Below are 57671 nucleotides of genomic sequence, written 5' to 3' on the forward strand. Positions count from 1 at the left end.
CCCTTCCGTTCGCCGCCCTTGCCGTATGCCTGTTGGGATGGACGCTGTGATGTCTGCTGGGACGCCTGGGGAGACGGCCGTGGAGACGGCTGCGAAGACGGCTGGTGGGAGGACTGAGGGGACGACAGAGGGGATGCCTGAGGGGATGACCGGGGAGACGGCTGCCGGAGTGACCGAGGAGACGGCTGTGCGGATGTCCGAGATGTCTGTGGAGATGTCTGAGGGGACGAACGTCGTGCCGGCTTCGCTGGAGGTCTCCGGCCTCGCCTTCGCCTACCCCGACGGCCACCAGGCCCTGTTCGGCGTCGACTTCGCCATCGGGCGCGGTGAGCGCGTCGCGCTGCTCGGCCCGAACGGCGCCGGCAAGACCACCCTCGTCCTGCACCTCAACGGCATCCTGACCGGCGGCGCCGGGACGGTGACGGTCGCCGGACTCCCGGTCGGCAAGCGGCACATGGCCGAGATCCGGCGCAAGGTCGGCATCGTCTTCCAGGACCCGGACGACCAGCTGTTCATGCCGACCGTGCGCGAGGACGTCGCCTTCGGGCCCGCCGCCGCGGGCATGAAGGGCGCCGAACTGGAGGAACGCGTCCGTACGGCGCTGGAGCGGGTCGGCATGGAAGCCTTCGCCGACCGCCCGCCGCACCATCTGTCCTTCGGGCAGCGGCGCCGGGTCGCCGTCGCCACGGTGCTGGCGATGGAGCCGGAGATCCTCGTCCTCGACGAACCCTCCTCCAACCTCGACCCCGCCTCCCGGCGCGAACTCGCCGACATCCTGCGCTCGTTGGACGTCACCGTCCTCATGGTCACCCACGACCTGCCGTACGCCCTCGAACTGTGCCCGCGCTCCCTGGTCCTCAGCGACGGCGTGATCGTCGCCGACGGCCGGACCGGCGACCTGCTCTCCGACGACGAGCTCATGCGCACCCACCGTCTGGAGTTGCCCTTCGGGTTCGACCCGCGCTCCGTGACAATGGGGGCGTGACGAAACAAGAGGACGTCGGGCCGCCGGCCGGGTCGCTGCTGCTCGACGACCAGCTGTGCTTCGCGCTGTACGCCGCCCAGCGCGCCGTGACCGCGGCGTACCGCCCGCTGCTGGAGGAGCTCGGCCTCACCTACCCGCAGTACCTCGTCCTGCTGGTCCTCTGGGAGCGCGGCGAGACCACGGTCAAGGAACTGGCCACCGCCCTGCACCTCGACTACGGCACGATGTCGCCGCTGCTCAAGCGGCTGGAGTCGGCGGGGCTCGTGCGCCGTGAGCGCTCGGCGCACGACGAACGCTCCGTGCGCGTCGCCCTCACCGGGCGCGGCGAACTGCTCCGGGAGCGCGCGGCGGAGGTGCCGCAGGCGCTGCTGACGGCGACCGGCATGAGCGGGGCGGACGTCACGCGCCTCCGCGAGGAACTGCTCCGGCTGACGGAGCGGGCGGAAGGCGCGGCGGAGCGGGGCCGCTGACCCCCGCCGGCGTGTGTGTCGAGGGCCCTTCCTCCTGGCTGCCCGCGATTTCCACCCCCTGGGCATTCCGGGCTCCGTACCGACCAGTACCTTGTGCACGATGTACTTGTGCACTTCTGTGTTGTCCGCCCTGGGGGAGGTCCTGCCGTGATCGACGGCGCCACTGTCGACACCCGTCCGACGAAGATCATGTATGTCGCCGAGGCCACCGCGCACGGTGGCCGGAACGGCCATGTGACCAGCCAGGACGGGCAGCTCGAACTGAAGGTCGCGATGCCGCCGGCGCTCGGCGGCGACGGGAACGGGACGAACCCGGAGCAGTTGTTCGCGGCCGGGTACAGCGCCTGCTTCCACAACGCGCTCGTGCTGGTGGGCCGCCGCGCCGGGTTCGACCTCTCCGGTTCCACCGTCGCGGCGAAGGTCGGGATCGGCCCCAACAAGCAGCGCGGCTACGGACTGGCGGTCGCCCTGAGCGTCTCGCTCCCCGTCGTCGACCAGGACGTGGCGACGAAGCTCGTGGACGCGGCGCACGAGGTCTGCCCGTACTCGAACGCCACCCGCGGCAACATCGAGGTCACGATCCTGCTGGGCTAGGAGTCCTAGGAATCGAAGGCCGCGGATGCGTGTTGCACTCATTGTTGGCAGTGAGTGAGGCGACAGGGAGCGCGGGCGTGGACGTGAACGGCACAGTGGCCGAGGGCTTCGAGCCGGTCAGGGAGGCGTTCGCGGGCAACTTCGCGGCGCTGGGGGACCGGGGCGCCGCCGTCACCGTGTACCGCGACGGGCACAAGGTCGTCGACCTGTGGGGCGGAACCCGCGATGTCGACGGCACCGAACCCTGGCAGCGCGACACCGCGCAGATCGTGCGCTCCGCGACGAAGGGCGTCGCCGCCGCCGTACTCCTGCTGCTCGGGCAGCGCGGCCACCTCGACCTGGACGCGCCGGTCGGGGCCTACTGGCCCGAGTACAAGGCGCACGGCAAGGAGCACACGCGCGTGCGGCATCTGCTCGCGCACCGGGCCGGAGTGCCCGTGCTCGACCGTCCGCTCACCCCCGCCGAGGCCGCCGACCCCGACCTCGCGGCCGCCGCGGTGGCCGCGCAGACACCGGTGTGGCAGCCCGGGGCGGAGCACGGGTACCACGCGCAGACGTACAGCTGGCTGACGGGCGAGCTGGTCCGGCGGGTGACCGGGCGCACGATCGGACAGTGGATCGCGGACGAGGTCGCCCGGCCGCTGGACCTGGACCTGTGGGTCGGGCTTCCGGAATCGGAGGCCGGACGCGTGGGGCGGGTCGCGCAGGTCGAGGCGCCGTCGACGCCCGGCGGGTTGAAGACCCGTCCGAAGCGGGCGGTGTCCGAGGCGTACGCCGACCCGGACAGCCTCACCCGCCGCGCCTTCGCCGCGATCACCCCGATGCCCGACGAGAACGATCCCGCCTACCGGGCGGCCGTCCTCCCCGCCTCCAACGGCATCGCCACGGCCGACAGCCTCGCCCGCTTCTACGCCGCGCTGATCGGGGAGGTGGACGGCGTACGGCTCTTCACGCCGGAGACGGTGTCGGCCGCGCGGGCGGAACAGTCCGCGGGCCCCGACCGGGTCCTGGTCGTCAACACCCGGTTCGGCCTCGGCTACATGCTCCACGGCGGGGCGTCGCCGCTGCTCTCCCCGGGCTCCTTCGGCCACCCCGGCCGCGGCGGCGCCCTCGGCTTCGCCGACCCCGAGTCGGGCATCGCCTTCGGGTACGTCACCAACAGCTTCCGCAAGAGCGTGACGGCGGACGCGCGGGCACAGGCGTTGGTACGGGCGGTGCGGACGGCGGTCGGCGCGTAGCCGACGGGGCCGACGGGGGCCGGCTCGGCGCTGGGCACTCCGCGCGAAGGGCCGGCTCGTCTCGACGCTCGACGCTCGACGCTCGTCGCTCGACGCGAAGGGCCGGCTCGTGCGCGGCGCTTCGCGCGATGGCACTCAGCCGGCGTGCAGCATCAGCCCGATCCCCACGACCAGGAGTCCCGCCGCCGCGATCCGGGGCGCTCCGAAACGCTCCTTGAAGAACACCGCGCCGATGGCCGCTCCCACGATGATCGAGGATTCCCGCAGGGCCGCGATCGGCGCCAGTTCGGCCCGGGTCTGGGCCCACAGCACCAGCCCGTAGGCCAAGACGGAGAGCGCCGCGCCGAGGAGGCCGACGGCGGCGAACGGCCTGAGCAGCGAGAGGGTCTCACCGCGCCAGCGGTACACCGCGAACGCCGGGATCACCACGCCCTCGATCGCCATCAGCCAGGCGATGTACCCGAGGGAGGTGCCGGACGCGCGGACGCCCAGGCCGTCGACGACGGTGTACGCGGCGATGGAAACGCCCGTCGCGAGCGCGGCGCCGATCGCCGCCCAGTTGGGTCGACTGCCGCGCAGCCCCCACAGGGCGACACCCGTCAGTCCCGCGCACGACAGCGCGACGCCCGAAGCCGCCCACCCGTCGGGCACCTCGTGCGCGAAGACGGCCGCCAGCACCGTGACGATCAGTGGAGCGGTGCCGCGAGCGATCGGATACGCCTGCCCGAAGTCCCCGAGCCGGAACGAGCGCATCAGCAGCACGTAGTACGCGATGTGGATGAGGGCCGAGGCGATGAGGTACGGCCATGCCCCCGACGCCGGGAACGCCACGAACGGCACCATGACCAGGCCGATCAGCATCCCGCCGCCGGCGATCAGCGTGAAGCCGACGAGCTTGTCGCTGATGCGGTGGGCGAGCGCGTTCCAGCCGGCGTGGGTGACCGCGGCGAGCAGCACGGCCGCGGTGACGAGCGGGGTCACGCGTCGCGCTCGCGCACGTCCACCAGCGTGCCGCCCGCGCGGGCGATCAGGCTCTTCGGGTCCATCGGGAAGATGGTGTACGGGGTGCCCGCCGAGGTCCACACCGTGTCGTGGTCGAGCAGCGAACGGTCCACCAGGACACGGATCTTCGTACGGTGTCCGAAGGGCGGTACGGCGCCGGTCGCGTACCCCGTCGACTCCCGCACGAGGTGTGCCCCGGCCCGGGTGAGCTTTTCGGCGCCCAGCTCCCGCCGTACGAGCTCCATGGCGACGTGTGCCGAGCCGTCCAGGAGCACCAGCACCGGGACCCCGTCCGCCGCGAAGAACAGCGACTTGCAGATCTGGCTCGGCTCGCAGCCGATCGCCGCGGCGGCCTCGGCGGTGGTGCGGGCCGTGTCGGGGAAGCGCCGGACCCGTCCGATCACCTCGTCGAGCCCCAGCTCCCGCAGGGCTTCGGCGAAACGGGGGTGGGCGTCGTTCGCGGCGGGGGACCGCTCTTCGCCGGCGTTCTCATCGGTGGCGTTCATGAACGGCACGCTAGCGGTCGGTGTACGCGCCATGCGACCGGGTTCCGGTCAGCTCGCCGGGGCCGCTCGGTCCGGGGCCGGTCGCGTTCCCGGGAGTCAGCTGCCGGCCTTCAGCAGGGCCGCCACGATCGGTCCCGCCGTGCTGCCGCCGTGTCCGCCCTGCTGGACGACGCCCGCCCCCGCGAGGTCGCCCTTCCATGCCGTGAACCAGCCGTTGGGCTGCTTCTGGTTGTCGACCTCGGCGGAGCCGGTCTTGGCGCCGTAGTCGGGGCCGAGGCCGGACATGGCCTCGGCGGCGGTGCCGGCGGCGGCCGTGTACTGCATGACCTCGCGCAGCTGGGAGAGCGTGGACGCGGACAGGGTGCGCGAGGCCGTGGCCAGGGTGCGGTGGTCGACCGACGGGGCGACCAGGTAGGGCTGGTGGAAGCTGCCGGACTTGACCGTGGAGGCGACGGACGCCATGTTCAGCGGGTTCATGCGGACCCCGCCCTGGCCCATCAGCGACGCGGCCATCTGCGCGGCGCTCTGCACCGGCACCGCGCCGTCGAACGACGGCACGCCGACGGACCAGTTGTTCCTGCTCAGGCCGAAGACCTGCTGGGCCTGCTTGGTCAGGTCGTCGTTCTCCAGCTCCTTCGCCTGGCTGATGAAGGCCGTGTTGCAGGACCGCGCGAAGCTCGCTTTGAACGTGCCGTTCTTGATCTCGAAGTCGTCGTCGTTGTGGAACTTCCAGCCGCCGTACGTGACCGTCTTGGGGCAGGGGTGCTCCTTGTCGGCCCCGGCCAGCCCCTTGTCGAAGAGCAGCGACGCCGTGATGACCTTCATCGTGGAGCCGGGCGCGAGGGAGCCCTGGAAGGCGGTGTTGAAGCCGTGGTTCGAGTTCGCGACGGCGAGGATCTCACCCGTCGAGGGGCGCATCAGGACCACCGACGCCTTGGGCTTGGCGGCCACCCGGCGTTCGGCCTCCGCCTGGAGGGTCGCGCTGAGCGTCGTCTTCACGGTGCCCGGGGTGCCCTCGCTGAGCGTCACCAGGGTCTTGTCGGGGGTCTTCTGGGCGCCCTTCTTCGCGGCCTTGCGGACCACGCGCAGCTCGATGCCCGCCTTGCCGCCGGCCGTCTTGCCGTACTTCTCGCGCAGTCCGTCGAGGACCGTGCCCAGGGAGGCGTACTTGGCGGTGGTCAGCTCGCCGCCCGCGCTGTCGAGGGCGGTGATCGGTGGCGTCCCCGACTCTCCGGTCACCAGTTTGTCGCCGTCCTGGAGGTCCGGGTGGACGACGGACGGTTTCCATCCGACCAGTGCCACGCCGTCCTTCGCCCGGCGTACGACCGTCATCTTCGACGTGTACGTGAGCGGCTCGGTCCGGCCCTTGTAGGTGACGGTGGCCTTGACGGTGAACGGGACGTCGGCGCCCGACGGCTTGCCGCGCGTCAGGGTCACGCCGGTGATGTGGGCGTCCTTGCCGTAGCCGGTCAGCGAGGTCGTGGCGGCGGCCGAGTCGTCGGTGGCGGCGGCGGCCGCGGTGACGTCGCCGCTCTGCCAGGCGGTGAGGAAGGTGGTGGACGCCAGACGGACCTCGGCCGCCGACAGCGGGCCCGTCTTGACGGTCTTGCGGGTGGTGGACGTGGTCCCGTCCTCGGCGGCCGCGCCACTTCCGTACAGGCTGTAGGCGCCGAACGCCCCGCCGACGACGGCCACGGCGATCACCCCGCCGAGTACGGCGGGCTGCTTCGTCTTCCGTCGCTCGGCGACACGCCTTCTCTTGCCCACAGCTTCCCGTCCTCCGCCGTCCCCTGGTGCCTCGTGATGCCCCCGTGCCTCTCGCTCCTCAACGAGAAGCCCCACCCTAGGGTCCCGTTCTGTGAGCGGCGACTTCAGCCGCCGGTTCGTAGCACAGCTGCGACGATCGGGCCGGCCGCGTCCCCGCCGTGACCGCCCTCCTGGGTCATGGCGGCGGCCGCGATGTCGTCGCGGTACCCGGTGAACCAGCTGTTGGACACGGCCTGGCCGTCGACCTCGGCGGAGCCGGTCTTGGCGCCGATGCTGCCGCCGAGCTTGTTCATCACCAGGGCCGCGGTGCCGCTGACGGCCGTGCGGTTCATCATCGAGCGCAGTTGCGCGACCGTACCGCTGGACAGGCCCTTCGCGGTGGCCAGTTCACGGCCGTCGAGGGTGCGCGGCACGATGACCGGCTGCCGGAAGACGCCCGTCATCGCGGTCGCCGTCACCGACGCCATGTTCAGCGGGCTCATCTGGACCTGGCCCTGGCCGATCATGTTGGCCGCCGTGTCCGGGCCGCCGGAGGCGGGCACCGAGCCGTCGAAGGACTCGATGCCGGTCTTCCAGTTGTTCTGCCCGAGCCCGAAGCGCTGCTGGGCCTCGTTGGTCAGCGAGTCGACCTTCACCTCGTCGGCGTACTTCACGAACGCGGTGTTGCACGAGCGCGCGAAGCTGTCGGAGAGCGTGGCGTTCTCCTGCGGCTTCATGCCGGTGAGGTTGTGGAAGGTCTGGCTCTGCCAGACCGCGGTGTCCGTGCAGGGCGCGGGGCCGCTCGCCGTCGTGATGCCGTTGTCGATGAGGGTCGCCGCGCTGATGATCTTCATCGTGGAGCCGGGCGCGAGTTTGCCGAGGAAGGCCGCGTTGAAGCCGTCCTGACGGTGGTTGGCGACGGCCAGCACCTCGCCGGTGCTCGGTTTCACCGCCACCACGGAGGACTCGGAGTACTGCGTGACCGCCTTCTCGGCGGCGGCCTGCGCGCTCGCGCTGAGGGTCGTACGGACCTTGCCCGCCCGCCCCTTGGCGAGGGTGACCAGCGTCGTGTCGCCGCTCTCCTCGCCGCCGTGCCGGATCGCCAGCTCGATGCCGGGTGAGCCGCCGGCCGTGTCGCCGTACTTCTCGCGGAGCGCGTCCAGGATCGGCCCCAGGGACGGGTACTTCTCCTTCGTCAGGACAACGTTGTTCCGGTCCACGGCCTCGATCGTCGGGCTCGCCGACTCGCCCGTGACCAGGGTGTCCCCGTCCTTCAGCTCCGGGTGGACGACGGACGGCTTCCAGGCGACCAGCGCCTTCCCGGTGGTCTCCCCCCGTACGACGGTCAGTTCGGAGTCGTACGAGAAGGGCTTGCTCTTCCCGTCGTAGGACACCTTGGCCTTGACGGAGAACGGCACGGTCGCCCCGGACGGCGTGCCCGGCGTGATCCTCACGTCGGTGAGGTGCGCGTCGTCGCGGTAGCCGGCGAGCAGCCCCTCGGCGTTCGACGCGTAGTTCGTGTACGCGGCGGCCTCGGCCGCGTCGCCCTTCTCCCAGGCCGCGAAGAACGCGCGGCTGGTCTCCTTGACCTCGTCGCCGCTCGGCGGCCCGGTCTTCACCGGAGCGGGCCCGGTGCCGCCTCCGCCGCCGTCCCCGCTGATCGAGGTCACCACGTTGTAGGCGCCGTACCCCGCGCCGCCCACCATCACCGCGAACACACTGCCTATGACGGCAGCCCTGGCCCCCTTGCGCATAGCGCGAATCCCTCCCCGTGAACCCTTCTCCGAACTTCTGAACGCGTTCAGAAAAGCCGGTCCACCCCGCACTGTAGGCGCGCGTGGGGCTCATGGTGCAGACCTTCGCCGAATTGTTAGCCCCATACATCGAACCGCATCCGTGAACATCGTTCACGGATGTCAACGCCGCAGGTCTACCAGCGGGTCAGGTCCACGAGGAGATCGCAGTGGGTGTGCGGCGCAACGACAAAGGGGGCGCGGCAGATTGCCGCGCCCCCTTGCTACGTCTGCCCGGCTAGACCCACGTATCCAGCCACATCCGGGATCTCCACTGGTCGATCGGGATCGCCGTGCCGGTGTAGATGGGCCAGAAGTAGATGAAGTTCCAGGCGATCAGCAGGACCAGGACGCCCGCTCCCACCGCGCCGACGACCCGGCGGCGTTCTCCGGAGCCGGGTGGGCCGAGGATCGCGCCGATCATCATCGCGACGGCGAGACAGAGGAACGGCACGAAGACGACGGCGTAGAAGAAGAAGATCGTGCGCTCCTGGTACATGAACCAGGGCAGGTAGCCGGCCACGACGCCGCAGGCGATCGCGCCCGCCCGCCAGTCGCGGCGGAAGGCCCAGCGCCACAGCACGTAGGCAATCGCGAAGCAGGCGGCCCACCACAGCAGGGGCGTGCCGAGCGCCAGCACCTCACGGGCGCACTTGTCGCCCGTGTCGGCGGGGCAGCCGTCCTTGCCGGGCAGCGGGGACTCGTAGAAGTACGAGACCGGGCGGCCGAGGACGAGCCAGCTCCACGGGTTGGACTGGTAGGTGTGCGGCGACGAAAGGCCGACGTGGAACTTGTAGACCTCGTGCTCGTAGTGCCACAGGCTGCGGAACCATTCCGGGAGGAAGGTGAAGCTGCCGCCCTTGCCGTCCGTCACGGCCCAGTTGCGGAAGTAGCCGCCCTTGCCGTTGTCCGGCGACAGGATCCAGCCGGTCCAGGAGATCAGGTACACGGACAGCGCGACCGGGACCGTCGCCAGGAACGTGATGCCCGTGTCGCGCTTGAGGGCCGCCAGGTAGGGGTGTCGGGCGCCCGCGACCCGGCGCGAGGCCGCGTCCCACAGGACCGCCATCACACAGAACGCGGCGAGGACGTAGAGCCCGTTCCACTTGGTGCCGATGGCCAGGCCCAGCATGAGGCCCGCCGTCCAGCGCCACGGCCGCCATCCCAGGCGGGTGGTCTCGGCGGCGTCCGGATCGGGGTGGACGACACCCTCCGCGTCGACGGGCAGTGCGGCCGCCAGCCTGGCCCGTGCCTTGTCGCGGTCGACGATCAGGCAGCCGAAGGCCGCCAGCACGAAGAACATCAGCACACCGTCGAGCAGCGAGGTGCGGCTCATCACGAAGTGCAGACCGTCGACCGCCATCAGCGTGCCCGCGAGGCAGCCGAGGAACGTCGAGCGGAACAGCCGCCGCCCGATCCGGCACAGCAGCAGCACCGACAGCGTGCCGAGCAGCGCCGTCATGAAGCGCCAGCCGAACGGGTTGAACCCGAACATCCATTCGCCGAGCCCGATGACGTACTTGCCGACGGGCGGGTGCACGACATAGGCGGCGTCGCTCGGGATCCGCACATGCCCGTTGCCCTGGAGGATCAGGTCGTTGGCGTTCTTCGCCCAGTTGACCTCGTACCCGCGGTGGATCAGCGCCCAGGCGTCCTTCGCGTAATACGTCTCGTCGAATATCACCGCCTTCGGGCTGCCCAGGTTCCAGAACCGCAGCAGCCCGGCGAGCAGGGTCACCAGAAGCGGTCCACCCCAGCCCGACCAGCGGTTGAAGCGGTCGGTGACCCCCTGCCGCAGCCCGAGAGCGGCCCAGATCCGGGGGCTCGGTTCGGCGTACGGAGGTACGAGCCGGTCGCGCACATCACTTCTGGGCGGCGCCGTGTAGCCGAATCGGCGCAGCCGCTGCTGCCACGACGGCCGCTGATCGGCGGCCTGGCCCTGCCGGGTGTCCGTGGAGGACGCGGTACTGGTCACCGCGCCATCGTAGGGAACGCGTCTGTGGGAGTCCCGTGCCCGGGCCCTTCCGGTCGGATGAGCTTGTCGGGCCGCGCCCCTGCGAGGATGGAACCGTGACAGGAATCCTTGTGTTGGCAGGCACCCCCATCGGCGACATCTCCGACGCTCCGCCACGGCTCGCCGCGGAGCTGACCGGCGCCGATGTCATCGCAGCCGAGGACACCCGCAGGCTCCGCAGGCTCACCCAGTCCCTCGGCGTCCAGCCGACGGGGCGCGTCGTGTCGTACTTCGAGGGCAACGAGGCCGCCCGGACCCCGGAACTCGTCGAGGCGCTGGCCGGCGGGGCGCGGGTGCTGCTCGTGACCGACGCCGGGATGCCGTCCGTGTCGGACCCCGGGTACCGGCTGGTCGCGGCCGCGGTCGAGAAGGACATCAAGGTCACCGCCGTACCGGGCCCGTCCGCCGTGCTCACCGCGCTCGCGCTGTCCGGTCTGCCCGTCGACCGCTTCTGCTTCGAGGGCTTCCTGCCCAGGAAGGCGGGCGAGCGGCTGTCCCGGCTGCGGGAGGTCGCCGAGGAGCGCCGGACACTCGTCTACTTCGAAGCGCCGCACCGGCTCGACGACACCCTCGCCGCCATGGCGGAGGTCTTCGGCACACACCGGCGCGCCGCCGTCTGCCGCGAACTGACCAAGACGTACGAGGAGGTCAAGCGCGGTCCGCTGGGCGAGCTGGCCGCCTGGGCCGCCGAGGGTGTCCGCGGCGAGATCACCGTCGTCGTCGAGGGCGCCCCCGACAAGGGTGCCGAGGAACTGGACGCCGGCGAGCTGGTGCGCAGGGTGCAGGTGCGCGAGGAGGCGGGGGAGCGGCGCAAGGAGGCGATCGCCGCCGTCGCCGCGGAGGCCGGAATTCCCAAGCGGGACGTCTTCGACGCGGTCGTCGCGGCAAAGAACGCCGCACGAAGCGCCCCATAGAAGGGCAAAGGACTATCGTGAAAAGCAAAGCTCAGGCCGGGTGACAGGACCCTTCCGACAAGGAAAGGCCAAAACGGCTCCAACAGTCGGCAGGCCTGATGCGTTCGCGCCGGGAGAAGCGTCCACTGGATGAAGGGACGCACCCGTCCCTCGCCTTCGCTGAGTCGATGGAATTCAGGGGGAATTCCGTCGACGGAGGCGCTTGTCCAGCGGACAAGAGGAGCTGGCATGAGTGAGATCACAGGACAGACCGGCGGCGTCGCCACCGGTCGGGTCACCGAACCGACCGGGCATCGCAGTGCGGCGACGGCCGTGGTTCACGAGTCGTATTCCTTCGCCTGCATGCGCTGCGGGCACGGCTGGGAACAGTCGTACGAGATTGAGCACCACCGCGACGCAGAGGGTGGTGAGTTCGTGAAGTACGTGGCGAGCGGCCAGGTCGTGCCGTCGCCGCTCAGCCGGCCCACCTGCCTGAACTGCGACAGCCACGTGGTGCGCATCATGCGCGCCGGCCAGGTGTCCTCCGTTCTCGATTCCATGCACTCCATGACGCACGGCCACCACCGTCCGGTAGCCCCTCGGCGGCCCGGGGGCGGCTCTGACACAGCCGCACCGGCCCAGTCCTCCGACACGTCCTCCGACACCTCCTCCGACACTCCCCAGGAGCCGCACCACTGGCATCTGTCGGACCTGCTGCACCCCTTCCAGCACCGCAAGGCGAGCTGATCCGCCGCGCGGTCCCGCCCGGACCGGCGGGACCGGCGGGGCAGGCGGGGCAGGCGGGGCAGGCGGGGCAGGCGACAAGGGTGGGACCGGTGGGACGCGATGGTCCGCCGGTCGACGGGACGGCCTCCTTGTTCCCCGCGAGGTGAGGCCGGGCATGCCCCCTTCGTAAGATCGGGGCATGCCCTCCTCCGCTTCCGCCGCCCCCGACAAGAACGCCGCACCCCCGCTCCCCGAGCCCCTGCGCGTTCCCGTCGCCGACTCGCACACCCACCTCGACATGCAGTCCGGCACGGTCGAGGAGGGCCTCGCCAAGGCCGCGTCGGTCGGTGTGACGACGGTCGTCCAGGTCGGCTGCGACGTGAACGGCTCCCGCTGGGCCGCCGAGACGGCGGCCGCCCACGACGCCGTCCACGCCACCGTCGCCCTGCACCCCAACGAGGCGCCCCGTATCGTGCACGGCGACCCCGACGGATGGTCCCGGCAAGGGGCCCGGCAGCCGGGTGGCGACGCGCTGGACGAGGCACTCGCGGAGATCGACCGTCTCGCCGCCCTCCCGCACGTCAAGGGCGTCGGCGAGACCGGCCTGGACCACTTCCGCACCGGCCCCGAGGGCAAGGAGGCGCAGGAGCGCTCCTTCCGCGCCCACATCGAGATCGCCAAGCGGCACGGCAAGGCCCTGGTCATCCACGACCGCGACGCCCACGCCGACGTCCTGCGCATCCTCAAGGAGGAGGGCGCCCCCGAGCGGACCGTCTTCCACTGCTACTCCGGGGACGCCGCCATGGCCGAGGTCTGCGCCCGCGCCGGCTACTTCATGTCCTTCGCCGGCAACATGACCTTCAAGAACGCCCAGCCCCTGCGCGACGCGCTGGCCGTGGCCCCGCTCGAACTCGTCCTCGTCGAGACCGACGCGCCCTTCCTGACTCCCGTGCCGTACCGCGGACGGCCCAACGCGCCGTATCTCATTCCGGTCACGGTGCGCGCCATGGCCGCGGTGCGCGGTATCGACGAGGACACGCTGGCGACCTCGATCTCTGCCAACACCGCGCGCGCGTTCGATTACTGACCGATAACGGTCCCCGGGGTTCTCCCTGGTCGAACGAGCGTCTTTCGCAGGGGAGTGTCGCGACACAGCGTAGCCGCGTTGCTTGGGAGAGTGACGACCGCTCCGCTAGGTTCTGGTCGCCCGATCCGGACCCCTGGAGCGTGTCGTCGTGAGCAGCTCGCGGTACGAGCAGTACGAGACGTATGGACCGACCGGTGGCGCCGACGCCACCACCGTGGTCGTCGGTGTCACCGGCGTTGCCACCGGCGTCGTCACCGCGACGGGAACGCCCGCCATAGCGGACGTGTTCGGTGCGCCTGACGTGTCCGACGTGCCCGACGCGTCCGATGGGGAGTACTCCGGGTACCCGGAGTGCTCCGGCTACGCGGAGTACGCGCGCTACGAGCCGTACGGCCAGGGTCCCCCGGACCCCTACCGCCCGGCGTACGAGGCGCGCGTCCCCGAACCCTCCGCACCGAACGTGCCCCGTGCCCCGGGAGCACCTGGTGCGCCTGGTGCACATGGATCACCCGGTACGCCCGGAGCAGCCGGTGCGCGCGCTGTGCGCGGTGCGCCGGGAACACCCGACGCGCCGACCGAGCCCCGCCTTCCGCGTCAGTCGGCGGACGGGCGGGACGGGCCGGACGGGGTCCGGGCGGCCGGAGGCCGGGCCGAGGCGCGCCACGCCGCGCGGCGCAAGCGCGCCACCGAGCGCCCCGACTCCCTGCGGCGGCTGCTCCCGCAGGCCCTGGTCGTCGCCTTCCTGGCCGGCGGCACCTCCGCGTTCGTCGCCAACGACAAGGCGATCGAGCTCAGCGTCGACGGCAGGCCGCGCGCGCTGCACACGTTCGCCGACGACGTGACGGAGCTCCTCGCCGACGAAGGCGTGAAGGTGGGAGCGCACGACGTGGTCGCGCCCGCCCCCGGCACGGCCCTCACCAACGGCGACGAGGTCGCGGTGCGCTACGGGCGCCCGATGCACCTCACCCTCGACGGAGAAGGGCGCAGGGTGTGGACGACGGCGCACACCGTGGAAGGGGCGCTCAGACAACTGGGGGTACGCGCCGAGGGCGCCTACGTGTCGACGTCACGTTCCCAGCGCATCGGGCGCGAGGGCCTGGCGCTCGACGTACGGACCGAACGCACGGTCACGATCATGGCCGACGGCCGGGCCCGGACGATCCGTACGAACGCCGCGAGCGTCGGGGAGGCCGTCGAGGAGGCCGGAATCACCCTGCACGGGCAGGACACGACCTCCGTGGCGGCCGGGAGTTTCCCGCGCGACGGGCAGACGGTCACCGTCCTGCGGGTCACCGGGACCAGGGAGGTCCGCGAGGAGCCGATTCCGTTCCAGGTGCGGCGGGCGGACGACTCCTCGCTGTTCAAGGGCATCGAGGTCGTCGAACGCGCCGGTCAGTACGGAGCGCTGCGCGTCACCTACACCCTGCGCACCGTCAACGGCGTCAAACAGAGGCCGCGCCTCGTCCGGTCCGAGGTGGTCCGAAAGCCGCAGGCCCAGCTGGTCAGGGTCGGTACGAAGCCGCATCCCCCGTCCGTCGGGGGCGCCGACCACCTGAACTGGTCCGGCCTCGCCGCGTGCGAGTCCGGCGGCCGGCCCGGCGCGGTGGACCCGTCCGGCACGTACGGCGGCCTCTACCAGTTCGACACCCGCACCTGGCACGCCCTCGGCGGCAGCGGGCGCCCCCAGGACGCCTCGGCCGCGGAACAGACCCTCCGGGCGAAGAAGCTGTACGTGCGCCGGGGGGCGAGTCCCTGGCCGCACTGCGGGCCACGGCTGCACGGCTGAGGCCCGCACCCCCGTACCCTTGGCTCGTGACCAGCCCCACCTCCGACGCCCTCCTGGGCCCCGCCGACGTCCGCGAACTCGCGGCAGCCCTCGGCGTACGGCCCACCAAGCAGCGCGGCCAGAACTTTGTGATCGACGCCAACACGGTGCGCCGCATCGTGCGGACCGCGGAGGTGCGGCCCGACGACGTGGTCGTGGAGGTGGGCCCCGGCCTCGGCTCGCTGACGCTGGGCCTGCTTGAGGCGGCCGACCGGGTCGTCGCCGTCGAGATCGACGACGTCCTCGCGAGCGCGCTCCCCGCGACGGTGGCCGCCCGCATGCCGGAGCGGGCCGACCGGTTCGCGCTGGTGCACTCGGACGCCATGCAGGTCCGGGAGCTGCCGGGCCCGCCCCCGACCGCGCTGGTCGCGAACCTCCCGTACAACGTCGCCGTGCCCGTCCTGCTGCACATGCTCGACACCTTCCCGACCATCGAGCGCACCCTCGTGATGGTCCAGGCGGAGGTGGCGGACCGGCTCGCCGCACCGCCCGGCTCGAAGGTGTACGGCGTGCCCTCCGTGAAGGCGAACTGGTACGCCGACGTGAAGCGGGCCGGCTCCATCGGACGCAATGTCTTCTGGCCGGCGCCCAACGTCGACAGCGGACTCGTGGCGCTCACCCGGCGCGCCGAGCCGATCAGGACGACCGCCGCGAAGAGCGACGTGTTCGCCGCGGTGGACGCCGCCTTCGCCCAGCGGCGCAAGACGCTGCGCGCCGCCCTCGCCGGGTGGGCCGGTTCGGCCCCCGCCGCGGAGGCCGCGCTCGTCGCCGCCGGGGTCTCCCCGCAGGCACGTGGCGAGTCCCTGACGGTCGAGGAGTTCGCCCGGATCGCGGAGAACCGCGGCGAGGTGAACGGCGGGGACACCAAGGGCGCCCGCCGGTACCGTGACGCGAACGCCGATGACAGCGGCGCCGAGACCACCGAGATCGCTGAGAACGCCGAGACCACCGAGAACGAGGAGTCGACCCAGCCGTGACGGAGACGGTGACGGTACGCGTCCCTGCCAAGGTCAACGTCCAGCTCGCGGTCGGCGGCGCACGCCCCGACGGCTTCCACGGCCTGGCCAACGTGTTCCTCGCGGTCGGCCTGTACGACGAGGTGACGGTCACCGCGGCGGACGAACTGCGCGTGACCTGCGCGGGCCCGGACGCCGGCCAGGTGCCCCTCGACCGTACGAACCTCGCGGCCCGCGCGGCACTCGAACTCGCCCGCCGGTACGGCATCGACCCCGCCGTCCACCTCCACATCGCCAAGGACATCCCCGTCGCCGGAGGCATGGCCGGCGGCAGCGCGGACGGGGCCGGCGCGCTGCTCGCCTGCGACGCGCTCTGGGGCACCAACGCCTCCCGCGACGAACTCCTCGACATCTGCGCCGAGTTGGGCAGCGATGTGCCGTTCTCCCTGGTGGGCGGGGCGGCGCTCGGCACCGGGCGGGGTGAACAACTGCGTCCCCTGGAGGTCGGCGGGACCTTCCACTGGGTCTTCGCCATGGCCGAACGCGGGCTGTCGACCCCGGCGGTCTTCCGGGAGTTCGACCGGATGAACGAGGGCGTACGCGTCCCGGAGCCGGTCGCCTCGCAGGACCTGCTGGACGCGCTGGCCAAGGGGGACGCCGGGGCCCTCGCCCGCACCGTCTCCAACGACCTCCAGCCCGCGGCCCTGTCCCTCTTCCCGGCCCTCGCCGACACCCTCGCGACGGGCCGCACGGCCGGCGCCCTCGCCGCGCTCGTCTCCGGCTCGGGCCCGACCACGGCGTTCCTCGCCCCGGACGCGGGCTCCGCGAACACGATCGCCGAGGCCCTGCTCGCATCCGGCACCTGCCGATCCGCGCGCGTCACCCAGAGCCCGGCACCCGGCGCGACGGTCCTCTGACGTCGGCCCGAGGGTGGTCCGAGGCCGGTCCGACGGTGCTCGGGTATCGGTCCGACGGCGCTCGGGCCTCGATCCGACGGCGTTCCGGAATCGGTCCGACGGCGTTCCGGCGGCGCATACGGCGGGGTGCGGGCCGTCCGCGTGCCCGGTCGGGCGGGGTACGGCGGACGGCCGGCCCCGCCCCCGGGAGGCGGGGCCGGGACGGTGCGACGTACGGGACGGCTCGGCGCCCGCGCCGCGCGGACTACCCTTGAGGGTCGATCGTCCCCCTTGTTCAGGAGAGAAATGGCCGTCAACCTGGTCAATGTCGAGTCCGTCAGCAAGGTGTACGGCACCCGTGCACTGCTCGACGGAGTCTCCCTCGGCGTCAGCGAGGGGGACCGCGTCGGCGTGGTCGGCCGGAACGGCGACGGCAAGACCACCCTGATCCGCATGCTCGCCAAGCTGGAGGAGCCGGACACCGGCCGCGTCACGCACTCCGGCGGCCTGCACGTGGGCGTGCTCACCCAGCACGACTCGCTCGACCCCACGGCCACGGTCCGCCACGAGGTCATCCGCGACATGGCCGACCACGAGTGGGCGGGCAACGCCAAGATCAGGGACGTGCTGACGGGTCTCTTCGGCGGTCTCGACCTGCCCGGGTTCCCGCAGGGACTCGACACCGTGATCGCCCCGCTCTCCGGTGGCGAGCGGCGCCGTATCGCGCTGGCGAAGCTGCTCATCGAGGAGCAGGACCTGATCATCCTCGACGAGCCCACCAACCACCTGGACGTCGAGGGCATCGCCTGGCTCGCCCAGCACCTGCGCGAGCGCCGTTCCGCCCTCGTCTGCGTGACGCACGACCGGTGGTTCCTCGACCAGGTCTGCACCCAGATGTGGGACGTGCAGAAGGGCGCGGTGTACGAGTACGAGGGCGGCTACTCCGACTACGTGTTCGCCCGGGCCGAGCGTGAGCGCATCGCCGCGACCGAAGAGGTCAAGCGGCAGAACCTGGTCCGCAAGGAGCTGGCGTGGCTGCGCCGCGGGGCGCCCGCGCGTACGTCCAAGCCGCGCTTCCGCGTCGAGGCCGCCAACGAGCTGATCGCCGATGTGCCGCCGCCCCGCGACAAGAGCGAACTGATGAAGTTCGCCAACTCGCGGCTCGGCAGGACCGTCTTCGATCTGGAGGACGTGACCGTGCAGGCCGGGCCCAAGGTGCTGCTCAAGCACCTGACCTGGCAGCTCGGCCCCGGCGACCGCGTCGGCCTCGTCGGCGTGAACGGCGCGGGCAAGACCTCCCTCCTGCGCGCCCTGGCCGAGGCCGCCCGCAGCGAGGGCGAACAGCAGCCCGCCGCCGGCCGGATCGTCACGGGCAAGACCGTCAAGCTCGCCTACCTCTCGCAGGAGGTCGCCGAACTCGACCCCACCTGGCGGGTCCTGCAGGCCGTCCAGTCGGTCCGCGACCGCGTCGACCTCGGCAAGGGGCGCGAGATGACCGCCGGGCAGCTGTGCGAGACGTTCGGCTTCAACAAGGAGAAGCAGTGGACGCCGGTCGGGGACCTCAGCGGTGGTGAGCGCCGGCGGCTCCAGATCCTGCGCCTGCTGATGGACGAGCCCAACGTCCTCTTCCTCGACGAGCCCACCAACGACCTCGACATCGAGACCCTCACCCAGCTGGAGGACCTCCTCGACGGCTGGCCCGGCTCCATGATCGTGATCTCCCACGACCGCTTCTTCATCGAGCGCACCACGGACAACGTGTTCGCGCTCCTCGGCGACGGCACCCTGCGGATGCTCCCGCGCGGCATCGACGAGTACCTGGAGCGGCGCAAGAAGATGGAGGAGGTGGCCGCGGCCGCCGTGCTGGCCGCCGCCCCCGCCCCGGTCAAGGCCGCTTCCGCCGCCGACGCCCGCGCCGCCAAGAAGGAACTCCAGAAGATCGAGCGCCAGTTGGACAAGATCTCCGAGAAGGAGACCAAGCTGCACGCCCAGATCGCCGACAACGCGACCGACTTCGGGAAGGTCGCCCAACTCGACTCCGAGCTGCGCGGGTTGGCCGAGTCGCGCGAGGAACTGGAAATGCGCTGGCTGGAGTTGGCCGAGGACGCGTGACGCCGAGGGGCCCCACGCCCCTCGCCGACGGGTGCCTTCGCGGGAGCGGGGGCACCCTGAGCGGGAGCCCGCCAGAGCGCTCACCCGGCGCGCTCGTGGGGAGCTCACGGCCCGTCAGGAGAGCGTGCGCTGCCCGGTCGGCGCCCCGCCGTGCCAAGGCATGCCCCCTGCCATGGCACCCCTCACACCGTTGAACTCCCCTTGCGCACCTGGCGTGAAGGGCACGTGAAGGCGCGTAACGAGGGCATCACGGCCCGGTCCTCCCTTGGGAACAGGGCGCGCACCGGCCCCCTGCCCGCGCCCCCCTAAGTGATAGAAAGAGCCGTCTGAGAACAGTCTGAGAACCACTGGGCGTGGCGCGAATCCGGCGCCGCCGGTGGGGCGCCACATCAGTGAAGAGGGGGAAGCGCTGATGAGTCAGCCGCCGAATCAGCCGCCGCAGGGCGGTTTCGGAGCACCGCAGGACCAGCCGCCGACGGGCGGTGCCGACGCGGGACGGGACCCGCGGTCACCGGGTGGCTTCGGCGCGCCCCAAGGCGTACCGCAGGGCGTACCGCAGGACCCGCGTTCGCAGGGCACGCCCCCCAACACGCCGCCGGCGCCCCAGGGAACACCTCCTCCTCCCGCGCAGCCGCCCCAGGCGCCCGCGCCCCAGCAGGCTCCGCCCGCCGGGCCCCCGCAGCCCGGCTACGGATACCCGCAGCAGCCGGGTCCCTACGCCGCCCAGCCGGGTCCGTACGGCCAGCCGCAGCAGCCGGGCCCCTACGGCCAGCCCGGGCCCTACGGATACGGGCAGCAGCCGGGGTACGGATATCCGCCCCAGGCGCCCTACCCGGGCGCGCCCGGCACCCCGCCGCCCGGCGGCCCGGGCGGGGGCTCGAAGAACCCGTTCAAGGGCAGGCCCGCGCTCGTCATCGCCGCGGCGGTGGCCGGACTGCTCGTCGTCGGCGGCACCGTATGGGCCGTCACCAGCGGTGGTGACGACGAGAAGAAGCCGGTCGCGAAGGAGAGTCCGAGCAAGAGCCCGAAGACGTCCGCGTCGGACGATCCGGTCAACCCCGGTGACGGCAGCGGTGACGGCGGCGAGGACAACGAGAACCTGAACGCGGACCGCAAGGCGGGCGAGGCGAAGGTGCTCTGGTACAAGTCGGCACCCGACGCGCCCGGTTCCGGCGCCGACGCCCCCGGCCTGTGGGTCACCGACAAGGCTGCGGTGAAGGCGGCGTACAAGCAGCTCTTCGCGTTCAATGTCGGGGACGGAAAGCCCGCTTGGGACGCGCTGACGTTCCCGCAGAAGATCTGCGCGGTCACCCCGCAGAAGACGGCCGACGACAAGGTCGTCGTCGCGTACATGAGCGGCGCCAGTAGCAGCGCCAAGTGCAACCAGCTCCAGCAGATCGACCTGAGCACCGGCGCCAAGGGCTGGAGCGGCAAGGTCGAGGACGGCGCCCTGTTCGACAGCGCGATCTCGATCGAAATGTCCATCACCGGCGACACGTTGACGGTCGGCCGCTCGATGTCGGGAACGGGGTACGACGTCTCCAGCGGCAAGAAGCTGTGGGACAAGGAGAAGTACGGCGCCGGCTGCTACCCGGCGGGATTCGCGGGCGGCTCCAAGCTGGTGGCCGTCTCGTCCTGCGGGGTCGGCAGCGACACCGAGCACGACGAGGTGCAGGAGCTGGACCCGGCCACCGGCAAGGCCAAGTGGACGACGAAGATCCCCACCGGCTGGCGGGTCGAGCGCGCCTACTCCGTGGACCCGGTCGTGATCTACATGACCAACGAGAAGAAGAAGACGGTCAACGTCACCACGCTGAAGGACAACGGCGACCTGCGCTCGCAGCTCAAGAGCAAGGACGGCTTCGCGCCCGAGTGCGGCTTCGCGATCCTCAGCCGTGACCTGAGCGGCTGCTTCGGCGCCGTCGCCGACACCGACACGCTCTACCTGCCGACCGACGAGAAGACCGGTGCCAACGAGATCGTCGCGTTCGACCTGGCGACCGGCAAGGAGAAGTGGCGCGTCAAGTCCCCCGTGGACGCCGCGATGATGCCGCTGAAGATGGACGGCACGAACCTCATCGCCTACGTCCAGGCGTCGTACGACGGCGGCGGCCGCATCGTGTCGGTTCCGGCGACCGGTGGCAGCCACACGCTCACCAAGTTGCTCCAGAACCCGCAGGGCACCGCGAACATCGAGAGCGGCTTCTACTCGAAGGCCGTCGACTACGTGGACGGACGCTTCTACATCTCCACCACCCGGCTGACGGGCAATGACGAGGCGAAGGAGAAGCTGATGCTGGCCTACGGCAAGTGACCGAAGCCCACTCCCAGTTCCTTCGCGCCTCGCACGCGCCCAGGCCCGCCGTCCCTTCGTCTTCCGAGGTACTCACGTCATGAGCCAGCCGCCCCCGCCACCGCCGAACGAGCCCCCGCAGGGCTTCGGCGCACCGCAGGATCCTTCCCCAAGCTCTCAACAGAGTTCGAGCAGGGGAGACCCCAACCCGGGCGGTTTCGGCGCGCCGCAGGACCCTTCTCCGAGCTCTCAGCAGAGTTCGAGCGGGGGAGACCCCAACCCGGGCGGCTTCGGCGCGCCGACGCCTCCGCCGCCCGCGCAGGGTCCCGGGTACGGCTACCCGCAGACGCCGCCCCCGGCCCAGCCGGGCTACGGCTACCCGGGCCAGCCGCAGCCCCCGTACGGCGCCCCGGGCCAGCCGAGCCCGTACGGCTACCCGCAGCCGCACACCATGCCGATGCAGCCCCAGGCTCCGCAAGGAGGCGGCGGCGGGCGGAAGTTCAACCCCCAGCTGCTGATCATCCTGGCGGCCGTGGTGGTCGTCGGACTGATCGTCGGCGGCGGTGTCATGTACGCGAACCTCACCGGCAAGGACGACAAGAACAACGCCGGGGGATCGAGCGGCGGCACCGGCGGCAAGGGCGGCGACAGCAAGGGCGGTGACGACACCGGTTCTGGCGGCAAGGAGAAGGCGCCGGCCAACACCAGTTCCTCGCTGCTGTTCCAGATCCCCGCGCCGGCCGTGCCCAAGGACGACACGAGCGTGACCACGGCCGGCTCCTGGCTGACCGACAAGGTGTACGCCAAGAGCGGCGTCGCCGAGATCAACGGCTACGACCCGGACTCGGGTGCCAAGACCTGGACGATCAAGCTCCCCGGCCCGGTGTGCCAGGCCAGCCGGCACACCACGGACGCCGACCGCACGGCGATCATCTACGAGCCGGCCATGCCCACCAAGGCGAATCCGTCGCACGGGTGCAGCCAGCTCGCCGCCATCGACCTCGACGCCGGCAAGAAGCTGTGGACCCGGACGATCAAGTCCGGTGACGAGCCGATCAACCTCGATAACGTCACGGTCAGCGGGAACACGGTCGCCTCGGGCAGCACCAGTGGTGGCGGCGCGTTCGACATCTCCACCGGCAATCCGCTGTGGGCCCCGAAGTCGGGCGACAGCTGCTACGACTCCGGCTACGGCGGCGGCGACAAGCTGGTCGCGGTCCGCAAGTGCGGCGAGTACGGCAGCACGCGCCAGCTGCACATCCAGACCATCGACCCGAAGACCGGGAAGGTGATCTCCGAGTACAAGATGTCGCCCGGCATCGAGTACGCCAGCGTCGTCTCCACCGACCCGCTGGTGGTGGCCGCCGACGTCGGCGACTCCGCCGGTGACGGCAGCGGCATCTCGGACTTCTTCTCGATCGACAACAAGACCGGCAAGCTGCGGTCGAAGATCTCGGCGCCCGGTGAGACGTACGCGGCCCGCTGCGACGGCATCACGAGGATCGAGTACTGCTCCTCGCTCGCCGTCGGCAACGACAAGCTGTACATCCCGACGGAGGAGCACGACGGCACCGGCGACTACAGCCGGACCAACGAGATCGTCGCCTTCGACCTGGCCACCGGAAAGCAGACCGGCCAGCGCGCGGACGCGGGCGACGGCTACACGATCACCCCGCTGCGGATGGACGGCACCAGCCTCCTCGCGTACAAGCGGCCGCCGTACGACAAGGGCGGTCAGATCGTCTCGATCGACGGGACCTCCTTCAAGGAGACCAAGCTCCTGGAGAACCCGGCGACCGAGGCGACGCGCGACGCCGAGGCCGGCATGCTCCCGGAGTACGCCGAGATCCTCTACCGCGACGGTCATCTGTACATGTCCCAGATCTACGCGGACAAGCCGTCCTCCGCGGGCGACAAGGAGTACCTGGCGATCGCCTTCGGAACGAAGTAACCGATCACCCTCGGACGATCACGTTCGGGGATGATCGCGTCCGGAGCGATGACGGCTTGAGGAGCGGTCCCCTTTGGAGTGAAGAAGGCGATCATCTTCGAAAGAACGCGGTGATCGTTCTCCGAATGAATTCGTTCGGTCCGGGACATCGCGTGCGGCCCCGCCCCTGCTCAGGGGCGGGGCCGCACGCGTACCCCTCATCACTCCCTATTGGGAGGGATTTCGATATTCCGGGGCACTTCTCTCCAGTAGGGGAAGCGCAACGTCGAACAAGCGTGTAGCTTCCGGGGGATGGAGAGCCGGGGGGCTCCTAATCCACGGGGAACCAGTGGGGATGCTTGGGGGGACTGGGGGGTTGCCTGATGGGAGTGCGGCTCATGGTGGTCGACGACCACCGACTGCTCGCCGAGGCGTTGGCCTCGGCACTGAAGCTGCGCGGGCACCGGGTGCTCGCCGCGGCGGCACCCGCCGCGGGGGCGGCGGAGCTGGTGATCACACGGGCACCCGAGGTGTGCCTGATCGGCACGGCGACACCCGCCGAGCCCGGAATATTCGACCCGGTCGTGCGGATCAAACGGGAGCGCCCCCAGGTGGCGGTCCTGGTGCTCGGCCCGGTGCCGAACCCGCGCGGCATCGCCGCCGCGTTCGCCGCCGGAGCCTCCGGCTATGTACGCCATGACGAACGCATCGAGGGCGTCGAGCGGGCGATCATGAAGGCGCGGGCGGGCGAGGCTGCCGTGGCCCCGCAACTGCTCCAGGGCGCTTTCAGCGAACTGCTCAACCCTGCCGCCCAGCCCGACGACGAGGGCCAGCGGCTGCTCCAGATGCTCACACCCCGCGAGGTGGAGGTCCTGGTACGGGTCGCCGACGGGGAGGACACCCGGCTCATCGCGGCCGGCATGGGCATCGCCCCGTCGACCGCCCGCACCCATGTCCAGCGGGTCCTGATGAAACTGGGCGTGGGCTCCCGTCTGGAGGCGGCGGCACTCGCGGCCCGCACGGGACTCCTGGACCGGGCGGCCCCGCTCCCGACACCGACACCCCAGGGGGGCGCGGTCGACTCCCCCTGAGGCGTACGGGGTTGCACGAGATCCACAGGGTCTACGAGGAGGGGGCTTCTACGAGGAGGGGGGCTTGCCCTCCTCGAAGCTCGCGAAGTACGCGGCGGCCATGTCCTCGTCCCCGTGGCCCAGGGCGGCGGCGCGGCCGAGGCGGTCGGCGGTGGCTTCGGCGACATCGAGACGGACCCCGTGCCGCTGCCCGGCCCGCACGATCAGACGGGCGTCCTTCTCGGCGGTGGTGACCGCGAAGCTGGCCGGGGACAGCCGGTCCTCCAGGACGAGGGCGGCCTTCGCGTGCAGATAGCCCATGTCGAGCGGGCCGCCGGCGATGAGGTCGAAGAAGTTCTGCGGGTCCACGCCCAGGCCCTTCGCCAGGGCGAGGACCTCGCCGACCGCGGCGGTGGCGGCGAGGACCCAGCTGTTGGCGACGAGCTTGAGCCGGGTGGCGCTGCCCGCCGAGCCGTCCTCGCCGGTCCACACGGTACGGGCGCCGATGGCGTCGAAGACGGGCGTCACGGTGTCCCGGGCCGCGCTCGGGCCGGCGGCGAGCACCGTCAACTGCCCCGCCTCGGCGGGCGCGCGCGTCCCGAGGACGGGCGCGTCGAAGAAGACGAGCCCGTGCGCGCGGGCGAACTCGCCGAGCTCGGCCAGTGCCTCGGTCCCGGCGGTCGTGCACTGCGCCCAGACGGCCCCGGCGCGCACCCCGGGTGCCGCCCGGCGCATGACGTCGAGGACGGCGGGGCCGTCGTACAGCATGGTCAGGACGACATCGGCGCCCCGCACGGCCTCCTCCGGGCTGTCCGCGATGTGCGCGCCGTCGGCGGCCAGCGGCTCGGCCTTGGCACGACTGCGGTTCCAGGCGCGGACGCCGAGTCCGGCGCGGGCGAGGTTACGGGCCATCGCGGCACCCATGATTCCGGTGCCGAGGACACTGACGGTGAGTTTGTCGGTCATACGGGCCAGCCTTCCCCCTCGCCAGCCGTTTCGCGACAGTGAGGCGAGCCCTTCGGTTCGGTGCCGGCACCGACCCGGTGGCCGTCAGCCCTCGAAGCCGTCCCGGATGATCCGCCGGGCGACCTTCGCTCGCGCGTCGGCGAGCTCCTCGGCGATCCTGCCCTCCCGGGCCTCGTCGGCCACGACCGCCGGGGGCGTGGGCGCTCCGATCAGCAGGCAGGCGTGGCGCAGATGGGTCGGCGGATGGGTCGCGTCGACGCTGTGGCCCCGCAGGGCGCCGGCCCGGCGCTGACGCTCGAGTTCGTGCTCGGGAACCGACGCCATGTCCGCGGCGAGCCGCTCCCACAGACCGTCCGTCCGGGTGTCGTTCCGGGCGCCGCGCGGTCCGGTGAGTGCGGCCGTGTTGACCTCGCGGTGCAGCACGACGGCGGCCGAGTCCGCGACCAGCAGCCGGTCCATGAGCTCCACCGCCGCCTGCGTGGACCCGACTCGGGCGGCCACGCGGTCGGCCAGGTACTCGGCACGCTGGGCGGCGCGCAGGGTCAGCCGGTCGAGGAGCATCAGTACGCCGACGACAAGCCAACGGGGCACGATGTAGAGCAGGTTGACGACCGCTTCGAGTGGTTCGGGATCGGCGATGGGCAGGAAGTAGTAGTGCCAGGTGGTCAGCGAACGCAGCGCGGCCGAGACGACCCGCCCGTGGCGGGTGTCCCCGTTGCTGTAGTGGCCCAGCTCATGGCCCAGCAGGGCGATCCGCTGCTGCGGCGTGAGCGTCTCCCACAGGGGCAGCCCCAGCGTGAGCAGTCGGCGCCCGCGTACGCCGTAACTCCTCACGCTCGCGTTGAGGTGTCCGTCGACCGCGATCGCGTCGACGCCGCGGGTGCCGGCCACGTGGGCGACCTCGTCGACGAGCGCGAAGAGTTCGGGTGCGTCGGCGCGCGTCAGGACGGGCACGTCCTCCGGCAGCCGGGGCAGCCGGGGCCGGAGCGACCACCCCAGGGCGAGGAGGAACACGCCCGGCACCATTGCCCAGCTGCCCCATCCCCCGACGGTGAACCAGATCCCGCCCGCGGCCAGTGCCACGGTCACGCCGTGCACGGCGAGGGCCACCGCGTAAGCGAGGACCGAGGAGACATCCCGCCGGGCGCGCAGGGTCCCGCCCGCGGTCAGTTCGGCCAGCAGCTTCTCGCCGTGCCGCCTGGCCAGTGCGCGCTGGGCCCTGGCCAGGCGGCTCAGCTTCTCCCGCGACTGTTCCGGATCGACGTTCCAGTCGCAGCCGGCACACCACACGGTGAACCGGCCGTTCATACGGATCTCGGTCCCGCATTCCGGGCACGCCTGAACCGTTTCCGCTGCGGCGGTGCTCATCGTCCACTCTCCCCTGCCCCCACGGCCCCTCCCCAGAGGCCGCCTGTTCATGACAGGGCGAAGCTGATCACACAGGGGTTCCCTCGTAAAGCCCGATTTTTATGTGGTGCAGGAAGTGGGCGAGGGGGCCGGGGGCGGTGCTGAGCTGCGTGGTGGGGGCGTCGCTCTCACGGAGGTGGATCGTGCCGGGGGTGGCGGCGAGTTCGACGCAGTTGTTGCCGTCGCCGCTCCCAGAGAAGGACGACTTCTGCCATTTGTCGGGGGTGGTCACGGCAGGCCTCACAGTTCCTTCGCCAGCTGGTGGATGAAGCCGCGCGAACGTGTGGGTTCGAGCGATACGGCCTCCACCATACGGAAGAGCGTTCGAAAGGTGCCGAGTTGGGCCTCGGAGTCGATGAAGCCCGCTCCGTGGGGTGCGTCGCGTACCGCTGTGTCCAGCTTGGGTACGGCACCGCCCACGTACATCATCGCGTTCGTGGCTCCGGCGAAGTTGTCGAGTTCGAAGGGGATGACGCGCACGGTGATGTGGTCCGCTTCGGAGAGTTCCAGAATGCGCGCGAGCTGAGTCCGAGCCGCTGCCCGATCGCCGACTCTGATGCGCAGCGCCGCCTCATGGATCACCACGGCGTACGGCGTGGGAGCGGGGTCCGTGATGACTGCCTTGCGTTCCATTCGGTGGCGGACGCGCAACTCAAGCTCACTGTTGGGGAGTTCGGGGACTCGGTACGAGAAGACGGCGCGTGCGTAGTCCTCCGTCTGGAAGAGGCCGGGGACGTGCAGGAACTCCACATCGAGCCGGTAGGTGGAATGGTGCTCCAGCTCGGCGAGGTCCAGGAACGGCGTGGGTAGCAGGCCCCGGTACTCCTCCCACCAGCCGCGTGTCCGATCGGTCGCCATCGCTACCAGCGCGTCGACCAACTCCTCGTCCGCGCAGGAGTAGTGAGCGGCAAGAATGCGTACCCGTTCTTCGCTCACCCCCGCGATGCCGGACTCCATCTGACTCATCTGGGCGGAGTCGGACCCGACCAAAGCGGCAGCCTCGCGGGCCTTGAGTCCTGCGGCCTCACGCAGTTTCCGCAGTTCGATGCCCAGGCGCTCCTGGCGTGCGGTCGGCTGCCGTCTGCGCGGCATGGCTTCCTCCCTCGCCCCAACTGGCGTGGGGCAGTGACTCCTTCGAGGGGAAGATTACGGCAGCGGCTTGCGCGGGCCCAAATTTTACCCATACCGTCGGTGACGCGACGCACACGCTGCGGCACCCCGGGACCCCGGAAGCGCACCACTCCGTCTTGCCACGGCGGCTGTGACACTGCCACCGCCCGCGCCCACGGCGAACTCTCGACTCCCCACACCTGAACCGGAGTTCTCCCATGCCTGAAATCGAACCCTGGACTTACGCGCTGCACATCCCGCAGGACGTCCGCGCGGTCACGGTCTGCCGCCGCACCGTCCGTCTGATCCTGACCCTGCACGGCCTGATCCGCCTCGCGGATGTCGCCGAGTTGCTGGCGGCGGAGCTGGTCTCCAACGCCGTACGGCATACGAAGGGGCCGGCGGCCCTGCGGCTGTGTTGGCGGGACGGGGTGCTGCGCATCGGCGCGTGGGACGCGAGCCCGGTGCCGCCGCCGCACGACCTGGTGGCGGCCTCCGACGCGGAGGCGGGCCGGGGCCTCGTCCTCGTCCGGGCCTGCGCCGACGACTGGGGCTGGTATCCACTGCGGCAGGGCGGCGACATCGGCAAGTACGTGTGGTGTGACCTCGCTGCCGCCTAAGACCGCCTCACCACATAGGACGCGGTCTCAGTCGTGCCGTCACCTTCACGCAACCCTTCGTACACCTCGTGAGTCACATCTCCGAGAACCCTTCGCTCTCATTGCCCCCTTCGACTACGGGAGTTACACCGTGCGTGCACGCACCCTGGCTGCCACCGCCGCCGCAGCGGCCCTCGCCGCCGTCGGTCTGACCCTGCCACTCGCCGGGAGCGCCGCGGCTGCAACGACTCCGCGGTTCGACTTCAACGGCGACGGATACGCGGACATCGCGGTCGGCATGCCCAACGCCACGGTGGACGGCAAGGTCAAGGCCGGCTACGTCAGCGTGATCTATGGCGGCCCGCAGAGCCCGTACCAGTCCACCGGTGTCATCAGCCAGGCCGAGGCCGGCATACCCGGCACGCCCGAGGCGGGCGACCGCTTCGGGTCCTCCGTGGCGCCCGTCGATGTGAACGGCGACGGCGTCTTCGAGCTTGTCGTCGGCGCGAGCGGCGAGTCGCTCACCTCCGATCAGCTCAAGGACGAGGGCACCATCACCGTCCTGGACGGCTCGCAGTGGAACGCCAAGGGCGTCACCGTGGCCAGGGGCACGTCCGAGTACAGCAGCATCGGCCGCACCATCGCCACGGGCGACTACGACGGCGACGGCGACACCGACCTCGCGTACGGCGAGAACGGCGAGGAGCACGGCGCGCTCCGGTTCCGCCCGGGCCCGCTCACCGCCGACCCGGTGACCACCACCACCCTGCGCCGCTACAGCATGGGCGGCGCCACCCGCGACCTGGTCACCGGCGACTTCGACGGCGACGGCCGGGACGACCTCGCCACCACCTGGCAGGGCACGGAGGACTCCAGCACCTTCATCACGCGCTGGGACGACCAGGCCAAGCCGGCCCAGTGGTACGCCGACGCCGACCGGGGCAGCTCGCTCGCCGCCGCCGACTTCGACCGGGACGGCACGGACGACCTCGCGGTCGGCCTCGTACAGCCCAACCCCGAGTCGGAGACCACGCATTGCGAGGACCGGCTCGGCGGTGCGGTGCTCCTGCTCAAGGGCTCGAAGACCGCGAACTTCGGCACCGAGAGCGAGTGCATCACCCAGTCGAACCCGGAGGTCGGCGGCACCGCCGAGGAGGGCGACGACTTCGGCGCCGCGCTGGCCGCGGGCGACCTGAACGGCGACAGCCGTCCGGAACTGGTGGTCGGCGTGCCCGGCGAGGACGTGGGCACCGTCAAGGACGCGGGCGGGTACGTCACCATGAACGGCACGGAGCACGGCCTCTACGGCGGTCTGGCCCGCAGCCAGAGCACCACGAACATGCCCGGCACGGCCGAGGCCGGCGACCGCTTCGGCGCCCAGGTGGCCGTCGGCGACTACAACCGCGACGGACTGTGGGACACCGCGGTGAGCGCGCCCGGGGAGAACGCCGGTGAGCCCAGGTCGGGTGGCGTCTGGTTCGCGCCGAGCAGCACCGAGGAGACGTACCCGCAGGGCAAGTCGCTGACCCCGTTCGGCTTCGCGCTGCCTTACGGGGCCATCAAGTACGGCGAGGTGCTGGGGCTTTAAGGAGAGGTGTAAGGGCCGGAGTCCCCGCAGTTGACCTCGGCCCCTTGCAAGGGCGTTACTCCACCGGCCCCTCGTCATCGGGCGTCGGCGTCGGCGTCGGCGGCACCGGTGGTGCCAGTGGGCGCAGCCACAGCCAGGCCAGGAAGAACAGGCCGAGGGCGAGCATGCCGAGGCCGGTCCAGAGGTTGATGTTGACGCCGTCGGCCTTGTCGAGGTCGGCGTCGGACGCCGTGATGCCGGCGATGGTGACGATGACGCCGTAGATCACGAACAGGCCGCCGATGATGCGGCGGATGTCGAACAGACTGGCGGCGGTCGCGGACTTCTTCTCGAGTTCCGAGACCTCGCGCTGGAGGTCGCGCTCCGAATAGTCGGACATGGTTTCTCGATTCTCCCTCTTCAGGACCCGTCGGAACTCGTCAGAACGAGAACGGGATGTAGCAGGCGGCGGCCAGGATCAGCGCGCCCCAGCCCAGCAGAGCGGGCTTGCGGTACCAGGCGTCGTCGCCGGCGGCGGGTGGCTCGGCCACGCCGGGGGACCGGGTGCCGTAGACCAGGCCCTGCAGGTCCTCCGCGGGTTTCGGGGCGGTGAAGAGGGAGACCCCCACCATCACCACCGCCCCGGCCGCGAAGCCGGCGATCGCCGAGACGAAGTTGGCGCCCTGGTCCGACGGGAAGCCGATGATTTCCTGCTTGTAGAGGACGAAGTAGTTCACCATCGCGGCCGTCGTGCCGGCCAGCAGGCCCCAGAAGCCCGACTTCACCGACGCCCGCTTCCAGAACATGCCGACGATGAAGACCACGAACATCGGCACGTTGAAGAAGGAGAAGAGCGTCTGGAGGTAGCTCATGATGTTGGAGAAGGACGAGGCCAGGAAGGCCGTGCCGATCGACGCCAGGACGCCGATCACCGTGATGAGACGGCCGAAGCGGACGTAGTAGGAGTCCTCCCGGTCCGTGACCACGTACTTCGCCCAGATGTCCGTGGTGAACACCGTGTTGAAGGACGAGACGTTGGCGGCCATGCCCGCCATGAAGGCGGCCAGCAGACCGGTCACCGCGATGCCGAGGACACCGTTCGGCAGCAACTCCTGCATCAGATACGGGATCGCGTCGTTGTACTGGAGATCCGAGCCGCTCGTTCCGATCTTCGGGACCAGGACGGCCGCCACCAGACCCGGGATCATCACCAGGAAGACGATGAAGATCTTCGGGTAGGCCGCGATGAGCGGGGTGCGCTGGGCCGCGGAGAGGTTCTTGGCCGACAGCGCACGCTGCACCTCGGCGAAGTTCGTCGTCCAGTAGCCGAAGGACAGCACGAAGCCGAGACCGAGCACGATGGTGAGCCAGTTGGCGCCGAGCGGGTTGTCGCTGCCGATCCCCGTGCCGCCCCAGGCGGTCGTGAAGTCGGCGCCGTGGGTCTTGTCGAGGGAGTCCGTCAGACCGTCCCAGCCGCCCACCCGGTTCAGGCCGAGCGCGGCGATCGGGATCAGCGCCGCGAGGATCACGAAGAACTGGAGTACCTCGTTGTAGATCGCGGAGGAGAGACCGCCGAGGGTGATGTAGGCGAGGACGAAGAAGCCGGCGACCACGATCGCGACCCATTGCGGCCAGCCGAGCAGTGCCTCGACGACGATCGCGAGCGAGTAGAGGTTGACGCCGGCGATGAGGACGGCGGCGAAGGCGAACAGGATCGAACTCAGCAGGTGCGCCCATTTGTCGAAGCGCAGGAGCAGGAACTCCGGCACCGAGCGGACCTTGGAGCCGTAGTAGAACGGCATCATCACCAGGCCCAGGAAGACCATCGCCGGGATGGCGCCGATCCAGTACCAGTGCACGGTGTAGACGCCGTACTGGGCGCTGTTGGCGGCCATGCCGAGGATCTCGGTGGCGCCCAGGTTGGCCGAGACGAAGGCCAGGCCGGTGATCCAGGCAGGCAGTGAGCGCCCCGACAGGAAGAAGTCGAGGCTCGTCTTCACCGAGCGGCGGGCCGCGAAGCCGATGCCCAGGACGACCACGAAGTAGATCCCGAGGATCGTGTAGTCGAGTGCGTTCGTGGGGAGACGCAGCTCGGCGGCGAGCAGGGTGCCCGGTTGCGGCAGATGTGTGGGGGACTGCATCAGAACTCGCTTCGTCGCGTGAACGGAACGGACCGGAACCTACGCCTCCGCATCCAAGAAATGAACACTTTTGATGGTGTCCTTTGTTTGATTGTGATGTTGACTGCGGTGGTGGCTTGTGGTTTGTTGTGTTCGGTTATGTTTGAAGGTTTGAGCGGGTGTGGATGGGGAGTCCGACTGTGAAGAAGACCTCGACCCGGCTGGCCGACGGTCGTGAGCTCATCTACTACGACGCGGGCGACGACAAGGTGCGCGACGCGGTGGACCGGCGCCCGCTCGACCCGACCGTCACCACCTCGGAGGTGCGCCGCGACCCGCTGCTCGGCGACTCGGTGGCGATCGCCTCGCACCGGCAGGGGCGCATCTATCACCCGCCGGCGAACGAGTGCCCGCTGTGCCCGTCCTCCGGTGACCGGCTGAGCGAGATCCCCGACTCCTCGTACGACGTCGTGGTGTTCGAGAATCGTTTCCCCTCGCTGGCCGGCGACTCCGGCCGCTGCGAGGTCGTCTGTTTCACCTCCGACCACGACGCGTCCTTCGCGGATCTGACGGAGGCGCAGGCCGGGCTCGTCCTGGAGGCGTGGACGGACCGCACCGCCGAACTGTCCCATCTGCCCTCCGTCGAACAGGTCTTCTGCTTCGAGAACCGTGGCGCCGAGATCGGTGTGACACTCGGTCACCCGCACGGGCAGATCTACGGCTATCCCTTCACCACCCCGCGCACCGCGCTGATGCTGCGCTCGCTGGCCGCGCACAAGGAGGCGACCGGCGGCGAGAATCTGTTCGACGAGGTCGTCGCGCGGGAGCTGGCGGACGGCTCACGGGTCGTCCTGTCGAGTGACCACTGGGTCGCCTTCGTCCCGTACGCCGCCCACTGGCCGTACGAGGTCCACCTCTACCCGCGCCGCCGTGTGCCGGACCTGCTCGGTCTCGACGAGGAGGCGCGCACAGAGTTCCCCCAGGTCTATCTGGAACTCTTGAGGCGCTTCGACCGGATCTTCGACGGACCGGACGGTGGGAAGGAAGGGACGGGTGAACCGCCGACTCCGTACATCGCGGCGTGGCACCAGGCACCCTTCGGCCCGCTGGAGGAGTTCGAAGGCGTCAACCGGGACGACTTCGCGCTCCACCTCGAGCTTTTCACCATTCGCCGCACTTCCGGCAAGCTGAAGTTCCTCGCGGGTTCCGAGTCCGGCATGAACGTGTTCATCAACGACGTGCCGCCGGAGACCGCGGCTCAGCGACTGCGAGAGGTAGCGAGTTCATGAGTGGGAAGTACTTGGTCACCGGTGGAGCCGGCTATGTGGGCAGCGTGGTCGCGCGCCACCTGCTCGAGGCGGGCCACGAGGTGACCGTCCTCGACAACCTCTCGACGGGATTCCGCGAGGGCCTCCCCGCCGGTGCCGCCTTCGTCGAGGGCGACATCCGCGACGCCGGCAAGTGGCTGGACTCCTCGTACGACGCCGTCCTGCACTTCGCCGCGTTCTCGCAGGTCGGCGAGTCCGTGGTCAAGCCCGAGAAGTACTGGGACAACAACGTCGGCGGCACCATGGCGCTGCTGGCCGCGATGCGCGAGGCCGGCGTGCGCAAGCTCGTCTTCTCCTCCACCGCCGCGACCTACGGCGAGCCGGAGACCACCCCGATCGTCGAGTCCGCGCCGACCCGCCCCACCAACCCCTACGGCGCCTCCAAGCTCGCCGTCGACCACATGATCACCGGCGAGGCGGCCGCCCACGGACTCGGCGCCGTCTCCCTGCGGTACTTCAACGTGGCGGGCGCGTACGGCGACAGCGGCGAGCGGCACGACCCCGAGTCGCACCTCATCCCGCTGGTCCTCCAGGTCGCGCAGGGCCGCCGCGACGCCATCTCCGTCTACGGCGACGACTACCCGACGCCGGACGGCACCTGCATCCGCGACTACATCCATGTCGCGGACCTCGCCGAGGCGCACCTGCTGGCGGTCGCCGCCGCGTCCCCCGGCGAGCACCTGATCTGCAACCTCGGCAACGGCAACGGCTTCTCCGTCCGCGAGGTCATCGAGACGGTGCGCCAGGTGACCGGGCACCCGATCCCCGAGGTCGTGGCGCCGCGCCGCGGCGGGGACCCGGCGGTGCTGGTCGCCTCGGCCGAGACCGCCCGGGAACGGCTCGGCTGGAACCCGTCCCGCGCGGATCTCGCGGGGATCGTCGCGGACGCGTGGGAGTTCGCACAGAACGTAGCGAAGGGGTAACAAGTGGAGCAGGTGGGGGTACGTGAGGGCTTCGAGGAGCTGTACGGGGCCGCGCCCGAGGGCGTCTGGGCGGCACCGGGCCGGGTCAACCTGATCGGCGAGTACACGGACTTCAACGAGGGGTTCGTGATGCCGCTCGCGCTGCCGCACACGGCGGTCGCGGCGGTGTCCCGCCGGTCCGACGGCGTGCTGCGGCTGCACTCGGCGGACATCGACGGACCGGTCGTCGAGCTGCGCGTCGACGAGCTGGTGCCCCGGTCGGACACCGGCTGGGCCGCGTACCCGGCGGGTGTGGTGTGGGCGCTGCGCGAGGCCGGCCACGCCGTCGGCGGCGCGGACATCCATCTGGCCTCCACGGTCCCCACCGGCGCCGGGCTGTCCTCCTCGGCGGCCCTCGAAGTCGTCACGGCCCTCGCCCTCGACGACCTTTACGAGCTCGGGCTCACCCGGCCCGAGCTGGCCCTGCTCGCACAGCGCGCCGAGAACGACTTCGTCGGTGTGCCGTGCGGGGTCATGGACCAGACGGCGTCGGCGTGCTGCACCGAGGGCCACGCCCTGCATCTCGACTGCCGCGACCTGTCCATCCGCCAGGTCCCCTTCGACCTCGCCTCCCAGGGCCTCGAACTCCTCGTCGTCGACACCCGGGTGAAGCACGCGCTCGGGGACGGGGCGTACGCCGAGCGGCGCGCGGGCTGTGAGGAGGGGGCGCGGCGCCTGGGCGTGTCCCACCTGCGTGATGTCGCGTACGAGGACCTCGACGCGGCCCTCGCCCGGCTCTCCGACGAGCGCGTGCGCCGCTACGTCCGCCACGTCGTCTCCGACGACCACCGGGTGGACCGGGTCATCGCCCTGCTGGACGCGGGCGATGTCCGGGCGATCGGACCGGTCCTGACGGACGGTCACGCCTCGCTGCGCGACGATCTGCGGATCTCCTGCGCCGAGCTGGACCTCGCGGTCTCCTCGGCGAACGCGGCGGGTGCGCTGGGGGCGCGTATGACCGGTGGTGGTTTCGGGGGCTCCGCCGTCGTGCTGGTGGAGTCGACCGATGTCGACTCCGTCACCAAGGCCGTCATGGAAGCCTTCGCCGCGGCGGGCTTCACGGCACCCCGGGTGTTCCCGGCGGTTCCTTCGGCGGGGGCCCGGCGCATCGGCTGACCCCCGGGTTCTTTCGCCCCTCCGCCCCTTCCCTTCCCGTGCTCAGGGGGCTCCGCCCCCCGAACCCCCCGCTCCTCAAACGCCGGAGGGGCTGAACCCCTTCCATCGCTTCGTCAGCGTGTACTCCGTGATCCCCGGCGGGTAGTCGGGGATCACGCACACCACCTCGTACCCCTGCTTCCGGTAGAAGTCCGGGGCCTGGAAGTCCCAGGTCTCCAGGCGGGCGGCGTGGCAGGCCCGTTCCTCGCGGGCGACGCGCTCGGCCTCCGCCAGGAGGCGGCTGCCGAGGCCCGTGCCCCGGGTGCGGTCGTCGACCCACAGGTACGTCACGTGGAGCCAGGTCGTCCATGTGTGACCCACCAGACCGCCGGCCAGCGCACCGGCCTCGTCCAGGGCCCAGACGTGGAGCGGAAGTTCACGTTCACCTGGGGTTCCGCGCAGAGCGCGCAGCACCGGGGACGCCGCCGTGTTCGTGTCCAGCAGCCGTCTGCGGAGCAGATCCCGACGGTCTTTGTCGTCTCCTGTCTCCATACGAAACATACGGCTCACCATAAACGCGCTGGCCAACCAGTTCTGCAAATTACCTTCCGCTCCTGGCCCCCGGCCTTACCCTGATGAACAGTGCCGGTGGGGGCCGGTGCTGATCAGGGGGCGAGACGGTCGGGTACGACGCCCGAAGTGGGGGTAGCACTTCCAGCACGGCGGCGGCCGTGCGGCTGCGGCACCCCGTTTTCCGGGTCGCAAGCGGGCTCGGGATCACTTCGGGCGCCGTACCTGCACGGACCGTCCCCCGACAGTGGGGGTTTCTGTGGTTCGCATCCGAGTACTGGTCGTCGACGACCATCGCATCTTCGCCGAGTCGCTCGCCGCCGCTCTCGCGGCCGAGCCCGACGTCGACGTGTCCGCAGCGGGCAGCGGTCCCGCCGCGCTGCGCTGCCTCGAGCGCGCGGCGGCGGAGGGCCGCCGCTTCGACGTGCTCCTCGTCGACGCGGACCTGGGCGGCAATCTGCCCGGTATGCGTCCGGCGGTGCCCGTCCAGGAAAGCAACGAGGACGGCCTGGTGGACGGCATCTCGCTCGTCGCCGGGGTGCGCTCCGGGCAGCCGAGCGTACGGATCGTCGTGCTGGCCGAGAAGGACGACCCGCGCAGAGCCGCGCTCGCCCTCCAGGCCGGGGCCTCGGGCTGGGTCGCCAAGGACTGTTCGCTGTCGCGGCTGCTCACCGTCATAAGGGGTGTGCTGCGTGACGAGACGCATCTGCCGCCCGCCCTGCTCACGGGGGTGCTGCGGGAGCTCACCGCCGCGCGCAAGCACCGGACCGAGAGCGAGCGGCTCGTCGAGTCGCTGACGCCCCGGGAGCGCGAGGTGCTGCGCTGCATGGTGGCGGGGCTGGGGCGCAAGGCGGTCGCGGAGCGCCTCTTCCTCTCGCCGCACACCGTCCGGACGCATATGCAGAACGTTCTCGGAAAGCTCGGCGTGCACTCCACCCTCGCGGCCGTGGCCCTGGCCCGGCGCGCCGGGGTCGGGCCCGTCGACCTAACCGGGGATGTTGTCGAACGGGGCGGTCAACTGGCGTAGCAGTCCCGCCAGTTCACCGCGCTGGGCCCTGCTCAGCTCCGCGAGGATCGCCCGCTCCTGGTCGAGCAGGCCGGCCAGCGCCTGGTCGGCGCGGTCGCGTCCCTCGGCCGTGAGGCGGACGAGCACGCCCCTGCGGTCGCTCGGGTCCGGGAGGCGCTCCACCAGGCCCTTGGTCGTCAGGCGGTCGATGCGGTTCGTCATCGTGCCCGAGGTGACGAGCGTCTGGGTGAGGAGCTGTCCGGGGGAGAGTTGATACGGGGATCCCGCGCGCCGCAGCGCGGTCAGGACGTCGAACTCCCAGGGCTCCAGGCTGTGCTCGGCGAACGCCAGCCGGCGCGCACGGTCCAGGTGCCGGGCCAGCCTGCTCACCCGGCTGAGCACCTCGAGCGGTTCCACGTCGAGGTCCGGGCGCTCCCGGCGCCACGCAGCGACCAGCCGATCGACCTCGTCCTCCATGACGATCAGTGTAGTGGTTGTGTCGACATGAAGTCTCTTGATGTGGAGTCTCTTGACGTCGAGATACTTTGTCTGTGAGGCTGGAGATCCAGAACGGTCCGGCACCGCCGCCCTCTTTGGCGGTCCGCGACCTCTCCGGCGACTTTCGAGGAGGCCACCCCATGGCTGCCACCACCCCCACCTGGGATCCGGGCCAGTATCTGCGCCACTCCCGGCACCGGGCCCGCCCCTTCGCCGACCTCCTCGCCCAGGTCCCGGAACTCCCCGGCGAACCGGCCCGCATCGCCGACCTCGGCTGCGGCCCCGGCAACGTCACCACCCGGCTCGCCGACCGCTGGCCCACCGCGCACATCACCGGCTACGACAACTCCGCCGAGATGCTCGCCCGGACCGAGGAGCACGCCGGTCCCACCCCCGGCGGCGGACGGCTCGACTTCGCCCACGCCGACCTCACCGACTGGGCACCCACCGAGACGTACGACCTGATCGCCTCGAACGCCGCGCTCCAGTGGGTGCCGGGACACCTGGAGTCGATCCCCGGCTGGCTCGACGCGCTCGCGCCCGGAGGCACCCTCGCCTTCCAGATGCCCCACAACATCGACGCCCCGCTGCACGTCCTGATGCGCGAACTCGCCGCCTCCGCCCGCTGGAAGGGCCTCGTCGGCGACGCCCTGCGCCCCACCGACTCCGTCCACGACCCGGTCGTCTACCTGGACCGGCTGGAGGAACTCGGCTGCCGGGCCGACGTCTGGGAGACCACGTACCTGCAACTGCTGGCCGGGCAGGACGCGGTGCTCGACTGGGTGAAGGGGACCGGGCTGCGGCCCGTACTGACGGCCCTCGCGGACGATCCCGAGGCCCGGGACGCCTTCGTCACCGAATACCGGGACCTGCTGCGCGACGCCTACCCGGCGAAGCCGTACGGCACGGTGCTGCCCTTCCGCCGGCTGTTCGCCGTGGCCCGGAAGGAGGCCTGATGCTCGCCGCCGTCGACCACGTCCAGCTCGCCGCCCCACCGGGCTCCGAGAACCGCCTGCGCGTGTACTACGTCGACGCCCTCGGCATGACCGAGACGCTCAAGCCGCCCGTCCTCGCCGCCCGCGGCGGCTGCTGGTTCCGGGCGGGATCCGTCCAGCTGCACCTCGGGATCGAGGCCGGCTTCCGGCCCGCGAAGAAAGCCCACCCCGGACTGCGCGTCACCGGCATCGACGCGTACGCCGCCCGGATCACGGCCGCGGGCGCACCCGTCACCTGGGACGACGACCTGCCCGGCCACCGGCGCTTCTACTCCGAGGACCCCGTCGGCAACCGCCTCGAATTCCTGGAACCGCTCCCCGCCCCGAGCTGAGCCGGGGCGGGGAGCCACGGGACAGCCCTTAGGCCTTGCGATGCCCTATCAACCGCGGCTTCGGCTCCAGACCGTCCAGACCGTGCCACGCCAGATTCACCAGGTGCGCGGCCACCTCCGCCTTGCGCGGCTTGCGGACGTCCAGCCACCACTGGCCCGTCAGCGCGACCATGCCGACCAGCGCCTGGGCGTACAGGGGAGCCAGCTTCGAATCGAAGCCACGGCTCTTGAACTCGCGGCCCAGGATGTCCTCCACCTGGGTGGCGATGTCCGAGATGAGCGACGCGAACGACCCCGTCGACTGGGGGATCGGGGAATCCCGGACCAGGATGCGGAAACCGTCCGTGTACTCCTCGATGTAGTCGAGAAGGGCGAACGCGGCCTGCTCGCACAGCTCGCGCGGGTGGCCCGCCGTCAGCGAACTGGTCACCATGTCCAGCAGCCGGCGCATCTCACGGTCCACCACCACCGCGTACAGCCCCTCCTTGCCGCCGAAGTGCTCATAGACCACCGGCTTGGAGACACCGGCCTTCGCCGCGATCTCCTCCACCGACGTGCCCTCGAAGCCCTTGGCCGCGAACAGGGTGCGGCCGATCTCCAGCAGCTGCTGACGGCGCTCGGCGCCGGTCATGCGGGTGCGGCGCGCGCGCCGCGGCTTCTCATTGCTGCTCGAGGTGCTGCTGGAGTCGGTCGCCACGCCGTCAATCATGCCGCTTCAGCGGTTTCCGTCTTGCCTCGGGAGCTGTTCCCGTCGGCGTTCCGGCGGGAATCGATACGAGAGCGTGACGGCCAGCGCACGTCGTACGCCCAGCCGAGCTGCTCGCACCAGCGGATGATCCGGGCCGAGGAGTCGATCTGGCCGCGGTCCACACCGTGCCGGGCGGACGTCGGGTCGGCGTGGTGGAGGTTGTGCCAGGACTCGCCGCACGAGAGCACGGCCAGCCACCACACGTTGCCCGAGCGGTCACGCGACTTGAAGGGGCGCTTGCCGACCGCGTGGCAGATCGAGTTGATCGACCAGGTCACATGGTGCAGCAGGGCCACCCGCACGAGGGAGCCCCAGAAGAATCCGGTGAACGCGCCCCACCAGGACATCGTCACCAGACCGCCGATCAGCGGCGGCAGGCCCAGCGAGAGCAGGGTCCAGAGAAGGAACTGACGCGAGATCGCCCGGATCACCGGGTCCTTGACCAGATCCGGCGCGTACTTCTCCTGCGACGTCCGCTCCTCGTCGAACATCCACCCGATGTGCGCCCACCACAGGCCCTTCATCAGCGCCGGAACCGTCTCGCCGTAACGCCACGGCGAATGCGGGTCACCCTCCGCGTCGGAGAACTTGTGGTGCTTGCGGTGGTCCGCGACCCAGCGCACGAGAGGACCCTCGACCGCCATGGACCCCGCGATCGCGACAGCGATCCGCAGGGGTTGCTTCGCCTTGAAGGAGCCATGCGTGAAGTAGCGGTGGTAGCCGATCGTGACGCCGTGGCAGCCCAGGTAGTAGAAGAAGACCAGCAGGCCGAGATCCAGCCAGCTCACCCCCCGTCCCCAGGCCAGCGGCACCGCCGCGAGCACCGCGATGAACGGAACGGCGATGAAGAGAAGAAGCGTGATCTGTTCGAGTGACCCCTTCTTCTCGCCGCCGAGGGTGGCGGCGGGGAGCCGGGTGTCGTCGTCATCCGCCTGCGGGGCGTCGTCGATCACATCGGAACTCGTGGTCATGGGCGTCCCCTGTGGGGTTCGAAGGTGAGGAAGGGCGGGGAAAGGTGTCCGGGTGCGAAACCAGGGTCCTCCCGTCGTCCGACGGGAAACCCTACGGGTCCGTAACCTACGGCGTCGTAAGTATGTCAGCGCGTAGCCCGGCGGCAAGAGCCCGTGAGCCTGCGCGTCCGTGGGGACACCTATCCTTGGAGTCGGTCGGACAGCGCGGTCCGTTCTGATTTCTTCCCGGATGCCACCTCCTTAAGCGGCACCCGCCGCGCGCGGTCGCCACCCGGGTTCCCTCCCAGACGAGCTTCAGACGAGATTCCCCACTCTTCAGACGAGCTTCAACACTGCAAGGAGCCGCACCTGTGAGCAGTGCCGACGACCAGACCACGACGACCAGCAGCGAACTGCGCGCCGACATCCGCCGCCTGGGCGATCTGCTCGGTGAGACCCTCGTACGGCAGGAGGGCCCCGAGCTCCTGGAACTGGTCGAGAAGGTCCGCCGCCTGACCCGCGAGGACGGCGAGGCCGCCGCCGAGCTGCTGCGCGGCACCGAACTGGAGACCGCCGCCAAGCTGGTCCGCGCCTTCTCGACGTACTTCCACCTCGCCAACGTCACCGAGCAGGTGCACCGCGGCCGCGAGCTCCGCGCCAAGCGCGCCGCCGAGGGCGGCCTCCTCGCCCGTACGGCCGACCGGCTCAAGGACGCCGACCCCGAGCACCTGCGCCAGACGGTGAAGAACCTCAACGTCCGCCCGGTGTTCACCGCCCACCCCACGGAGGCGGCCCGGCGCTCGGTCCTCAACAAGCTGCGGCGCATCGCCGCGCTCCTGGAGACCCCGGTCATCGAGGCCGACCGCCGCCGCTACGACACCCGCCTCGCCGAGAACATCGACCTGGTGTGGCAGACGGACGAGCTCCGGGTCGTCCGCCCCGAGCCCGCCGACGAGGCCCGCAACGCCATCTACTACCTCGATGAACTGCACGCCGGCGCCGTCGGCGACGTCCTGGAGGACCTCACAGCCGAACTGGAGCGCGTCGGCGTCGTCCTCCCGGACGAGACCCGGCCCCTCACCTTCGGCACCTGGATCGGCGGCGACCGCGACGGCAACCCGAACGTCACCCCCGACGTCACCTGGGACGTCCTGATCCTCCAGCACGAGCACGGCATCAACGACGCCCTGGAACTCATCGACGAGCTCCGCGGCTTCCTGTCGAACTCCATCCGCTACACGGGCGCGACGGAGATCCTGCTGGAATCCCTCCAGACCGACCTGGAGCGCCTGCCGGAGATCAGCCCCCGCTACAAGCGCCTCAACGCCGAGGAGCCCTACCGCCTCAAGGCCACCTGCATCCGGCAGAAGCTGGAGAACACCAAGCAGCGCCTGGCCAAGGGCACGCCCCACGAGGACGGCCGCGACTACCTCGGCACCGCCGAGCTGCTGCGCGACCTCACCCTCATCCAGACCTCGCTGCGCGAGCACCGCGGCGGCCTGATCGCCGACGGCCGGATGAACCGCACCATCCGCACCCTCGCCGCGTTCGGCCTCCAGCTCGCCACCATGGACGTACGCGAGCACGCGGACGCCCACCACCACGCCCTCGGCCAGCTCTTCGACCGCCTCGGCGAGGAGTCGTGGCGCTACGTGGACATGCCGCGCGACTACCGCGCGAAGCTCCTCGCCAAGGAACTGCGGTCCCGGCGCCCGCTCGGCCCGACCCCCGCGCCGCTCGACGCAGCGGGGGCCAAGACCCTCGGCGTCTTCGAGACCGTCAAGAAGGCCCTGAAGATCTTCGGGCCCGAGGTCATCGAGTCGTACATCATCTCGATGTGCCAGGGCGCCGACGACGTCTTCGCCGCCGCCGTCCTCGCCCGCGAGGCCGGACTGCTCGACCTGCACGCCGGCTGGGCCAAGATCGGCATCGTGCCGCTCCTGGAGACCACCGACGAGCTCAAGGCCGCGGACACGATCCTGGAGGACATGCTCTCCGACCCCTCGTACCGCCGCCTCGTGGCGCTGCGCGGGGACGTCCAGGAGGTCATGCTCGGCTACTCCGACTCCTCCAAGTTCGGCGGCATCACCACCTCGCAGTGGGAGATCCACCGCGCCCAGCGCCGCCTGCGCGACGTCGCCCACCGCTACGGCGTACGCCTGCGCCTCTTCCACGGCCGCGGCGGCACCGTCGGCCGCGGCGGCGGCCCCTCGCACGACGCGATCCTCGCGCAGCCCTGGGGCACCCTGGAGGGCGAGATCAAGGTGACCGAGCAGGGCGAGGTCATCTCCGACAAGTACCTGGTCCCCTCGCTGGCCCGCGAGAACCTCGAACTGACGGTCGCCGCCACCCTGCAGGCGTCCGCCCTGCACACCTCACCCCGGCAGTCCGACGAGGCGCTGGCCCGCTGGGACGCGGCGATGGACGTCGTCTCCGACGCCGCCCACTCCGCCTACCGACGACTCGTCGAGGACCCCGACCTGCCGACGTACTTCCTCGCCTCCACGCCGGTCGACCAGCTCGCCGACCTGCACCTGGGCTCGCGGCCCTCCCGCCGCCCCGGCTCGGGCGTCTCGCTCGACGGACTGCGCGCCATCCCGTGGGTCTTCGGCTGGACCCAGTCCCGGCAGATCGTGCCCGGCTGGTTCGGCGTCGGCTCCGGCCTGAAGGCGCTGCGCGAGGCGGGCATGCGGCAAGAAGGCGACACCGTGCTCGACGAGATGCACGGCCAGTGGCACTTCTTCCAGAACTTCATCTCCAACGTCGAGATGACCCTCGCGAAGACCGATCTGCGGATCGCCCGCCACTACGTCGACACCCTCGTCCCGGACCACCTCAAGCACGTGTTCGCCACCATCGAGGCCGAACACGAGCTGACCGTGAGCGAGGTGCTGCGCATCACCGGCGGCAAGGAGCTGCTCGACACGCACCCGGTGCTCCAGCAGACCTTCGCCATCCGCGACGCCTACCTGGACCCGATCTCCTACCTCCAGGTCGCCCTCCTCAAGCGCCAGCGCGACGAGGCGGCGGCCGGCCAGGACCCGGACCCGCTGCTCTCGCGGGCGCTGCTCCTGACGGTCAACGGTGTGGCGGCGGGACTGCGCAACACCGGCTGAGCAGGCGAGAAGGCGCCCTCCCCGCTCGTACGCGTACGAGCGGGGAGGGCGCCTTCCTGTGTCCGCGCGGGTGCTTACAGGGCAGGGGGCGGGGTGCCTACAGGGCCAGGAAAGTGAGCGTCAGCTGCGCGATCCCCGTGCCCGCCATCAGCCAGGCCGTCCGCTTCAGCCGCAGACCGCCCGCGACCACCACCGAGGCGAGCAGCAGGGCGCCCGCAAGGGGGACCCAGGAGTAGAGCAGGCCGGCCGGACCGCTGCGGACGACCTCGTCACTGCCGGGCTTCACCGTGACCGTGTACGTCCGGCCCTTCTTCACCGCCACCGACTGCTCGATGACGACGTGGGCCCGCGCCCGCGAACCCTGGGACGCCGGCGTGTACGGCCCCGTGCACACCTCGCCCGAGCACGCCCGCACCGCGATCGTGCCGTGCTCCCGGCCCTTGCTCAGCATCACGTGCTGAGCGGTGCCCCAGGAGGCCCAGACGCCCGCGATCAGGATGAGCGCGGTGACCACGCCCATCGCCGCGAGCTGCCCGAACCGCAGCGCCGCGTACGCGCTCTGACTGGAGGTGACGGCACGCATGGCGGGGATCATTGGCCATGGCCGCGCGCTCGGTCAACTCCGCCGGGGGACAAGTCGGCAGTTGTACGAGTACATCGACCCGTCCGCCGGCCTCTCGGTCCGCCCCGCCCGGCCCGTCTGTCGGCGCGTCTGTCGGCGCGTCGACCCGTCCGCCGGCCCGTCTGCCCGTCGCTCAGGAGTTGTACGTGCCCTGCGCCCGCTCCAGGCCCTCGATCACCAGACACTCCACCGCGTCCGCCGCCCGGTCCACGAAGTAGTCCAGCTCCTTGCGCTCGGCCGACGCGAAGTCCTTCAGCACGAAGTCCGCGACCTGCATACGGCCCGGAGGGCGCCCGATGCCGAACCGCACCCGGTGATAGTCCGCGCCCATCGCCTTCGTCATGGACTTCAGCCCGTTGTGGCCGTTGTCGCCACCGCCCAGCTTCAGCCGCAGCACGCCGTAGTCGATGTCGAGCTCGTCATGGACGGCCACGATGTTCGCCGTCGGCACCTTGTAGAAGTCCCGCAGCGCGGTCACCGGACCACCCGACAGGTTCATGTACGACATCGGCTTGGCCAGGATCACCCGGCGGTTCGCCGGTCCGGGCGGCCCGATCCGTCCCTCGATCACCTGCGCCTGCGCCTTGCCCGCCCGCTTGAACTTCCCGCCGATCCGCCCCGCCAGCAGATCGGCCACCATGAAGCCCACGTTGTGCCGGTTCATGGCGTACTCGGGGCCAGGGTTGCCGAGGCCCACGATCAGCCAGGGGGCATTGGCGTCGGTCGTCACGTCCGTGTCTCCCATATGTCCTTGATACGCGGCAGCCGCCGCCCCTGACAGGAGCGGCGGCTGACACAGATGAAGATTCCGGGGGGATCAGGCCTCGGCGGCCGCGTCGCCCTCGCCCTCGGCGGCCGGCTCCTCGGCCTGCGCCGACAGGACCTGGATGACGACCGCGTCCTCGTCGATCGCCAGCGTGGTGCCCTTGGGGAGCTTGATGTCCTTGGCGTGGATGGAGGCGCCGGCCTCCAGGCCCGCGATGGAGACGGTGACCGACTCCGGGATGTGGGTGGCCTCGGCCTCGACCGTCAGGGTGTTCAGCACGTTCTCGACGAGGAAGCTGCCCGGGGCCAGCTCGCCCTCGGTCTGCACGAAGACCTCGACGGTGACCTTCTCGCCGCGCTTCACCAGGAGCAGGTCGACGTGCTCGAGGTGGCCCCTGATGGCGTCGCGCTGGACAGCCTTCGGGATCGCGAGCTCGGTCTTGCCGCCCAGGTCCAGGGAGAGCAGGACGTTCGGCGTACGCAGCGCGAGAAGCAGCTCGTGGCCCGGCAGCGTGATGTGGACCGGGTCCGTGCCGTGGCCGTAGACGACCGCGGGGACCTTGCTCTCGCGGCGGATGCGGCGGGCGGCGCCCTTGCCGAACTCGGTGCGGGTCTCGGCGGCGAGCTTGATCTCGGACATGTTCACTCCTCGTAGATCTGGGGAAAGAGGTCACCCGGCCAAACCATCGGCCTGCTACGAAGAGCGCGTCGATAACGGACCGCCGTACCCGCTTCTGCAAGCGGTACGGCCTCCCTCGCCGAGCAACTGTGACAGCTTACGGGGCGGGGAGGCCGTACATGAAATCGATCTAGGCGACCGGCGGAGCCGAGGGTCAGTGCTCCTCGAACAGGCTCGTCACCGAGCCGTCCTCGAAGACCTCACGCACCGCGTTCGCGATCGTCGGCGCGATCGACAGCACCGTGATCTTGTCGAGCTCCAGCTCGCCCGGGGTCGGCAGGGTGTCCGTGAAGATGAACTCGCTGACCTTGGAGTTCTTCAGACGGTCGGCCGCGGGACCGGAGAGCACGCCGTGCGTGGCCGTCACGATGACGTCCTCCGCTCCGTGCGCGAACAGCGCGTCCGCGGCGGCGCAGATGGTGCCACCGGTGTCGATCATGTCGTCGACGAGCACACAGACGCGGCCCTTCACGTCACCGACCACCTCGTGGACGGTGACCTGGTTGGCGACGTCCTTGTCGCGGCGCTTGTGCACGATGGCCAGCGGGGCGTCCAGACGGTCGCACCAGCGGTCGGCGACCCTTACGCGGCCGGCGTCCGGGGAGACGACGGTGAGCTTGGACCTGTCGACCTTGGCGCCCACGTAGTCGGCGAGGATCGGCAGCGCGAACAGGTGGTCCACCGGGCCGTCGAAGAAGCCCTGGATCTGGTCCGTGTGCAGATCGACCGTGAGGATGCGGTCCGCGCCGGCCGTCGCCATCAGGTCGGCGACAAGACGCGCCGAGATCGGTTCACGTCCACGGTGCTTCTTGTCCTGACGGGCGTAACCGTAGAAGGGCACGATCACCGTGATGCTCCGAGCGGAGGCCCGCTTCAGAGCGTCGATCATGATCAACTGCTCCATGATCCACTTGTTGATGGGAGCCGTGTGGCTCTGCATCAGGAAGCAGTCGGCGCCGCGCGCGGACTCCTGGTAGCGGATGTAGATCTCACCGTTGGCGAAGTCGAAGGCCTTCGTCGGGACAACCCCGACACCCAGCTGGTGGGCGACCTCCTCGGCAAGCTCGGGGTGGGCGCGGCCGGAGAAGAACATCATCTTCTTCTCGCCGGTCGTCTTGAACCCGGTCACAGCACTGTCTCCTCAGAGGTCTTCTGCATGAGAGGTCTTCTCAGCTGGGTTGCGAGAGGGCTTCTCAGCTGGGGTGCGGATGTGCACTTATCACGGTACGCCGTCCCAGACGCAACGCTTTCCGGTCAGCCTTCGCTTCCCGTCTCCCGGGAGGCGGTCTCCGCGGCCTTCGCCGCCGCGCTTCCCGGACGCTTGCGAGCCACCCAGCCCTCGATATTCCGCTGCTGGCCACGGGCCACGGCCAGCGAGCCGGGCGGCACGTCCTTGGTGATGACCGAGCCCGCCGCGGTGTACGCGCCGTCCCCGACCGTGACAGGAGCCACAAACATGTTGTCCGAACCCGTACGGCAGTGCGAGCCGATCGTCGTGTGGTGCTTGTCCTGTCCGTCGTAGTTCACGAAGACACTGGCGGCACCGATGTTCGAGTAGTCGCCGATCGTCGCGTCACCCACGTAGGACAGGTGCGGGATCTTCGTGCCCTCGCCGATCGACGCGTTCTTCGTCTCGACGTACGTACCGACCTTGGCCTTCAGGCCGATCCGCGTCCCCGGACGGAGATACGCGTACGGTCCCACGCTTGCCTGCGGACCCACCTCGGCGCTGTCGGCCACGGTGTTGTCGACGCGGGCGCCTGCGCCCACCCGGGTGTCCTTCAGTCGGCAGTTGGGCCCCACCTCGGCGCCCTCGGCGACATGCGTGGCGCCCTGGAGCTGCGTCCCGGGGTGCACGATCGCGTCCTGCTCGAAGGTGACCGTCACGTCGACCCAGGTCGTCGCGGGGTCTATGACGCTGACGCCGGCCAGCATGGCCCCGGTGAGCAGCCGGTCGTTCAGGATGCGGCGCGCCTCGGCGAGCTGCACGCGGTTGTTGATGCCGGCGATCTCGCGGTGGTCGGCGGCGACGGCCGCACCGACGCGGTGCCCGGCCTCGCGCAGGATCCCGAGGACGTCCGTCAGGTACTCCTCGCCCTGGCTGTTGTCCGTCCGCACCTTGCCGAGCGCGTCCGCGAGGAGCTGCCCGTCGAAGGCGAAGACACCCGAGTTGATCTCACGGATCGCGCGCTGCGAGTCGCTCGCGTCCTTGTGCTCGACGATCGCGGTGACCGCGCCGCTGGCGCCGTCCCGCACGATGCGGCCGTAGCCGGTGGCGTCGGGGACCTCGGCGGTCAGCACGGTCACGGCGTTGCCGTCGGTGGCGTGGGTCGAGGCGAGCGCGCGCAGGGTCTCGCCGCTGAGCAGGGGGGTGTCGCCGCAGACCACCACGACGGTGCCGTCCACACGGTCGCCGAGCTCTTCGAGGCCCATCCGTACGGCGTGCCCGGTGCCGTTCTGCTCGGCCTGTACCGCGGTCCGGACGTCCGGGTCGATCTCGGCGAGGTGCGCGACGACCTTCTCGCGGGCGTGCCCCACGACGACGACCAGGTTCTCGGGGTCCAACTCGCGTGCGGCGGCGAGTACATGACCGACGAGGGAACGTCCGCAGATGTCGTGCAGGACCTTGGGTGTGGCCGATTTCATACGGGTGCCCTCACCCGCTGCGAGAACGACGACGGCTGCCGGGCGATTGGCGCTCACGGGTTTGCCCTTCGGCTTCGGATGGCTGGGGTGTGGACATCCGCAGGATACCGGGGCGAATCAGGAGGCATGTGGGAGAGGGCCCTGATGGCACTTTCAGGACCCGAAGCGAGCGAGGCTCCCCCGCCAGGACTCGAACCCGGACAGATGGCACCAAAAGCCACAGTGCTGCCAATTACACCACGGGGGATTGAACCCGATCGAACCGGACATTTGGTCGGCTCGTCGAGTCGGCACCCAACACTATGCCGTACCGGGTGCCCTCCGTGCGACGGTACAACTCGGCGCTCCCGGTGCGGCAGATGACCGGGTGGTCCCGGCGGGCCTCCGCGGCGTTCATGGCGTTCATGGCGTCCTCGTGTCTGCGTTCCTTCCTTTGCGCTCTCCCGCTCGTCTCCCGCTCGTCTCCATGCGTTCGTCTCCGCGCTTCCGTGCGGGGTGCGGCGCCTCGGGGCCGGCCTTCCGGGCGGCGCTCCGGGGGTGGCTGCCGGTGTGGAAATGGGGCTTCCAAGATCGAACGGTGATCGATTCAGCAGTTCGAGGGATATCGGCAGGTTTCGCTTCTGTTCGAGGGTGGGGTGTGGTGTAGGCCAGTCGGAGAAACTCACCGGAAATGGGCCGGGGGGCGACCGTAGGCTGGAGTCATGACCACGACGGGGGAAGAGCACACCGCGGGCGGGACCGGGCCGTGGTGGTGGGTCGGATGGCGTAGTGCGGTACTGGACGCGGGGCTCGCTCTGGCGTCCGCGGTCGAGTGCGGCGGCGAGGGGGTCCGGTTCGCGCACGACGCGGGACTGCCCGTTCCGGTGGGTGTCGGCTTCGGGGCGATCGCCGGGTCCGTGCTGCTGGTGCGGCGGAAGTGGCCGATCGCGGTCGTCCTGGTGTCCATCGCGATCACGCCCGCCCAGATGGGCTTCCTGATGGGGCTCATCGGGCTGTACACGCTCGCCGCGTCCGAGCTGCCACGGCGCATCATCGCGGCGCTGGCGGGGATGTCCTTCGCCGGCATGCTGATCGTCACGTTCGTCCGGACGCACCAGGGTGTGGTGCGCGGGGACGTGGCCATGGGGGACTGGTTCGTCCCGTTCGCCTCCATCACGACCGCGATCGGGATGACCGCGCCGCCCGTGCTCCTCGGGCTGTACATGGGGGCCCGGCGCCGGCTGATGGAGAGCCTGCGGGAACGGGCGGACTCGCTGGAGCGGGAGCTGCAGCTGCTCGCGGAGCGGGCGGAGGAGCGGGCGGAGTGGGCGCGGAACGAGGAGCGCACCCGGATCGCACGCGAGATGCACGACGTCGTCGCGCACCGGGTCTCCCTGATGGTCGTGCACGCGGCGGCCCTGCAGGCGATAGCCCGGAAGGACCCCGAGAAGGCCGTGAAGAACGCCGCGCTGGTGGGGGACATGGGGCGGCAGGCGCTCACGGAGCTGCGGGAGATGCTCGGCGTGCTGCGTACGGGGGACGGGCTGGACGCGCGGGTGCCGTCGGTGCCGCTGGCGGCGGTGGGGGTGGCCGCGGCCGCCGCGGCCTCGCGGGCGGCGGACGATTCCGGGGCCGGTGAGGGGCCGAGTCTGGCCGAGATCGACGAGCTGATCGGGCAGTCGGCGGCCGCGGGGATGATCGTGGACCTGTCGGTCGAGGGGGACATGCGTGGGTACGCCCGGGAGATCGAGCAGACCGCCTACCGGGTGGTGCAGGAGGCGCTGACGAACGTCCACAAGCACGCGGCGGGGGCGAAGACGTACGTCCGGCTGGCGCACCGGGTGTCGGAGATCGCGATGCAGGTGGAGAACGAGTGTCCGCCGGAGGTGGGGGTGGGGTCGTCCGTGCGGTTGCCCAGTGGGGGGAACGGGTTGCTGGGGATGAAGGAGCGGGTGGCCGCGTTGGGGGGCGTGTTCGTGTCGGGGCCGACGGATGCGGGTGGGTTCCGGGTGTCGGCGGTGATACCGGCGTAGCCGTCCGGGCTGTTCCCGAGTGCGGGGTCGCTTGCGCTCGCGTTCCGGGTGCGGGGTCGCTCGCGCTCGCGTTCCGGGTGCGGGTTCGTTGTGGGTCGGGGCCGTGCCGGTACATCCGCCCGTCGCCGTTGGATCAGACGTGGGCTTTTGAGGGAGCCGCTGCTCGATCCGGGCGTAAGCGACGGGCATGTGATGTACCGGCACGGCCCCTTCCGTGCGCTGCCGACTGCGGGTGCGTCGTGGTGGGGGCGCCGTCGGTACCGCGCGATTTCGGCTGCGGGAAATTTCAGCCCCGGCCGCGGGGAAATTTCTTTCGGTTCCGGGGAAAGATTCAGCCCCTCCGGCGTTTGAGGAGCGGGGTCTGGGGCGGAGGGGGCGAGAACGGGGCTGGGGTCGTCAGACGGTGGTGAGGCGGGATGGGGTCGTGCCGGTGAGGAGGGTGGTGAGGGCGGCGTCGATGTGGGCGCCCAGGTACCAGTCGCCGGTGTGGTCGAGGGTGTAGACCCGGCCCTCGGCGTCGATGGCGAGCAGGGCGTGGGAGTCGGACTCCTCGCCGAGGGGGCAGACCTCCGTGTCGAGCGCGCGGCCGAGGTCACCGAGGGTGCGGGCCATGTGCAGCCCGTGCAGGGGGTCGAGATGCACCGTGGCGGGGGCGAGTTGGCGCCCGGGCCCGGTGGCGCCGACGTGCAGACCCCCGAACTCCGCCCATGCCTCGACCGCCGCGGGAAACACGGAGTGCCGGTGTCCGGCCGGCGAGGCGTGTCCGCGCAGCGCGTCGGCCCAGTACTCGGCCTGCTTTATGTCCCAGCGTCCCGGCTGCCATCCCGCCGAGCGCAGCGCGGCGTCCACGGGTTCGGAGAAGCGTGATGTGAGTCCTCCCCCCGGCCCGGGAGAGGGGAAGAGATCGGAGGAGGAGCGGTCGGAGTGCATCTGCCCTTCGTTCGTCGAGGGTTGGGACATCAGCGTCGCGGGACGCCGTCACACATACGTAGGCGGGAAAGGGGGAGTTCAGGCGTCCGGCGCTGCCGGGTCGACGACGCGTACGCCGAAGTGGTCGCTGAGCGCCGTGCAGGAGCGGCAGGGCGCGGCGAAGCTGCCGTGCAGCGGGTCGCCGTCCTCGCGGATGCGGCGTGCGGTGAGCTTGGCCCCCTTGAGGGCCTTGCGGGCCTCGCCGTTGGTCATCGGCTTGCGGGCGGCGCGCTTGCTGCGTTCGGCGTCGGTGGAGGCGATGAGCCGGGAGATCAGGATGGCCTCGGCGCAGCGGCCGGTGTACCGGTCGCGTTGTGCGTTCGTGAGGGTGTCGAGGAAGTCCTGGACCAGCGGGTGAAGAGCGGGTGCCTGGTCGCCGCGGGCGGCGGTTCCGGTGAGGGTCGTGCCGCGGACGGAGAGGGCGGCGGCGACGGTGGGGAGTATGCCGTCGCGGCGGTGCAGCAGGGTGGGGGTGTGGGGTGCCTCGTTGCTGCTCCAGCCGACCCGGGGATCCCCGGACGTGCCCGTATGCGTCGCGTTCATGATCATTTTTCCCTCCCATGCATCCCCGGGTGCGGAGACAGACTGCCAAATGCCGTGGCCGGTGCGGTAGCTGGGGCGTCGCGACACGCCAGGTCTTCGGCTTACGGTCACTGCGAGGTGACGGCAGGTCACGGAACCGGAGGCCCGGTGACCGGTGTCGTACAACCGAATAGGCTGTCGACATCCGCGCTCCATCCAGTTACTGAGAACGCCGCAGGGGGCAACCGCCATGACGACAGGTCGGCTCGGGCAGCGAGCCGCGCCGCCGAACGCGGCCTACGCCGGGCAAGTCGTGCATTTCCCGGATCCGGTCCGGGCCGCGCGCCATCCCAGAGGTGTGCGGATCGACGAGCGCGGCTATCCCGACTTCTCGCTCTACGCGCGCGGTGCCGCGGAGATCGCCGAGCCCCCGGAGGGTTTCGGCGTCGACGAGTTGCGGTTGACGGACTACGTCTCCGCGAACGCCGCTCTCGCCGCGTCGGGGCACGACCTGTGGGACACGATTCCGTCGGTGGCGACGCCACACGGCTGGACGTGGCATCACGTGGCGGGCACCCGGCGGCTGGAGTTGGTGCCGGTCGAGGTGAAGGCGTTGCTGCGGCATCACGGTGGTGTCGCGACCACGGCGGTCGATCATTCGAAGCGGGGGACGCGGCCGTTGCAGGAGACGCGGCCCGCGCACTTCGGGTTGCCGAGGTCATCGGTCGCGGTGACGGAGCAGCAGGTGCTGGGGGTCGAGGAGGATCTCGGTTACCGGCTGCCGGGTGCCTATCGGTCGTTCCTGAAGGCGGCGGGCGGGTGCGCGCCGGTGGGCGCGGCGCTCGACGCCGAGCTGGGACTGCTGGTGGACCAGCCGTTCTTCACCGTGCGCGACGAGGCCGCCGTCAATGACCTCGTGTACGTCAACAAGTGTCTGCGCGACCATCTGACCAAGGATTACCTGGGTGTCGGGTTCGTGCAGGGCGGTCTGCTGGCCGTGAAGGTGAAGGGCGACCGGATCGGTTCGGTCTGGTTCTGCGCGTTCGACGACGCCCGTGACCAGGACGCCTGGCCGCCGGCCGAGCGGGTGCAGCGGCTGCTGCTGCCGTGCGGTGACGACTTCGACCAGTTCCTGTCCCGGCTCGCCGGGAATCCGCCGGAGCTGGAGACGGTGGCGAATCTGATGGTGGACGGCGGTTTCGCGTACGCGGTGCCTGTCTCCGCCGCGGCTTCGGAGGCTTCGGCTTCTTCGGCGGCTTCGGTGTCTTCGGTGGGGGAGTGAGGTTGCGATGGTGACCTTTGCGCAGGCGCAGGAGCGCGCGGAAGAGTGGATCAACGGGGATGTGCCCGGGTACCAGCACCGTGAGGTGCGGGTGCGCGAGTTCGAACTCGGGTTCGTCGTGTGGGCGGAGGACCGCGCCGAGGGACCGCGTTCCGACGGGGGCGGGCAGCGGCTCGTCATCGCGCGGGACAGCGGGGAGGCCACGCTGTGGCCCGCGCTGCCGGTGGGTGAGGTCATTCGCCGGTACGAGGAGGAGTACGGGGTACCGGACGGGCCCCCGGAACCGGCGCCGGCGCCTCCGGCCCGGGTCGACCTGAATCAGACGTCGTTCCTGCTGAGCCCTCCGGAGTGGCTGCAGGAGGCCGCGGACAGGATGGGGATTCCGGACCGGCGCACGGGTTCGGGATCGTCCGCCTCCGACGGGCAGGGGTCCCGTCCGGCCGCCGCCTCCTCGGCGGGCGGTTCCGTGAACGGGGGTTCCGGGAGCGGGAGTTCGCTGCCGGGTGCGCCGGGAGGTCCGCAGGCGCACGGAGTGCCGTCGGCTCCGGGGGCGCACGCCGCTTCCCCGTCCGCGGCACCGGCCTCGCCCTTCCCGGCCGCGTCCGCGCCAGGTGTGCCGTCGGCTCCCGGTGGGGCGACGCCGTGGCCGGCTGCCGCGACCGACGACGACCCGGTCCCCGGACCGCGGGACGCGGGTCCGGACATGCCCGCCGACGCGACCCCGTGGGCCGGGACGGACACGAACGCCGATCCCGGGGACGACCGTTCCGTACCGCTGCCGGCGACCGTGTTCGCGCCGCAGCTGACCGATGTCGACGACTCCTACACCCCGCCGCCCGCGGCACCGGACGCCAAGACGTCCCTCATCTCCGGAGGCAGTCAACTCCCGCGTACGACGCTGGCACCCGTGGCCGGCGACCCGAACGCCCCCGCGCCGTCCGGTGCTTCGCAGGGCCACGGTCTGCCCGGCGGCCCGCCGTATCCGCAGGGACCCGGCGCCCACCAGGGCACTCCGCCGCCCGGCGCGTCTTCGTACGGGTACCCGCAGGGCCCGCCGCCCGCTGCCTCCGCGTACGGCTATCCGCAGGGTCCGGGCACGCCGCCGCCCGGTGCGCCCGTTCCCGGTGGTCCGCAGGGTACGCCTCCTCCGGCAGCGCCCGCGTACGGCTTCCCCCAGGGACCCGGCACGCCGCCACCCGGCGCCCCGCACGCTCCGGGCGCCCCCGGCACGCCACCCGTCGAGCCCTCGCGACCGCTGCCTCCCAACGCCGGTGACATCGCCGACGCCGCGACCAGCAAGGCGCAGGCGCCGCCCCGCGGGGCACGCGGTGGCGGGGTCAGCGCTCCGCCCCCGCCGAGCGCCCCCGGGCTGCCCGGTGCGCGGCCGGGCAGCACACCGCCGCCGTCCGGGCCGGGTGCTCCGGGTGCGCCCGCGGGCGGGTACGTGCCGACGCAACTGGTCGCGCAGCTCGGGCCGGACGGGCCCGAGGGGCCGCCCGCGGCGCCCGGCACCCCTGACGCTCCCCAGCCTCCCGGCGCCACGCCTGCGGGCGGTGGAGTGCACCACGCGGCGACGATGCTGGCGGGGCCGTCGCTGGGCGGGCCCGGCGCCCCGCAGCCGCCGGCTGCCCCCGGAGCCCCGGGCGCGCCCTGGCAGCAGGCCGCTCCCGGTGCGCCGAACCCGCCGGGCGGTACGCCTCCGGGTGGAGCGCACCACGCCGCGACGATGCTGGCGGGACCCTCGGCGGGTGGCCCCGGCGCCCCGCAGCCGCCGGGTGCCCCCGGTGCGGCACCCGGAGCGCCCCAGCCTCCCGGGGGCACGCCCCCCGGTGGGGTGCACCATGCCGCGACCATGTTCGCGGGGGCTCCCGTCGGGGGCCCGGGTGCGCCGCCGCCTCCGCAGGCCGCCGGTATGCCGCCGGGCGCCCCTCAGCCGCTGCCCGGACAGCAGCCGATGCCCGGTCAGCCGATGCCGGGGCAGCAGCCGCCGGCGTACGGCTATCCGCAGACGGGGCAGCCGACCGTCGGGCCCGGGTATCAGGCCGTGCTGCGGTTCCGGGCGCAGGACGGGTCGGAGCAGCAGCTGATCCGGCGGTCCGCGCCGGGGATGCCGCATCCGGAGTGGCAGATCCTGCACGAGCTGCGCGCGATGAACGTGCCGCCGCAGCAAGTGCTGGAGCTGCACACGGAGTTGGAGTCCTGTGAGCTGCCGGGCGCGTACTGCGCGCGGATGATCAGGGAGACCTTCCCGCAGGCGCGGATCACGAGCATCGCGCCGTACGGCACGGATCACGCGAGCCGGCAGCAGGGGATGCATCAGCTCCTCGCGCACCAGGGCGAGTTGCACCAGGTCGCGGACGGGCCGGCGCGTCCGGCGCCGGTACGGGCGCCGATTCCGCCGGTGCAGCCCGCGCCGCCGATCCCGCCGGAGGCGATCGGGCAGGAGATGGCGGCGGCGTTCGGGCCGGGGGTGTTCCGGTTCGACCAGGCGGCCGTGTCGCGGCAGGGCGTGCCCAACATCGTGGCGCACACCCTGGTCGTGGCCGGGCTGCCGGTCGACATGGGGCCGTTCTTCTGGGCGCAGGCCCAGCCGGGCCGTCCGGTGCCGACGCTCGCCGAACTGGCGCAGGAGCGTGGGGTGGTGGCGGCCCCGGACGCGGGCTCGTACCTCGTCATGGGCAGCGACTTCGGCAAGGCGATCTGTGTCCAGTACGGCACGGCGAACATCGTCGCCGTGCCGGTGGAGGCCGGTCCCGGGGGTGCGCCGGTGCCGCCGCAGTTCGTGAACACCGGTCTGCCCGAGTTCGCGCGCTGTCTCGCGCTGCTCGGCCGGATGTGGCGGCTGCGGTTCGGCCTCAACCAGGAGCAGGCGGGCCGCTGGACCGTCGACTTCCAGGCACAGCTCGCCTCGCTCGACCCGGCGGCACTCGGTTCCCCTGAGAGCTGGTGGTCGGTCCTGCTGGAGGAGATGTGGGACGGCCTGTTGTAGCCGTGGCGCGGTAGGACAACGGCAGGACGGACGAGGCGCTCGACCCGCGTGACGGGTCGGGCGCCTCCTTCGTGCGGGCGGCGCGTCCGGCACGTACACCGGTGGAAGGGGCGGCGAGGGGGACCGTACGAAGGGTCGGACCGTTCCTCTTCGGGCGTCGCGCCGAGCCCGCGTTCCGGGCTTCTGACCTCAAATGACACTCCGCTCACTCATCTCTGGCCGAATGGGTGGGCGGAGTGTCGCGTTATGAACACTTCCGTGTGATCCATCAAGATGTGCGCGAAATCGTCTTTTCGTGTGTGTCGGGCGGAGAGGGATCCAAGGATGAGCAGCACACCGGTGTCGCCGCACGGCTTCGTGGGCGTACGGGGACGTGGGTACCGTCCCGAACAGGTCGACGCGTACGCCGCGGCGCTCTCCCGGGACCGTGACGCGGCGTGGGAGCGGGCCGCCCGGCTCACCGTGCTGGCGAAGGACATGGAGGCCGAGGCGGAGCGGCTGCGGGAGGCCGTGACGCGGCTCGCCCCGCAGAAGTACGAGGAGCTCGGCGAGCGGGCGCGGCGGATCTTCCTGCTCGGCGAGGAGGAGGCCGAGGCCCTGCGGGAGGAGGCCCGGCGGGAAGCCCGGTCGGCCGTGGAGGAGGCCGAGGCCGCGGGGCGCGAGATGCGGGAGGCCGCGCGGACGTACGCCGACGAGGTGCGCGGCGAGGCCGAGGAGTGGGCCCGTCAGCGGCTGCTCACCGCGCGTGGCGAGGCCGACGAGGTACGGATCTCCGCGCGGCGGGAGGTCAAGGAGAACCGGGGTGAGGTGCTGGCCGGACTGCGCGAGGTGCGCCGGCGGGCGGAGGCCCTGCTCACCGGGCAGGACGAGGAGCACACCACGCGGCGGGCGGAGGCCGAACTGGCCGCCGCCGAGCGCGAGGCCGCGTTCGAGTCGCGGCACGTCGAACGCGTGGCCCGCGCCGAGGACTCGCTCGCCGAGGCCGCCCGAGCCCTCGCCGAGGCGGAGGAGTCGGACCGGCAGGGGCAGGAGGACGCGGCGGCGCGGGCCGCCGAACTGCTCGCCGAGGCCCGTGTCAGGGAGGAGCGGATCGCCCGGGAGACCGAGCGGGTGCTGCGTGAGCACGGGGAGCGGTGGGACGGCGTACGGGCCCACATGGACCATGTACGGAGCAGCCTCACCTCCCTCACGGGGCGGGCCCCGGCGGAGTAGTGAGCGGTCTCCGCCCGTCAGCGTCCCCTGCGTACCGCCCCCGCCAGAATCCAGCCCTCCACCGCCTCGTACTGCCTCCGCTGTTCCTCCGCCTTGCGGCGGCCCGAGACCACCGTTCCGATCCACCCGTAGGCGAAGCCCAGCGGGATCGACACGATGCCCGTCGTGGTGAACGGGAACCAGTTGAAGTCGGCTTCCGGGAACGCGGCGACGGGGGAGCCGGAGACGAGGTTGGTGCCGGGCATGAGGAGGAGGACGGTGAGGGTGCCGCCGATGAGGGTGGCGAGGAGGCCGGTGCGGGTGTAGCGGCGCCAGAAGAGGCCGTAGACCAGCGCGGGCGCGATCGCCGAGGCGCCGATGCAGAAGGACAGGGTGACCAGGGGCTGGAGGCTGCGGTGCTGGGCGAGGGTGGCGAGCAGGATGGCCGGCGCGCCCACCGCGAGCGCCGAGAGGCGGGCGAGGAGCATC

The 57671-nt window shown here is 71.0% G+C and carries 50 protein-coding genes, 1 tRNA gene and 1 pseudogene (2 of these 52 cut by a window edge); 28 read left to right on the top strand and 24 right to left on the bottom strand.

Annotation, left to right across the window (positions count from 1 at the left end):
• The 5 genes from cbiQ to ABZX90_RS14835 form a co-directional block, all read left to right on the top strand.
• Positions 1-50 carry the final stretch of a cobalt ECF transporter T component CbiQ gene (gene cbiQ / locus ABZX90_RS14815; protein WP_351132078.1) on the top strand. The gene continues 712 nt to the left of window position 1, outside the view, so only the last 50 of its 762 coding nucleotides appear in the window; its start codon lies off the left edge, out of view; the stop codon is at positions 48-50.
• A gap of 152 nt (positions 51-202) precedes the next feature.
• On the top strand, positions 203-985 hold the full coding sequence (locus tag ABZX90_RS14820; RefSeq protein ID WP_355205081.1) for an ABC transporter ATP-binding protein: 783 nt from the start codon (positions 203-205) through the stop codon (positions 983-985).
• Positions 982-1455 (top strand): MarR family transcriptional regulator, encoded by a 474-nt coding sequence (locus tag ABZX90_RS14825; protein WP_355204893.1) that lies wholly within the window; start codon positions 982-984, stop codon positions 1453-1455. The genes ABZX90_RS14820 and ABZX90_RS14825 overlap by 4 nt, the downstream gene beginning before the upstream one ends.
• Positions 1456-1644: 189 nt before the next feature.
• Positions 1645-2049 carry an organic hydroperoxide resistance protein gene (locus tag ABZX90_RS14830; protein WP_351132124.1) on the top strand — a complete coding sequence of 135 codons (405 nt, stop codon included), beginning with the start codon at positions 1645-1647 and terminating at the stop codon, positions 2047-2049.
• A gap of 77 nt (positions 2050-2126) precedes the next feature.
• Entirely contained in the window at positions 2127-3287 is a 1161-nt protein-coding gene (locus ABZX90_RS14835) for a serine hydrolase domain-containing protein (protein ID WP_355204896.1), read from the top strand.
• Positions 3288-3422: 135 nt separating this feature from the next.
• Here the strand turns inward: ABZX90_RS14835 and ABZX90_RS14840 are convergent, their stop codons facing one another.
• From ABZX90_RS14840 to ABZX90_RS14860, 5 genes are all read right to left on the bottom strand, one after another.
• Entirely contained in the window at positions 3423-4268 is an 846-nt protein-coding gene (locus tag ABZX90_RS14840) for an EamA family transporter (RefSeq protein WP_351132072.1), read from the bottom strand.
• Complete coding sequence (locus ABZX90_RS14845; RefSeq protein ID WP_351132070.1) at positions 4265-4795, bottom strand: YbaK/EbsC family protein; 531 nt, start codon at positions 4793-4795, stop codon at positions 4265-4267. Before ABZX90_RS14845 ends, ABZX90_RS14840 begins: the two co-directional genes overlap by 4 nt.
• Positions 4796-4891: 96 nt before the next feature.
• Complete coding sequence (locus ABZX90_RS14850; RefSeq protein ID WP_355204900.1) at positions 4892-6562, bottom strand: penicillin-binding transpeptidase domain-containing protein; 1671 nt, start codon at positions 6560-6562, stop codon at positions 4892-4894.
• A gap of 104 nt (positions 6563-6666) precedes the next feature.
• Positions 6667-8295, bottom strand: a complete 1629-nt coding sequence (locus tag ABZX90_RS14855; RefSeq protein ID WP_355204903.1) for a penicillin-binding transpeptidase domain-containing protein — start codon at positions 8293-8295, stop codon at positions 6667-6669.
• A 277-nt stretch (positions 8296-8572) separates the two neighbouring features.
• Positions 8573-10309 (bottom strand): phospholipid carrier-dependent glycosyltransferase, encoded by a 1737-nt coding sequence (locus tag ABZX90_RS14860; protein ID WP_355204906.1) that lies wholly within the window; start codon positions 10307-10309, stop codon positions 8573-8575.
• A gap of 95 nt (positions 10310-10404) precedes the next feature.
• On the opposite strand from ABZX90_RS14860, the gene rsmI reads away from it, so the two are divergent.
• From rsmI to ABZX90_RS14910, 10 genes are all read left to right on the top strand, one after another.
• The gene (rsmI, locus tag ABZX90_RS14865; protein WP_351132062.1) at positions 10405-11262 is read left to right on the top strand and encodes a 16S rRNA (cytidine(1402)-2'-O)-methyltransferase; all 858 of its coding nucleotides are present in this window, start codon (positions 10405-10407) and stop codon (positions 11260-11262) included.
• A gap of 228 nt (positions 11263-11490) precedes the next feature.
• Positions 11491-11988, top strand: a complete 498-nt coding sequence (locus ABZX90_RS14870) for a hypothetical protein (RefSeq protein ID WP_355204909.1) — start codon at positions 11491-11493, stop codon at positions 11986-11988.
• A gap of 178 nt (positions 11989-12166) precedes the next feature.
• The gene (locus ABZX90_RS14875) at positions 12167-13054 is read left to right on the top strand and encodes a TatD family hydrolase (protein WP_355204912.1); all 888 of its coding nucleotides are present in this window, start codon (positions 12167-12169) and stop codon (positions 13052-13054) included.
• 148 nt (positions 13055-13202) lie between these two features.
• Positions 13203-14840: a ubiquitin-like domain-containing protein gene (locus tag ABZX90_RS14880; RefSeq protein WP_355204915.1), complete on the top strand. Its 1638-nt coding sequence runs from the start codon at positions 13203-13205 to the stop codon at positions 14838-14840.
• A gap of 26 nt (positions 14841-14866) precedes the next feature.
• Entirely contained in the window at positions 14867-15856 is a 990-nt protein-coding gene (rsmA, locus tag ABZX90_RS14885; RefSeq protein ID WP_351132054.1) for a 16S rRNA (adenine(1518)-N(6)/adenine(1519)-N(6))-dimethyltransferase RsmA, read from the top strand.
• Positions 15853-16752: a 4-(cytidine 5'-diphospho)-2-C-methyl-D-erythritol kinase gene (locus tag ABZX90_RS14890; protein ID WP_351132052.1), complete on the top strand. Its 900-nt coding sequence runs from the start codon at positions 15853-15855 to the stop codon at positions 16750-16752. Before rsmA ends, ABZX90_RS14890 begins: the two co-directional genes overlap by 4 nt.
• A 285-nt stretch (positions 16753-17037) precedes the next feature.
• The gene (locus ABZX90_RS14895; RefSeq protein ID WP_355204918.1) at positions 17038-18843 is read left to right on the top strand and encodes an ABC-F family ATP-binding cassette domain-containing protein; all 1806 of its coding nucleotides are present in this window, start codon (positions 17038-17040) and stop codon (positions 18841-18843) included.
• A 412-nt stretch (positions 18844-19255) separates the two neighbouring features.
• Entirely contained in the window at positions 19256-21157 is a 1902-nt protein-coding gene (locus ABZX90_RS14900; RefSeq protein ID WP_355204921.1) for a PQQ-binding-like beta-propeller repeat protein, read from the top strand.
• Between the two features lie 79 nt (positions 21158-21236).
• A complete protein-coding gene (locus ABZX90_RS14905) occupies positions 21237-23087 on the top strand; it encodes a PQQ-binding-like beta-propeller repeat protein (RefSeq protein ID WP_355204924.1) in 1851 nt (616 codons plus the stop codon).
• 362 nt (positions 23088-23449) lie between these two features.
• Positions 23450-24157 carry a response regulator transcription factor gene (locus tag ABZX90_RS14910; RefSeq protein ID WP_351132044.1) on the top strand — a complete coding sequence of 236 codons (708 nt, stop codon included), beginning with the start codon at positions 23450-23452 and terminating at the stop codon, positions 24155-24157.
• Positions 24158-24205: 48 nt separating this feature from the next.
• Here ABZX90_RS14910 and ABZX90_RS14915 read toward each other — a convergent pair.
• The 4 genes and pseudogenes from ABZX90_RS14915 to ABZX90_RS14930 form a co-directional block, all read right to left on the bottom strand.
• A pseudogene (locus ABZX90_RS14915) lies at positions 24206-25159 on the bottom strand (NAD(P)-dependent oxidoreductase); the annotation flags it as partial.
• Positions 25160-25186: 27 nt separating this feature from the next.
• On the bottom strand, positions 25187-26470 hold the full coding sequence (locus ABZX90_RS14920; protein WP_355204927.1) for a M48 family metallopeptidase: 1284 nt from the start codon (positions 26468-26470) through the stop codon (positions 25187-25189).
• Between the two features lie 67 nt (positions 26471-26537).
• Positions 26538-26741: a DUF397 domain-containing protein gene (locus ABZX90_RS14925; protein WP_355204930.1), complete on the bottom strand. Its 204-nt coding sequence runs from the start codon at positions 26739-26741 to the stop codon at positions 26538-26540.
• Positions 26742-26749: 8 nt separating this feature from the next.
• Positions 26750-27601 (bottom strand): helix-turn-helix transcriptional regulator, encoded by an 852-nt coding sequence (locus ABZX90_RS14930; protein ID WP_355204933.1) that lies wholly within the window; start codon positions 27599-27601, stop codon positions 26750-26752.
• Positions 27602-27837: 236 nt separating this feature from the next.
• On the opposite strand from ABZX90_RS14930, the gene ABZX90_RS14935 reads away from it, so the two are divergent.
• Together ABZX90_RS14935 and ABZX90_RS14940 are read left to right on the top strand one after the other, a co-directional pair.
• Positions 27838-28239, top strand: a complete 402-nt coding sequence (locus ABZX90_RS14935) for an ATP-binding protein (protein WP_355204936.1) — start codon at positions 27838-27840, stop codon at positions 28237-28239.
• 130 nt (positions 28240-28369) lie between these two features.
• Positions 28370-29806: an FG-GAP repeat protein gene (locus ABZX90_RS14940; RefSeq protein ID WP_355204938.1), complete on the top strand. Its 1437-nt coding sequence runs from the start codon at positions 28370-28372 to the stop codon at positions 29804-29806.
• A 55-nt stretch (positions 29807-29861) separates the two neighbouring features.
• Here ABZX90_RS14940 and ABZX90_RS14945 read toward each other — a convergent pair whose 3' ends face one another.
• Positions 29862-30185, bottom strand: coding sequence for a hypothetical protein (locus tag ABZX90_RS14945; protein ID WP_355204941.1), 324 nt, complete (start codon positions 30183-30185; stop codon positions 29862-29864).
• A gap of 40 nt (positions 30186-30225) precedes the next feature.
• Positions 30226-31926: a sodium:solute symporter family protein gene (locus ABZX90_RS14950; protein ID WP_351132028.1), complete on the bottom strand. Its 1701-nt coding sequence runs from the start codon at positions 31924-31926 to the stop codon at positions 30226-30228.
• A 179-nt stretch (positions 31927-32105) separates the two neighbouring features.
• Here ABZX90_RS14950 and galT point away from each other — a divergent pair, with 179 nt between their 5' ends.
• Genes galT through galK form a run of 3 tightly spaced genes read left to right on the top strand, consistent with a single transcriptional unit; the run spans position 32106 to position 35311 of the window.
• Positions 32106-33194 carry a galactose-1-phosphate uridylyltransferase gene (galT, locus tag ABZX90_RS14955; protein ID WP_355204944.1) on the top strand — a complete coding sequence of 363 codons (1089 nt, stop codon included), beginning with the start codon at positions 32106-32108 and terminating at the stop codon, positions 33192-33194.
• Positions 33191-34156, top strand: a complete 966-nt coding sequence (gene galE, locus ABZX90_RS14960; RefSeq protein WP_355204947.1) for a UDP-glucose 4-epimerase GalE — start codon at positions 33191-33193, stop codon at positions 34154-34156. The genes galT and galE overlap by 4 nt, the downstream gene beginning before the upstream one ends.
• A 12-nt stretch (positions 34157-34168) precedes the next feature.
• Complete coding sequence (gene galK, locus ABZX90_RS14965; protein ID WP_351132122.1) at positions 34169-35311, top strand: galactokinase; 1143 nt, start codon at positions 34169-34171, stop codon at positions 35309-35311.
• Between the two features lie 75 nt (positions 35312-35386).
• Here the strand turns inward: galK and ABZX90_RS14970 are convergent, their stop codons facing one another.
• Entirely contained in the window at positions 35387-35863 is a 477-nt protein-coding gene (locus ABZX90_RS14970) for an N-acetyltransferase (RefSeq protein ID WP_355205085.1), read from the bottom strand.
• Positions 35864-36119: 256 nt separating this feature from the next.
• Here ABZX90_RS14970 and ABZX90_RS14975 point away from each other — a divergent pair, with 256 nt between their 5' ends.
• The gene (locus ABZX90_RS14975; protein WP_261703947.1) at positions 36120-36887 is read left to right on the top strand and encodes a response regulator transcription factor; all 768 of its coding nucleotides are present in this window, start codon (positions 36120-36122) and stop codon (positions 36885-36887) included.
• Here ABZX90_RS14975 and ABZX90_RS14980 read toward each other — a convergent pair.
• Complete coding sequence (locus tag ABZX90_RS14980) at positions 36846-37343, bottom strand: MarR family transcriptional regulator (protein ID WP_351132022.1); 498 nt, start codon at positions 37341-37343, stop codon at positions 36846-36848. The genes ABZX90_RS14975 and ABZX90_RS14980 overlap by 42 nt on opposite strands.
• A 161-nt stretch (positions 37344-37504) precedes the next feature.
• Here ABZX90_RS14980 and ABZX90_RS14985 point away from each other — a divergent pair, with 161 nt between their 5' ends.
• A complete protein-coding gene (locus ABZX90_RS14985; RefSeq protein WP_351132020.1) occupies positions 37505-38320 on the top strand; it encodes a trans-aconitate 2-methyltransferase in 816 nt (271 codons plus the stop codon).
• Positions 38320-38691, top strand: coding sequence for a glyoxalase (locus ABZX90_RS14990; RefSeq protein WP_355204952.1), 372 nt, complete (start codon positions 38320-38322; stop codon positions 38689-38691). The genes ABZX90_RS14985 and ABZX90_RS14990 overlap by 1 nt, the downstream gene beginning before the upstream one ends.
• Positions 38692-38719: 28 nt before the next feature.
• Here ABZX90_RS14990 and ABZX90_RS14995 read toward each other — a convergent pair whose 3' ends face one another.
• Both ABZX90_RS14995 and ABZX90_RS15000 read right to left on the bottom strand, forming a co-directional pair.
• On the bottom strand, positions 38720-39400 hold the full coding sequence (locus ABZX90_RS14995) for a TetR/AcrR family transcriptional regulator (RefSeq protein WP_351132016.1): 681 nt from the start codon (positions 39398-39400) through the stop codon (positions 38720-38722).
• Positions 39397-40410: a fatty acid desaturase gene (locus ABZX90_RS15000; protein WP_355204955.1), complete on the bottom strand. Its 1014-nt coding sequence runs from the start codon at positions 40408-40410 to the stop codon at positions 39397-39399. Before ABZX90_RS15000 ends, ABZX90_RS14995 begins: the two co-directional genes overlap by 4 nt.
• Before the next feature lie 350 nt (positions 40411-40760).
• Between ABZX90_RS15000 and ppc the strand changes: the two genes are divergently transcribed.
• A complete protein-coding gene (gene ppc, locus ABZX90_RS15005; RefSeq protein WP_355204958.1) occupies positions 40761-43505 on the top strand; it encodes a phosphoenolpyruvate carboxylase in 2745 nt (914 codons plus the stop codon).
• A 97-nt stretch (positions 43506-43602) separates the two neighbouring features.
• Here ppc and ABZX90_RS15010 read toward each other — a convergent pair whose 3' ends face one another.
• From ABZX90_RS15010 to ABZX90_RS15035, 6 genes are all read right to left on the bottom strand, one after another.
• Positions 43603-44100, bottom strand: coding sequence for a hypothetical protein (locus tag ABZX90_RS15010; protein WP_351135174.1), 498 nt, complete (start codon positions 44098-44100; stop codon positions 43603-43605).
• A gap of 160 nt (positions 44101-44260) precedes the next feature.
• Positions 44261-44872, bottom strand: coding sequence for an aminoacyl-tRNA hydrolase (gene pth, locus ABZX90_RS15015; protein WP_355204963.1), 612 nt, complete (start codon positions 44870-44872; stop codon positions 44261-44263).
• Positions 44873-44944: 72 nt separating this feature from the next.
• Positions 44945-45532, bottom strand: a complete 588-nt coding sequence (locus ABZX90_RS15020; RefSeq protein WP_351135178.1) for a 50S ribosomal protein L25/general stress protein Ctc — start codon at positions 45530-45532, stop codon at positions 44945-44947.
• Positions 45533-45725: 193 nt separating this feature from the next.
• Positions 45726-46700, bottom strand: coding sequence for a ribose-phosphate diphosphokinase (locus tag ABZX90_RS15025; protein WP_351135180.1), 975 nt, complete (start codon positions 46698-46700; stop codon positions 45726-45728).
• Between the two features lie 125 nt (positions 46701-46825).
• A complete protein-coding gene (gene glmU, locus ABZX90_RS15030) occupies positions 46826-48274 on the bottom strand; it encodes a bifunctional UDP-N-acetylglucosamine diphosphorylase/glucosamine-1-phosphate N-acetyltransferase GlmU (protein ID WP_355204967.1) in 1449 nt (482 codons plus the stop codon).
• Between the two features lie 118 nt (positions 48275-48392).
• A tRNA-Gln gene (locus ABZX90_RS15035) sits at positions 48393-48464 on the bottom strand.
• A 454-nt stretch (positions 48465-48918) separates the two neighbouring features.
• Here ABZX90_RS15035 and ABZX90_RS15040 point away from each other — a divergent pair.
• Positions 48919-50229: a histidine kinase gene (locus ABZX90_RS15040; protein ID WP_355204970.1), complete on the top strand. Its 1311-nt coding sequence runs from the start codon at positions 48919-48921 to the stop codon at positions 50227-50229.
• Positions 50230-50625: 396 nt separating this feature from the next.
• On the opposite strand, the gene ABZX90_RS15045 is transcribed toward ABZX90_RS15040, so the two are convergent.
• The gene (locus ABZX90_RS15045) at positions 50626-51159 is read right to left on the bottom strand and encodes an SUKH-3 domain-containing protein (protein ID WP_351132874.1); all 534 of its coding nucleotides are present in this window, start codon (positions 51157-51159) and stop codon (positions 50626-50628) included.
• A gap of 78 nt (positions 51160-51237) precedes the next feature.
• The gene (locus tag ABZX90_RS15050; RefSeq protein ID WP_351132872.1) at positions 51238-51747 is read right to left on the bottom strand and encodes a YwqJ-related putative deaminase; all 510 of its coding nucleotides are present in this window, start codon (positions 51745-51747) and stop codon (positions 51238-51240) included.
• A gap of 223 nt (positions 51748-51970) precedes the next feature.
• Between ABZX90_RS15050 and ABZX90_RS15055 the strand changes: the two genes are divergently transcribed.
• The 3 genes from ABZX90_RS15055 (at position 51971) to ABZX90_RS15065 (ending at position 57203) form a co-directional block, all read left to right on the top strand.
• A complete protein-coding gene (locus tag ABZX90_RS15055) occupies positions 51971-53002 on the top strand; it encodes an SMI1/KNR4 family protein (protein ID WP_351132870.1) in 1032 nt (343 codons plus the stop codon).
• A gap of 7 nt (positions 53003-53009) precedes the next feature.
• Positions 53010-55991 carry an SUKH-4 family immunity protein gene (locus tag ABZX90_RS15060; RefSeq protein WP_355204975.1) on the top strand — a complete coding sequence of 994 codons (2982 nt, stop codon included), beginning with the start codon at positions 53010-53012 and terminating at the stop codon, positions 55989-55991.
• Positions 55992-56315: 324 nt separating this feature from the next.
• Entirely contained in the window at positions 56316-57203 is an 888-nt protein-coding gene (locus ABZX90_RS15065) for a DivIVA domain-containing protein (protein ID WP_355204978.1), read from the top strand.
• Between the two features lie 17 nt (positions 57204-57220).
• Here the strand turns inward: ABZX90_RS15065 and ABZX90_RS15070 are convergent, their stop codons facing one another.
• On the bottom strand, positions 57221-57671 hold the final stretch of the coding sequence (locus ABZX90_RS15070) for a cation acetate symporter (protein WP_351132864.1). 1184 nt of this gene lie beyond the right edge of the window; the window shows 451 of its 1635 coding nt (coding positions 1185-1635); its start codon lies beyond the right edge, outside the window; it ends in the stop codon at positions 57221-57223.

The sequence above is a fragment of the Streptomyces sp. NPDC002935 genome, assembly GCF_040611295.1.
Taxonomy (GTDB): Bacteria; Actinomycetota; Actinomycetes; order Streptomycetales; family Streptomycetaceae; genus Streptomyces.

Excerpts from the sequence above, each read along its gene's own strand:
- ABZX90_RS14950 (WP_351132028.1), bottom strand. The coding sequence starts at position 31,926 with ATGCAGTCCCCCACACATCTGCCGCAACCGGGCACCCTGCTCGCCGCC.
- ABZX90_RS15010 (WP_351135174.1), bottom strand. The coding sequence starts at position 44,100 with ATGATCCCCGCCATGCGTGCCGTCACCTCCAGTCAGAGCGCGTACGCG.
- ABZX90_RS15045 (WP_351132874.1), bottom strand. The coding sequence starts at position 51,159 with ATGCACTCCGACCGCTCCTCCTCCGATCTCTTCCCCTCTCCCGGGCCG.
- ABZX90_RS14900 (WP_355204921.1), top strand. The coding sequence starts at position 19,256 with ATGAGTCAGCCGCCGAATCAGCCGCCGCAGGGCGGTTTCGGAGCACCG.
- pth (WP_355204963.1), bottom strand. The coding sequence starts at position 44,872 with ATGGGAGACACGGACGTGACGACCGACGCCAATGCCCCCTGGCTGATC.
- ABZX90_RS14985 (WP_351132020.1), top strand. The coding sequence starts at position 37,505 with ATGGCTGCCACCACCCCCACCTGGGATCCGGGCCAGTATCTGCGCCAC.
- ABZX90_RS14990 (WP_355204952.1), top strand. The coding sequence starts at position 38,320 with ATGCTCGCCGCCGTCGACCACGTCCAGCTCGCCGCCCCACCGGGCTCC.
- ABZX90_RS14930 (WP_355204933.1), bottom strand. The coding sequence starts at position 27,601 with ATGCCGCGCAGACGGCAGCCGACCGCACGCCAGGAGCGCCTGGGCATC.
- ABZX90_RS15060 (WP_355204975.1), top strand. The coding sequence starts at position 53,010 with ATGGTGACCTTTGCGCAGGCGCAGGAGCGCGCGGAAGAGTGGATCAAC.
- ABZX90_RS15040 (WP_355204970.1), top strand. The coding sequence starts at position 48,919 with ATGACCACGACGGGGGAAGAGCACACCGCGGGCGGGACCGGGCCGTGG.
- ABZX90_RS14935 (WP_355204936.1), top strand. The coding sequence starts at position 27,838 with ATGCCTGAAATCGAACCCTGGACTTACGCGCTGCACATCCCGCAGGAC.
- ABZX90_RS14820 (WP_355205081.1), top strand. The coding sequence starts at position 203 with ATGTCTGTGGAGATGTCTGAGGGGACGAACGTCGTGCCGGCTTCGCTG.
- ABZX90_RS14870 (WP_355204909.1), top strand. The coding sequence starts at position 11,491 with ATGAGTGAGATCACAGGACAGACCGGCGGCGTCGCCACCGGTCGGGTC.
- ABZX90_RS14945 (WP_355204941.1), bottom strand. The coding sequence starts at position 30,185 with ATGTCCGACTATTCGGAGCGCGACCTCCAGCGCGAGGTCTCGGAACTC.
- ABZX90_RS15020 (WP_351135178.1), bottom strand. The coding sequence starts at position 45,532 with ATGTCCGAGATCAAGCTCGCCGCCGAGACCCGCACCGAGTTCGGCAAG.
- ABZX90_RS15055 (WP_351132870.1), top strand. The coding sequence starts at position 51,971 with ATGACGACAGGTCGGCTCGGGCAGCGAGCCGCGCCGCCGAACGCGGCC.
- galE (WP_355204947.1), top strand. The coding sequence starts at position 33,191 with ATGAGTGGGAAGTACTTGGTCACCGGTGGAGCCGGCTATGTGGGCAGC.
- ABZX90_RS15000 (WP_355204955.1), bottom strand. The coding sequence starts at position 40,410 with ATGACCACGAGTTCCGATGTGATCGACGACGCCCCGCAGGCGGATGAC.
- ABZX90_RS14910 (WP_351132044.1), top strand. The coding sequence starts at position 23,450 with ATGGGAGTGCGGCTCATGGTGGTCGACGACCACCGACTGCTCGCCGAG.
- ABZX90_RS14970 (WP_355205085.1), bottom strand. The coding sequence starts at position 35,863 with ATGGTGAGCCGTATGTTTCGTATGGAGACAGGAGACGACAAAGACCGT.
- ABZX90_RS15050 (WP_351132872.1), bottom strand. The coding sequence starts at position 51,747 with ATGATCATGAACGCGACGCATACGGGCACGTCCGGGGATCCCCGGGTC.
- ABZX90_RS14855 (WP_355204903.1), bottom strand. The coding sequence starts at position 8,295 with ATGCGCAAGGGGGCCAGGGCTGCCGTCATAGGCAGTGTGTTCGCGGTG.
- ABZX90_RS15065 (WP_355204978.1), top strand. The coding sequence starts at position 56,316 with ATGAGCAGCACACCGGTGTCGCCGCACGGCTTCGTGGGCGTACGGGGA.
- ABZX90_RS14830 (WP_351132124.1), top strand. The coding sequence starts at position 1,645 with ATGTATGTCGCCGAGGCCACCGCGCACGGTGGCCGGAACGGCCATGTG.
- ABZX90_RS14980 (WP_351132022.1), bottom strand. The coding sequence starts at position 37,343 with ATGGAGGACGAGGTCGATCGGCTGGTCGCTGCGTGGCGCCGGGAGCGC.
- ABZX90_RS14920 (WP_355204927.1), bottom strand. The coding sequence starts at position 26,470 with ATGAGCACCGCCGCAGCGGAAACGGTTCAGGCGTGCCCGGAATGCGGG.
- ABZX90_RS14845 (WP_351132070.1), bottom strand. The coding sequence starts at position 4,795 with ATGAACGCCACCGATGAGAACGCCGGCGAAGAGCGGTCCCCCGCCGCG.
- ABZX90_RS14895 (WP_355204918.1), top strand. The coding sequence starts at position 17,038 with ATGGCCGTCAACCTGGTCAATGTCGAGTCCGTCAGCAAGGTGTACGGC.
- ABZX90_RS14875 (WP_355204912.1), top strand. The coding sequence starts at position 12,167 with ATGCCCTCCTCCGCTTCCGCCGCCCCCGACAAGAACGCCGCACCCCCG.
- ABZX90_RS14905 (WP_355204924.1), top strand. The coding sequence starts at position 21,237 with ATGAGCCAGCCGCCCCCGCCACCGCCGAACGAGCCCCCGCAGGGCTTC.
- ABZX90_RS14995 (WP_351132016.1), bottom strand. The coding sequence starts at position 39,400 with ATGATTGACGGCGTGGCGACCGACTCCAGCAGCACCTCGAGCAGCAAT.